The organism is Streptomyces sp. NPDC025651, from assembly GCF_055558735.1.
The window spans coordinates 567,015-624,685 of sequence record NZ_JBVHLZ010000003.1 but is presented as its reverse complement, the minus strand read 5'-3'; the positions used below and the strand labels follow the sequence as shown (position 1 = coordinate 624,685).

Here is a 57,671-nt window from a genome sequence, read left to right as displayed (position 1 = left end):
GGAGGACGGCATCGACCCCAGGTCGAAGACCGACACCTACGCCGCCGTGAAGCTGGAGATCGACAACCGCCGCTGGGCGGGCGTCCCCTTCTACCTGCGCACCGGCAAGCGGCTCGGCCGCCGCGTCACCGAGATCGCGGTCGTCTTCCAGCGGGCCCCGCACTCCCCGTTCGACTCCACCGCGACGGAGGAACTCGGCCAGAACGCGGTCGTCATCCGCGTCCAGCCGGACGAGGGCATGACGGTGCGCTTCGGATCCAAGGTGCCGGGTACGTCGATGGAGATCCGCGACGTGTCCATGGACTTCGCGTACGGCGAGTCGTTCACGGAGTCCAGCCCGGAGGCGTACGAGCGGTTGATCCTGGACGTTCTGCTCGGCGACGCCAACCTCTTCCCGCGCACGGAGGAGGTGGAGGAGTCCTGGCGCATCCTCGACCCGGTCGAGGAGCACTGGGACGCCCACGGCAGGCCCGCGCGGTACGCCTCGGGCAGCTGGGGCCCGAAGGAAGCGGACGAGATGCTCGCACGAGACGGACGGAGCTGGCGCAGGCCATGAAGATCGATCTGACCGACACCACGGCAAGCAAGATCAACAAGGCGCTCGTCGAGGGACGCCGCGCCATCGGGACCCCGGCCGTGGGCATGGTCCTCACGATGGTGGTCGTCACCGACGAGGAGAACGCGTACGACGCCACGAAGGCCGCCCAGGAGGCGTCCCGCGAGCACCCCTCGCGCACCCTCGTCGTCATCAGGCGCACGGCGCGCTCGCCGCGCGACCGCCAGGGCACCCGCCTCGACGCGGAGGTCCGGGTCGGCGCCGACGCCGGCACCGGCGAGACGGTGGTCCTGCGGCTGTACGGCGAAGTGGGCAACCACGCCGACTCGGTCGTCCTGCCGCTGCTCCTGCCCGACGCCCCGGTCGTCGTGTGGTGGCCGGTCGACGCCCCGGACGAGCCCGCGAAGGACCCGCTCGGCGCGCTCGCCGCCCGCCGCATCACCGACGCGTACGCCGTCGAGGACCCCCTCGCGGCCCTCGCCGACCGGGCCAAGTCCTACGCGCCCGGCGACACCGACCTGGCCTGGACCCGGCTCACGCCGTGGCGCTCCATGCTGGCCGCCGCCCTCGACCAGGCCCGCGCCGACATCGTCTCCGCGGCCGTCGAGTCCGAGGCCGAGAACCCCAGCGCCGAGCTCCTCGCGCGCTGGCTCGGCGCCCGCCTCGGCGTCCCGGTCGAGCGCGTCACGACCGCGGGGCCCGTCGTCACCGCGGTCCGCCTCGGCACGGCGAACGGAGAGATCCGCATCGACCGCCCCGAGGGCCCCCTCGCCACCCTGTCCCTGCCCGGTCAGCCCGAGCGCACCCTCGCCCTGAAGGTCCGCTCGACCTCCGAGCTGATCGCCGAAGAGCTCCGCCGCCTCGACGCCGACGAGATGTACGCCGTGGCGCTGCACGGAGACGCCTCCGGCGGTACCGCCACCAAGGAGTCCGTTCAACATGCCTGACACCACCCCCCTCCTGACGCGCCGTCCGCAGTGGACCGCCCTGGAGGACCACCGCGCCAAGTTCGACGGCACGCACCTGCGCGAGCTGTTCGCCGCCGACCCGGGCCGCGCCGGGCGCTACACCGTCCAGGTGGGCGACCTGCACATCGACTACTCCAAGCACCTGGTCACGGACGAGACGCTCGCCCTCCTCCAGGAACTGGCCGCCGCCACCGACGTGTTCGGGCAGCGCGACGCCATGTTCCGCGGCGAGAAGATCAACACGACCGAGGGCCGCGCGGTCCTGCACACGGCGCTGCGGGCCCCGGCCGACGCCGTGGTCGAGGTCGACGGCGAGAACGTCGTGCCCAAGGTGCACGCCGTCCTCGACAAGATGGCCGCCTTCGCCGAGCGGATCCGCTCGGGCCGGTGGACCGGCCATACCGGCAAGCGGATCAAGAACGTCGTGAACGTCGGCATCGGCGGCTCCGACCTCGGCCCCGCGATGGCGTACGACGCGCTGCGCCCGTACACCGCACGGGAGTTGACGTTCCGTTTCGTCTCGAACGTGGACGGCGCCGACCTGCACGAGGCCGTGCGCGACCTCGACCCCGCCGAGACGCTGTTCGTCGTCGCGTCCAAGACCTTCACGACGATCGAGACGATCACCAACGCCACGGCGGCCCGCTCCTGGCTGCTCGCCGGGCTCGGCGGGGACGAGAGCGCCGTCGCCAGGCACTTCGTCGCCCTGTCGACCAACGCCGAGAAGGTCGCCGACTTCGGCATCGACACGGCCAACATGTTCGAGTTCTGGGACTGGGTCGGCGGCCGCTACTCCTTCGACTCGGCCATCGGTCTCTCCCTGATGATCGCCGTCGGGCCCGACCGCTTCCGTGAGCTCCTCGACGGCTTCCGCCTCGTCGACGAGCACTTCCGCACGGCACCGGCGGAGGCCAACGCCCCTCTGCTTCTTGGTCTGTTGGGCATCTGGTACGGCAACTTCCACGGCGCCCAGTCGCACGCGGTCCTCCCGTACTCGCACTACCTCTCCAAGTTCACCGCGTACCTCCAGCAGCTCGACATGGAGTCCAACGGCAAGTCCGTGGACCGCGAGGGCCGGGGCGTGGCGTGGCAGACCGGCCCCGTGGTGTGGGGCACGCCCGGCACCAACGGCCAGCACGCCTACTACCAACTCATCCACCAGGGAACGAAGTTGATCCCGGCGGACCTCATCGGCTTCGCGCGCCCCGTCGACGAGCTGAGCGACGACCTCGAGGGCCAGCACGACCTGCTGATGGCCAACCTGTTCGCGCAGGGCCAGGCCCTCGCGTTCGGCAAGACGGCCGACGAGGTGCGGGCCGAGGGCATCGCCGAGGAACAGGTCGCCCACCGCACGTTCCAGGGCAACCACCCCACGACGACGATCCTCGCGAAGGAACTGACCCCGTCCGTCCTCGGCCAGCTCATCGCGCTGTACGAGCAGAAGGTCTTCGTGCAGGGCGCCGTGTGGAACATCGACTCCTTCGACCAGTGGGGCGTCGAGCTCGGCAAGGTCCTCGCCAAGCGCGTCGAGCCCGCGCTCACCGAAGGCGCCGAGGTCCCCGGCCTCGACGCCTCCACCCAGTCCCTGGTCGCCACCTACCGCGCGCTGCGCGGCCGTACCGCAGAAGGCAAGTGAACTGACATGGCAGAGATGCAGCTGGGTCTGATCGGTCTCGGCAAGATGGGCGGCAACATGCGCGAGCGCATCCGCCGCGCGGGCCACACCGTCATCGGCTACGACCGCAACCCCGAGGTCTCCGACGTGGCGTCGCTCGCCGAACTCGTCGAGCGTCTCGAAGGCCCGCGCGTGGTCTGGGTGATGGTCCCGGCAGGCGCCCCCACCCAGTCGACCGTCGACGAACTGAAGGACCTGCTCTCCGAGGGCGACGTCGTCGTCGACGGCGGCAACTCCCGCTGGACCGACGACGAGAAGCACGCCGCCGAGCTCGCCGAGCGCGGCATCGGCTTCGTCGACGCCGGTGTCTCCGGCGGTGTGTGGGGCCTGGAGAACGGCTACGCGCTGATGGTCGGCGGCTCCGACGAGAACGTGGCGAAGGTGAAGCCGATCTTCGACGCGCTCAAGCCCGAGGGCGACTTCGGCTACGTCCACGCGGGCAAGGTCGGCGCGGGCCACTTCTCCAAGATGGTCCACAACGGCATCGAGTACGCCATGATGCAGGCCTACGCCGAGGGCTGGGAGCTGCTCGAGGCCGCCGACTCGGTGACCGACGTCCGCGAGGTCTTCCGCTCCTGGCAGCAGGGCACGGTCATCCGCTCCTGGCTCCTGGACCTGGCCGTCAACGCCCTGGACGACGACGAGCACCTGGAGAAGCTGCGCGGCTTCGCCGCCGACTCCGGCGAGGGCCGCTGGACCGTCGAGGCCGCCATCGACAACGCGGTGCCGCTGCCGGCGATCACGGCGTCCCTCTTCGCGCGCTTCGCCTCGCGCCAGGAGGACTCGCCGCAGATGAAGATGATCGCCGCGCTGCGCAACCAGTTCGGCGGCCACGCGGTGGAGAAGAAGTAGCGCCATGGGTGACCTCCTGCTGGTCCGCCACGGCGAGACCGAGTGGAGCCTGTCCGGGCAGCACACCAGCTGGACGGACAAGCCCCTCACCGCGCACGGCGAGGAACAGGCCAAGTCGCTGGCCCCGTTCTTCTCCGGACGGACCCTCGCCCTCGCTCTCACCAGCCCGCTGGGCCGCGCGGTCCGCACCGCCGACCTGGCGGGCCTGGTGGGGGCCACCCCGTACGACGACCTGCACGAGTGGGACTACGGCGCGTACGAAGGCATCACCACCCGCGAGATCCACCGCACCCGGCCCGCCTGGGACCTCTGGACGGACGGCGTGCCGCCGGGCGCCGAGGGGCAGCCGGGGGAGTCCCCGGCGCAGGTGGGGGAGCGGGCCGACCGCGTCCTGTCCCGCGTGGACGCGGCGCTCGCGGCCGACGAGGGAGACGTCGTCCTGGTCGCGCACGCGCACTTCCTGCGGGTGCTCACCGCGCGCCGCCTCGGGCTCGCGCCCGCCGAGGGGCGGCTGTTCCAGTTGGCCACGGGCACGGTGAGCCGTCTGTCGACGGAACACGGCAGGCCTGTCGTCGCGGCGTGGAACGTGCGGCCGACGGCGTGACCGCCTCAAGAGCGGTGGCCTGACCGCCCCGGCATCGACGGTCTGCATGCCTCAAGAAAGGCGCCTGACGGGCAAAAGCCCCAGTCGGGCGCCTTTCGTATGTTCGCGTGCGTTACTGCGAGTTCAGGCGAGGCCGGGCGCGATGAAGATCACTTGCGTACGCTTTGGCTGGTTAGTTAGGTTAGCCTTGCCTAGTCAACCGGGGGTGGTGCATGTCGGCTTGGAATGCAGCGCCGGCCCCGCTGCCGTCACCGACCCCCGCAGGAGCCCTCCCGATGAGTCAGAGCCTGTCAGCCGAGAAGATCCGCGCCGATGTCGCGGAGCTGCTCGACTGCGACCCCGCCGAGCTCGCGCCCGACGACAACCTGCTCGACCACGGCCTCGACTCGATGCGGATCATGACGCTGATCGAGCGCTGGCGCGCCGCGGGGGCGACCACGGTGGAGTTCCCCGACCTGGCCGAGCAGCCCGAACTCGCGCACTGGACGGCCCTGCTGACGGGTGAGAAGGCATGACCCGCGAGGACCACCGCCACCGGCACCTGGAGCGCATAGCCGAGGTCAGGGCCGGGCGGCAGGCCGAGAAGGTGGGCTACCCGATCCACGTACGCAAGACCGAGGTCGTCCGCACCGCCATGGTCGGCAGCGGCCTGCTGCGGGTGACCCTGGGCGGCCCCGGGGCCGAGGGCTTCGAGGCGCACTCGCCCGACGAGCACGTCAAGCTGATCTTCCCGGAGCCCGACGGCTCGCTGCGGCTGCCCGAGCGGAACGGGACGATGCTGCGCTGGCCGCGGCCCTCGCCCACCTCGCGCGAGTACACCGTGCGCCGCTACGACCCCGTCACGGCCGAGATCGACCTCGACTTCGCCCTGCACGACGGCGGCCTCGCCTCGGACTGGGCCCGCGCGGTCGAGGAGGGCACCGCCGTCCACGTCGCGGGCCCGCCCGGCGGCCTGATCGTCCCGCACACCTACGACCGCTACCTGCTCGTCGGCGACATCACGGCGCTGCCCGCGATCGCGCGCTGGCTGGAGGAACTCCCCAGGACCGCGAAGGGCTGGGCGTTCGTCGAAGTCGCCGACGCCGCCGAGGAGATCGAGCTGCTCGCCCCCGAGGGCGTCGAGGTGCGCTGGCTGCACCGCGGCGAACGCCCCGCGGGCACCGGCGACGAACTGGCACGGGCCGCGATGGCGGTCACCGTGCCCGAGGGCGAGCGGGTCTACGTGTGGGCCGCGGGCGAGGCGGGGCAGATCAAGCCGCTGCGCCGCTGGGTCCGCGACGAACTGCGCCTGGACAAGGCCGACCACGACATCACCGGCTACTGGAAGCGCGGCGTCGCCGACTTCGACGACGACCACTGAACCGGCCGCCGACCACTGAGCCACCGGCCGCCGGGCCACGGCGAGCCGTCCATGAAGAACAAGGAGCAACACATGTCCATACGCAGATCGTCGGGTCTGATCGGCGCCGTGGCACTGGCCCTCGCCCTGTCCGGGTGCGGCTCGTCGGACGGCGGGTCGGACGACGCGGGCAGCGGCAAGACGCGGGTCTTCAAGGCCGACAACGGCAAGATCAAGATCCCGGACGACCCGAAGCGTGTGGTCGCCACCGGCTACGCCGTGCCCGTCATGATCGAGGCGCACGCCCCGCTGGTCGGCATCTCGTCGTGGAAGCGCGGCGAGCCGATGATGAGCAAGCAGGACCTCGCCACGTACAAGAAGACCCCCAAGGTGGCGGGCGAGCTGGCGACCGAGACCAACTACGAGGCCATCGCCGAGGCCAAGCCCGACCTCATCGTCATCGGTGTGCCCGCCCCGGTGCTCGGCGACATCGACGTCAAGCGCCTGGAGGGCATCGCCCCCGTCGTGGCGATCGGCCCGACCGTGCCGTCCGCGTGGCGTGAGCAGTCCCGCCAGCAGGCTGACGCCGCGGGCGCGCTCAAGCAGTTCGACGCCGTCCAGGCCAAGTACGAGGCCAAGGCCAAGAAGCTGGCCAAGAAGTACGAGAACGTGCTGCCCGAGCTGAAGATGGGCCACGTCGGCGCGTTCGGCGAGAGCGCCAAGGGCACCTGGCAGCGCGAGTTCGGCGGCTCCTGGGGCACCAACGTCGCCGAGGACGTCGGCGCGAAGTACTACGGCAAGGTCAAGAAGAAGGGCCCCGGCTCGCGCGCGGTCAGCGAGTACCCCTCCCTCGAAGAGCTCCCCGACGCGCTCGGCAAGGCCGACGCCATCACGTACTCGGTCAACGCCGACGGCAGCGTCCCCGAGTCCGTGAAGTACGTCATGGAGTCGAAGCTCTGGAAGAACCTGCCCGCCGTCAAGGCCGGCAAGACCTTCCCGATCCGCTACACCGAGGCCGCCACCTACGGGCAGGCCGTGCAGACCCTGGACGCGATCGACAAGTCGTTCGCGCCTCTGCTGAAGCGGTGACCGCCGCAGGCCGCACGTCCACGGCGGCGGGAAGCGGGCGGGCCGCGCCACAGGCCGGCCTGCTGGTCGCCGGCCTGGTGCTGCTCGCGGTCGTCGCCGTGGTCAGCATCGGCGTCGGCGCCCGCCACATCTCGCCCGCCGAGGTCGTGCGCGCGCTGCTCGACTACCAGGGCACCGACGACCACGTCATCGTGCGCGACGTCAGGGCGCCCCGCGCGCTGCTCGCCATCGCCGTGGGCGCCGCCCTCGCGGTGGCGGGCGCGCTGATCCAGACGCTCGCCCGCAACCCGCTGGCCGAGCCCGGCATCCTCGGCGTGACCGCGGGCGCCGGGTTCGCCGTCACGGTCGGCTCCGGGCTCGGCCTGGCCGTGGGCCAGGCCGGGCAGTTGGGCTGGGCGATCATCGGCTCCGTGTTCGCCGCGGTGCTCGTCGCCGCGGTCGGACGCCGCTCGCCGCTGCGCCTCGTCCTGACCGGCGTGGCCCTCACCGCGATCCTGAACGGTGTCGCGCTGGGCATGCGGCTGATGCTCCCCGACACCTTCGACACGTACCGCTTCTGGTCCGTCGGCTCGCTCGCGGCCCGCGAACAGGCGCCGCTGGCCCTGCCGTTGACCGCGATCGGGGTGTGCCTGGTCGGCGCGCTGCTGATGAGCCGCGCCCTCAACGCCCTCTCGCTCGGCGAGAACGTGGCCAGCACCCTGGGCGCGAGCGTGAACCGGGTACGGGGGCTCACCCTCGTCCTGATCACCGTCCTCAGCGGCGCGGCGACCGCGGTGGCCGGGCCGATCCTGTTCGTCGGCCTGATCGTGCCGCACCTGGTCCGCAAGCCCGCCCAGGGCTCGGTGCCGTGGCTCGTCCTCTACACGATGGTCCTCGGCCCGATCCTGCTGCTGATCGCCGACATCGGCTCGCGGATCCTGCTGCCCACCGGCGAGGTGCCGGTGGCCATCGTGACCGCTTTCCTCGGCGGCCCCATGCTGATCTGGGCCGTCCGTCGCTACGGGGCGGGGTCGCTGTGAACGTGAACGTACTCGGACTGCGCGTCGAACGCCGCACGGTGGTGCTCGTCGCCGTACTCGTCCCCCTGATCCTCGGCCTCGGCCTGCTGGGGCTGTGCTACGGCGCCTCCTGGTCCTCGCCCAGCGAGGTGTTCTCCGTGCTGAGCGGGGCCGAACCCTCCGTGGTGATCTGGGACTGGCGGATGCCTCGGGTCCTGGCCGGGCTCGTCTTCGGCGCCGCCCTCGGCGTGGCCGGGGCGATCTTCCAGAACCTCACCCGCAACCCCATGGGCAGCCCCGACGTCATCGGCCTGGACGCGGGCGCCTACACCGGCGCCCTGGTCGCGCTGACCGTCCTGTCCGGCACGTCCGCGCAGTTGGCCGCCGGTTCGGTCGTCGGCGGACTCGTCGTCGCGGCCGCCATCTATCTGCTCTCGTTCGACAAGGGCTTCTCCGGAATGCGCCTCGTGGTGATCGGCATCGCGATCAACGCGATGGTCACCGCGATCAACTCCTGGATCGTGCTCCGCGCCGACCTGGAGGTGGCGATCGCCGCGGTCGGCTGGAGCGCGGGCTCCCTCAACAACGTGGGCTGGGACGACCTGGGCATCCCGTTCACGGTCATCGGTGTGCTGCTCGCCCTGATGGCCACCCGCGCGCACGCCATGCACCAGGCGGCGCTCGGCGACGCGGTCGCGGTCGCCACCGGCGTCGGACTCGACAGGCTGCGGCTGTTGATGGTCCTCGTCGGCGTGGGCTGCACCGCCACGGTGACCGCGGTGGCCGGGCCCATCGCGTTCATCGCGCTCGCCGCCCCGCAGATCGGCCGCCGCCTCGCCGGCGCGGCCGGAGTGCCCCTGCTGCCCGCCGCGCTGACCGGATCGGTGCTGCTGCTCGGCGCCGACCTGATCGCGCAGATGCTGCTCGCGCCCGTCTCGCTGCCCGTCGGCGTGGTGAGCACCGCGATCGGCGGCTGCTACCTGATCTGGCTGCTGACCAAGGAGGTGAGGCGCGCGTGACCGCACGCCTGACCGCGCGGGACATCACCCTGCGCTACGGAGACCGTGTGGTGTCCACACGGCTGAGCCTCGACGTCCCCGACGGCGCGTTCACCGCCATCGTGGGCCCCAACGGGTGCGGCAAGTCGACCCTGTTGCGCGCCCTGGTGCGCCTCCTGCGCCCCGACGAGGGGCGGGTGGAGCTGGACGGCCGCGACGTCGGCGGCTACGGCGGCAAGGCGCTCGCCAAGCAGCTCGGCTTCCTGCCGCAGGACCCGCAGGCCCCCGACGACATCAAGGTCCGCCAACTCGTGGGCCGGGGCCGCTTCCCGCACCAGTCGATGCTCGCCCTGTGGTCGAAGCACGACGAGGAGGCCGTCGCCGAGGCGATGATCGCCGCGGGCGTCACCGACCTGGCCGACCGCCCGGTGCAGGAGCTGTCCGGCGGACAGCGGCAGCGGGTGTGGATGGCCATGGTGCTCGCCCAGGAGACGCCCTACCTGCTCCTGGACGAGCCGACGTCCTTCCTGGACATCACCCACCAGTACCAACTGCTCGGCCTGCTGGCCAAGCTGCGCGACCAGGGCCGCACGGTCATCGCCGTCCTGCACGACATCAACCAGGCGTGCCGGTTCGCCGACCACCTGGTCGCCATGAAGGACGGCAGCGTGATCGCCGAGGGCGACCCCACGGACATCGTGGACGCCGCGCTGATCAAGGACGTCTTCGACCTGCCGAACGTCATCATCCCCGACCCCGTGACGGACACGCCGATGGTCGTCCCCACACTGCAAGGAGAGTGAGTTGAGCACCATCGTGTCCTCGGAGGGACTGCTCGACCTGACCAGCGCCCAGCTGGGCATCTGGAACGCGCAGCGCCTGGAGCCGGACTCGCCGTACTACGTGGTCGGCGACGTGGTGGAGATATCCGGCGACGAGCCCGTCGACGTGGACGCGCTGGTCGAGGCGGTCAGGGCGACCACCGAGGAGGCCGAGACCCTGCGCCTTCGGGTGTACGACACCCCCGAGGGCCCGCGCCAGCGGATCGGCGACGAGCCCGTCCAGGCGCCCCGGGTGGTCGACCTCGGCGGCGAGGCCGACCCTCGGGCTGCCGCCGAGGCGTTCGTGGTCGCCGAGCGGGCCCGCACCGGCGAGGCCTGCCGCACGATGGTGGACATCCCGCTCTACTCGCGCACCGTCATCAAGCTCTCCGACCGCGAGGTCTGGTACACCCAGCTCGGCCACCACCTGATCTTCGACGGCTACACCGCCGCGATGCTCGCCCGCCGCACCGCGGCCCGCTACACCGCGCTGGTCAACGGCACCGAACCCCGTAAGTCGACCTTCGGCTCCTTCGCCGACCTCGTCGCCGCCGACCGCGCCTACCGCGAGAGCGAGCGCTTCACCGAGGACCGCGCCTACTGGGTCGAGCGGTTCACCCCGCTCCCCGAACTGGGGAACCTCGGAAATTCCGACTCCGCCGCGGGCCCGCCCGAGACCACCCTGACGGCCCGCGCCGTCCTGCCGCCCGAAGAGACGGCCAGGCTGCGGGAGTTCGCCGAGCGAGAGGGCGTCACCTGGGGCGAGGCACTGATCGCCGGTTACGCCGCGTTCCTGCACCGCATGCTGGGCCGCACCGACGTCGTGTTCGCGCTGCCGCTGATGTGCCGGACCGGCTCGATCGAACTGCGCACCCCCTCCATGGCGGTCAACGTGCTGCCGCTGCGGGTGACCGTGGGCGCGGGCGACGGCCTCGGCGAGCTGAGCCGACGCGTCGCCGCCGCGATGAAGGAGATGCGCGACCACCAGCGCTACCGCGGCGAGGACCTGCCGCGCGACCTCGGCGTGCCCGGCGCGGGCGCGCTGCTGCACGGACGGGGCATCAACCTCAAGGCGTTCGACCTGGCGATCGACTTCGCCGGGTCCACCGGCGTCATGCGCAACGTCGCGGGAGGCCCGCCCGAGGACATGGGCCTGAGCGTCCTGCCGACCCGTGACGGCGGACTGCTGCTCGGCTTCGAGGTCGACGCCCGCGGCACCGACCAGGCCATGGTCGACGCCAAGCTCTCCGGGCTGCGTGCCCTGCTCACCGGGCTCACCGACGGCCTGCCCGTGGGCCGCGTCGCCCTGGCCGAGGACGTCGAGGGGCTCCTCGCGGACTGGGCTCCGCCCGCCGTGCCCGGCACCTCCGTCGACGTACCGACCGCCTTCGCCGCGATGGCCGCGGCCGATCCCGCCCGCACCGCCCTGGTCTGCGGCGAAGTACGCCTGTCCGCAGGGGAGTTGGCGGGCCGCGTGCACCGCGTCGCCCGCGCGCTGCGGGCCCGCGGCATCGGCACCGAAGACATCGTGGCCCTGGCCCTGCCGCGCTCGGCCGACTCCGTGGTCGCCCTCCTCGCGGTCATGGACGCGGGCGCCGCGTTCCAGCCGCTGGACGCCGCGCACCCGCCGGAGCGGCTGCGCGAGCTGCTCGACGACACCCGTCCCGCGCTCGTCCTGACCGACGGCACGGTCGACGGGCTGCCCTGGACGACGCTGCTCGCCGAGGCCGCGGAGCTGTCCGACGCGCCGCTGGACACCGACGAGCTGGCCGCGCCCCGTCACCCCGAGCACCTCGCCTACGTGATCCACACCTCCGGGTCGACCGGCCGCCCCAAGGGCGTCCTCGGCCGGGTCGGCGGCCTCGCCTCGCTCCTGCACCACCAGCGCTCCACCGTCGTCGCCGAGGCCGAGCGGTCCGCGGACCGGCCGCTGCGCGCCTCCCACACGTATTCGTTCGCCTTCGACTCCGCCTTCGACCACCTGATGTGGCTGCTGTGCGGGCACGAACTGCACGTCTACGACGCCGAGACGGCCCGGGACGCCGACGCCCTGCTCGCCGCGTACGTCCGTGACGGCATCGACGTCGTGGACACCACGCCCTCGATGGCCGCGCCCCTGATCGACGGCGGCCTCCTCGACCGGCGCCCCGCCCTCCTCGTCCTCGGCGGCGAGGCGACCCCGCCCGCGCTGTGGCGCCGCGTCGTCGAGTCCGGCGTCCCCGCGCGCAACATCTACGGGCCGACCGAGGCGACCGTGGACGCCACCACCGCCCGGATCGAAGGCGACGAGCCGACGATCGGCCACCCCCTCGCGGGCACCAGGACATACGTCCTCGACAACGCGCTGCAGCCCGTGCCGCACGGCACGGCGGGCGAGCTGTACCTGGCGGGGCCGCACCTGGCCCGCGGCTACCTCGGCAGGCCCGGCGCGAGCGCCGAGCGCTTCGTCGCCGACCCGTTCGGCGCGCCGGGGGAGCGGATGTACCGCACCGGCGACGTCGTCCGATGGCTGCCGGGACGCGGCCTGGAGTACCTGGGCCGCGGCGACGGCCAGGTCAAGATCCGCGGCTACCGCGTGGAGACCGGCGAGGTCGAGGCCGCCCTCGGCGCCGTGCCGGCCGTCACCGCGGCGGCCGCCACGGTGCGTTCGGGCCGCCTGATCGGCTACGTCGTGTCGCCCTCCGCCACCCCCGAGGCGGTCCGCGCCCACCTGGCCGAGCGGCTGCCCGAGCACATGGTGCCCGCCGCGGTCGTGGTCCTCGACGAACTGCCGGTCACGGCCAACGGCAAGCTCGACCGCGCCGCCCTGCCCGCGCCCGCCGTCTCCGGCGGTGGCCGCGAGGCGGGCACCGAGCGCGAGAAGCTGCTCTGCGCCGTCCTCGCCGAGGTCTTCGAGGTCGAACGGGTCGGTGTGGACGACGACTTCTTCGCCCTCGGCGGCGACAGCATCACCGCGATCACCGTCAGCAGCAGGCTTCGGGCCAAGGGCTTCGAACTGCGCCCGCGCGACCTGCTCGCCCGCCGCAGCTTCGCCTCCCTCGCCGCGTCCGCCGAGGTGGTCCAGGACACCGCCGGGCCCGTCGACGACCCGACCGGGTCCGTGCCCGCGCCGCCCATCGTGCGCGCCCTGCTCGACCCCCACCCCGACGTGGACACCGTCGCCGGATACGCCCAGTGGACCGCCCTGCGCGTCGACGACCTCGCCCACGACGACCTGGCCAGGGGCGTCCAGGCAGTGCTCGACCACCACGACGCGCTGCGGCTGCGCGCGGACGAGGGCCTGGAGGTGCTGCCCCGCGGGGCGGTGCGCGCCGTCGTCAACGAGGTGCACGGCGAGGACGTGACCGAGCTGGCCGAGCACCTCGCCGGTGAACTCGACCCGCGCTCGGGCGACTTGCTGCGCGCCACCCTCGTGAGGACCGGCGACGGCACCCCCGACCGGCTTGTCGTCGTCGTCCACCACCTCGCCATGGACGGCGTCTCCTGGCGCGTCCTGCTGCCCGACCTGCACACCGCCTGCACCGGCGGCACGCTCGACCCGGTCGGCGCCTCCTGGCGGCGGCACGCGCTGCTCCTCGCCGAGCAGGGCGCGTCCGGCGCGCGACAGGACGAACTCGCCTACTGGCGCACGGCGTTGGACTCGGCCTCCCGCCTGGGCGCCCGCCCCCTCGACCAGACGCGGGACACCGTGGCCACCGCCCACCGGTCGGTCACCGTCGCCTCGCCCGAGGTCACCGAGGCGCTGCTCACCACGCTGCCCGCGGCCTACCGCGCCGGCGTCGACGAGGTCCTGCTCGCCGCCCTCGTGCTCGCCCTGCGAGAGTGGGGCCTTCGCGGCGACGCGACGACCGTCACGATGGAGGGCCACGGCCGCGAACACCTCGACCTGGCCCGCACGGTCGGCTGGTTCACCAGCGAGTACCCGGTGCGCGTCCCCTCCGCCGGCGACGTCGGGCGGGTGCTGCGCGCGGCCAAGGAGGCCCGCCGCGGCGTCCCCGACGGCGGCATCGGCTACGGCGTGCTGCGCACCCTGGACCCGGCCGTCGACGCCGAGTTCACCTCGGCCCCGCCGCCGGACGTCCTCCTGAACTACCTGGGCCGCTTCGCCGCGCAGCCCGCCGCGGGCTGGCGCCTGCCGGAGCGCGACGCCTTCTCGGTGACCGAGCCCGACGCCAAGGCCCTCGAACAGATCCTCGCCCTCAACTGCTTCGTGCACGAGGAGGGTTCGCCGCAGCTCGCCGTCGAGTGGACCGCCGCGACCGAGGTGCTCGGCACGGACGCCGTGGCCGCCCTCCAGACCGCCTGGGCCACGGCCCTTGAGGCGCTGGCCGAGCACGCCCGCCACACCACCGGCGGGCTCACCCCCTCCGACCTGCCGCTGGTCGACCTCGACCAGGCGGCCATCGACGCCCTCGAAGGCACCGAAGGCGTCGGCCGTATCGCCGACGTCCTGCCCGCGACCCCGCTCCAGGTCGGCCTCTCCTTCCACACCCTGGTCCGCGACGACCAGGACACCGACGTGTACGTCGTCCAGGCCGTGACCACCCTCGTCGGCGAGCTCGACGCGGACCGCATGGCCGAGGCCGCGCGCGAACTGCTGCGCCGCCACTCCGCGCTGCGCGTGTACCTGGGCACGGCAGGGGACGACGTCGTGCAGGTGATCCCCGCCGACGTCACCCTGGACTGGCGTCATGACGACCGGTTCGAGGACGCCGTACGCGAGGAGTTCGCGCGGCCCTTCGACCCGGCGAAGGCGCCGCTGATCCGCTTCCTGCTCTCCCGGACCGGCCCCGACGAGCACAAGCTGGTGATCACCAACCACCATGCCCTGCTGGACGGTTGGTCGATGCCGCTGGTCGGCCGCACCCTCCTCGCCATCTACGCCGAGCTGGGCGGCGGCCCGGCCGCTCCCACCTCCCCGCCGCTGTCGGAGTACTTCCGCTGGCTGGCGGACCGCGACCACGCGGCCTCGCTGCAGGCCTGGCGCGACGCGCTGGCCGGCGTCGACGACGCGACGCGCCTCGCGCCCGCGAGTGTCGGCACCGCCGTCGAGCGGCCAGGGCGTGTCAGTGTCGGCCTCGGCGAGGAGTTCAGCGACCGGCTGCGCACGTTCGCCCGCGAACAGGGCGTCACCCTGACCACGGTCCTCCAGACCGCCTGGGGCCTGCTCCTCGGCCGGCTCACCGGGCGCCGCGACGTCGTGTTCGGCTGCCCCGTCTCCGGGCGGCCCGCCGAGGTCGACGGCGTCGAGTCGATGGTCGGCCAGCTCGGCACCACCATCCCGGTCCGCGTGCGACACACCCAGGACCAGTCCGCACAGGCCCTGATGGCCGACGTGCACGCCGAGAGCGTGGCGCTCGCCGACCACCACCACGTCGGCCTGCCCGAGATCCAGCGCGCGGTGGGCGTCGGTGAACTCTTCGACACCATGCTGGTGATGGAGAACTTCCCGCTCTCCAGCCGCAGGCGCACCCCGCTCGCCCCCGGGCTCGACCTCGTGGGCGTCGACATCACCGACGCCACGCACTACGCCCTCACCGTGATCGTCATCCCCGACGACGAGATCACGATCGGCCTCGGCTACCAGCCGCACGCCTTCGCCGAGGAGACCGTCCGCGACTACGGCCGCTGGCTGCACACCCTCCTGAAGGAGATCGTCGAGGACCCGGTGCGCCCCGCGATCCGCATCCCCTGCCTCGACGCCGACGAGCGGGCGCGGATGCTGCGCACCGGCACCGAGGTCGTCCCCGCCAAGGACCGCGGCCACTGGCTTGCGGAGTTCGACGCCTGGGTGCGGAACAAGCCCGACGGCGAGGCCCTGGTCTGCCGCGACCGCAGCCTGACCTACGCCGAACTCGACCGGCAGGCCAATCGCGTGGCCCACGCGCTGATCGAGCGCGGGGTCCGCCCCCAGGACCCGGTCGCCGTCCTCCTCGGCCGCGACATCGAGATGACCGTGGCGCTCTTCGGCGTGGCCAAGGCGGGCGCGGTGTACGTCCCCATGGACGCGAGCTACCCGCGCGAGCGGCTCGCGTACATGATCGACGACATCGTCCCGGCCGCCGCCCTGACGACCGGCGCCGAGGTGCCCTCCGAGCGCGACATCCCGGTCCTGCGCCTGGACGACCCGGCCACGCTCGCCTCCGTGCCCGACACCGACCCGGCCGAGGCGCGCGCGAAGCTCACCGACGACGCCCTCGCGTACGTCATCTACACCTCGGGAACCACCGGGCGCCCCAAGGGAGTCGGCGTCACCCACCGCGGCGTGCCCGACCTGATCGCGCTGCAGGAGGAGGTCGTCGGCGTCACCGAGCACGACCGGTATCTGCACTTCGCCTCGACCAGCTTCGACGTCGCGTTCTGGCAGACCATGGTGCCGCTGCTCTCGGGCGGTACGTCCGTGATCGCGCCGGAGGAAGTGCGCGTCCCCGGCGACGAGTTGCTCGACTACATCGCCGAGCACCGCGTGACGGGCGTCAACCTGCTGCCGTCGTTCCTCGCCGCGATGCCCGACGACCGGACGGTCCCCGACGACGTGTTCTTCGTCGTCGGCGCCGAGCGGCTCGACCCCGAGCTGGCCCGCCGCTGGGGCAAGGGCCGCAAGGCGCTCTTCAACGCCTACGGACCCACCGAGGTCACGATCAACTCCGTGACCTGGCACTACGACGAGGACGACCAGGGACCGCTGCCGATCGGCCGCCCCGACCCGAACGTCCGCGCCTACGTCCTGGACGGCGGGCTCCAGCCCGTCGGCGTCGGGGTCACGGGCGAGCTCTACCTCGGCGGACCCAGCGTGGCCCGCGGCTACCTCGGCCGCCCCGGCCTGACCTCCGAGCGCTTCGTCGCCGACCCGTTCGGCGCGCCGGGGGAGCGGATGTACCGCACGGGCGACCTCGTGCGCTGGCGGCCCGACGGACAGATCGTGTTCCTCGGCCGCGTCGACCACCAGGTCAAGGTCCGCGGCTTCCGCGTCGAGCTGGGCGAGATCGAGTCCACGCTGACCCGCCACCCCGACGTCCGCGCCAGCGCGGTGATCGTGCGCGAGGACCGCCTCGTCGGCTATCTCATCCCGACCGACGGCGCCGACCTGGACGTCGCGCAGGTGCGCGAGTACCTGGCGGGCGAACTCCCCGACCACATGGTGCCCACGGCGTACGTGGAGATCGACCACCTGCCGCTGTCCCCCGGCGGCAAGCTCGACCCCACCGCGCTGCCCGCGCCCGAGACCGCCACCGCCGAGCGCCGCGAGCCCGCCACCGAGGCCGAGGCGATCCTGCTCGGCGTGTTCCAGGACGTCCTGGGCACCGAGGACATCGGGCCCGACGACGACTTCTTCACCATCGGCGGCGACAGCATCGTCTCGCTCCAGGTGGTCTCCCGCGCCCGGCGCAGGGGCCTCGGCCTGACCGCGCGGGACGTCTTCGAAGGGGAGACGGTCGCCGGCATCGCGGCACGGGCCCGCGCCCTGGACGGCGGCACGGCACCCGCGACGGGCGACGCGCCGCTGACCCCGATCATGAAGGACCTGCTGCGCCGCGCGGGCACCGCGGCGGACGGGTTCTGCCAGTGGGTGGAGATCTGTGTCCCGCCGGGCGGCGACGAGCCGACCTGGCGGGCCGTGCTCGACGCCCTCCTGGCCCGGCACGACGTGCTGCGGGCCCACTTGGTCGACGACGCGCTGCGCGTGCCGGAGGCCGGTGCCGTCACCGGCGCCGACGTCCTGACCCGGGTACCGGCGACGGACGACCTGCGCGCACTGATCGCCTCCCGCGTCACCGAGGTCCTCGACGCGATGGACCCCCGCACGGGACCGCTGCTGCGCGCCCTGTGGGTGGACGCCGGGCCTCAGCGCCCGGGCAGGCTCGTCCTGATCGCCCACCACCTGGTCGCCGACGGCGTCTCCTGGCGCGTCCTGCTCGACGACGTCGAGCACGCCTACTCGGGCGGCACGCTGACCCGGCACGGTCAGTCGTTCGTCGGCTGGGCGCGGTCCCTGCGCGAGGCCGACCGGCGGGCCGAACTGCCGCACTGGCAGCGGATGACCGCCACCAAGGCGCTCACCGCACCGCTCGACCCCGCACGGGACACCGCGGCCACCGCCGCGCACCACGAGCTCTGGCTCGGCGCGGACGCGACCCGTGCCCTGGTCACGACGCTGCCCGCCGCCTACCGCACCACCCCGGACGCCGTGCTCCTCACCGCGCTCGCCCAGGCGGTCGAGGCCTGGCGCGGCACGCCGGAGCTGCTCGTCGCACTGGAGAGCCACGGCAGGCCCACGCAGGTCGACCTCTCCCAGACGGTGGGCTGGTTCACCGCCGTCCACCCGATTCGGCTCGACGCGGGCGACGACGTCCGCGCGGTCGGCGAGCGGCTGCGCGCCCAGGGCGACGGCCTCGGCCACGGCATCCTCACCTCGGCCGGTCTCCTCGACCCCGTGGAGCCCGAGGTCGCCTGGAACTACCTCGGGCAGTTCCCCGGCGCCCCGACCGAGGAGACGCCGTGGCAGCCGGCCCCGGACGCCGACCCGCTCGGCTCCGGCGGCACCGGCGGGATGCCGCTGCCGCACAGCCTGATGGTCAACGCCCTGGTGCGCGACGACGCGCTCGGGATCCGGATCACCTGGCCGTCGGCGCTGTTCACCGGCGCCGAGATCGAGGAGCTCGCCGGGCACCTGCGCACCGCGGCCGAACGCACCGCCGCCGCACCGGAGATCAGCGCGCTCGGCGGCGACCGCCCGGTCGCCGAGGTCCAGCCGCTCACCCCGCTCCAGGAGGTGATGCTGCGGCACTCGCGCACCGAGCGCCCCGACCCGTACACCGTGCAGTCGACGTTCTCGCTCGCCGGGCCGCTCGACGTCGACGCCCTGCGGGGCGCGGGCGGCGACCTGCTGGCCCGTCACCCGAACCTGGGCGCCGTGTTCCCCGCCGGCCTCGCGGTGATCCCCAAGGAGCCGCTGCCGGACTTCCGGGTGACCGACGGCCCCGCCGACGAGGTCCTCGCGGCCGATCTGGCCGAGCCGTTCGACCTCACGGAGGGTCCGCTCGTACGGCTGACCGTGATCCGTCGCGGTGCCGAACTCTGCGACCTGGTGCTGACCACGCACCACGTGCTCTCCGACGGCTGGTCGGCGCCGCGCATCCTCACCGAGCTGTTCACCCTCTACACCGCACGCGTCCAGGGCCGAGAGGCGGACCTGCCCGCACCGGTGCCGTTCGCCGACTACCTGAACTGGCGCGCCGGGAACGAACCCGAACTCGGGGCCTGGGCCGCCGAGTTGGCGGGTCTGCCCGAGGGCGACTACCTGGTGGGCGACGTCGATCCCGGCCCCGCCTGGCAGGAGCCCGAGCTCATCACGTTCGACGCGGACCTCGTGTCCGGGCTGACCGACCTCGCCGCACGGCGCGGCCTGACGCCCAACACGCTGGTGCAGGGCGCCTGGTCGGTGCTGCTCGCCCGGCGCTCAGGGCGTACGGACGTCTGCTTCGGCGCGATGGTCGCCTGCCGCCCGCCGGAGCTGGAGGGCGTCGAGGAGATCATCGGTCTGCTGGCCAACACCGTTCCCGTACGGGCACGTCTGGACGGCACGCTCGCCGAGACGCTCGCGGACCTGCAGGCCCGGCAGCGGACGCTGGTCGAGCACCACCATGTCGCGCTCACCGACCTGGAGCGGCTGACCGGCCGGGCGAGGCTCTTCGACAGCCTCGTGGTCTTCGAGAACTACCCGGTCGACCCGGACCGCCTGCGCGAACCCGCCCCCGGCCTCACGGTCGTCGGCACCCGCTTCCGCGAGTCCACCCACCACCCGGTGACCCTGACGGTCATGCCGGACGGCGACGGCTGGACGGGCGTGCTCGCCCGGCGCGCCGGAGTGGAGGTCGCCGGGCTCGCGGAGGAACTCCTCGCCGTGCTCCGCTCCCTGGGCGGCCACCTCGACGACGCCGTGCGCGACCTCCTGGAGCGAGCGTGAGCGAGAAGGTCGCACCCCCGCCCGCGCGGGTGGACGCGCCGCTGCTGCGGATCGCGTTCATCCTCGTGCTCGGCACGTTCATGGCCACGATCGACGCCACGATCGTCAGCGTCGGCATCGACACCCTCTCCGAGGAGTTCGGCGCGTCCGTCGCCGAGATCCAGTGGGTGTCCACCGCCTACCTGCTCGCGGTGGTGGGCGCCGTGCCCGCGTCGGGCTGGCTCGCCGACCGCTTCGGCGGCAGGCGGACCTGGCTCGTCGCCGTCGGCGTGTTCCTGCTCGGCTCGCTGCTGTGCGCGCTGGCCTGGTCGGCGACCAGCCTCATCGTGTTCCGGGTGATCCAGGGCCTCGGCGGCGGACTGCTTCCCGCCACGGGGCAGGCGCTGCTCGCCCGGATCGCGGGACGCGAGCGCACCGGACGGGTGATCAGCGTCGTCTCGGTCGTGCCGCTGCTTTCCCCGGTGCTCGGCCCGCTGGTCGGCGGCACCATCCTCGGGGTCGCGCCCTGGCCGTGGCTGTTCCTGGTCAACCTGCCGATCGGCGCGGCCGCGATCCTGCTGGCCCGCCGTCATGTGCCGGTGGTGCCGCCCTCGCCGCGGCGGACGGCGTTCGACCTGCGCGGCGCGGCGCTGCTCTCGCCCGGCCTCGCGGTCCTCGTGTACGGCCTGACCGAGGTCGCCCACGGCCGCACCCTGCCCGCCGTGATCGGCATCGTGGCGGGCCTGGCGATGCTGGTCGGGTTCGCCGTGCACGGACTGCGGACCAGCGGCACACCGCTGGTCGACCCGCGCCTGTTCGCCCGGCCGCCCTTCGGCGCCGCCGCCCTCGCGCTGCTCGTCCTGGGCGCTTCGGTGTTCGGCACGATGTTCCTGCTGCCGCTGTACTTCCAGACGGGCCGCGGCCTGACGGCCTGGGAGGCGGGTCTGCTGCTCGCCCCGCAGGGCATCGGCGCGGCGGCCGGCTCGGTCCTGGTGAACCGCACGATCGACAAGGTCGCGCCCCGCACCCTGGTCGTCACCGGCATCGCGCTGATCCTGGTGGGCACGGTCCCGTTCACCCAGCTCGGCCACGACCCGGCGGACGCCGTGATCGCCGCGGCGCTCGCGGTCCGCGGCGTCGGGATGGCCATGATCGGCGCGCCCGTCATGAACATCGTCTACAGCCGCATCGAGCCCGCGCAGATCCCGCGCGCGGCCGGAGCGCTCAACCTCCTGAACACGGTGGGCGGTTCGCTGGGCACCGCGGCACTCGCCGTGGTCCTGGAGCAGCGGCTGACGGCCCGCGGGGCGGACGTCTCCTGGGCGTTCGCCGACACCTTCTGGTGGGTCCTCGGCTTCTGCCTGCTCGCCGCGGCGGGCGCCACGCGGCTGCCCCGCACGCACGCCGGGAAGTCCTGACGCCGCGACCCGCCCGACCGGGTCAGCCGGAGGCCCCCGTGACGCTCGACCCGTCGCGGGGGCCTTCTGCGCGGAAGCATCCGGCAGCGAGCCGATGGGCGGGGTGGGGCCGGGCTCAGTCGGCCGGCTTGCCGGGCTCGTCGTGCGTCGAGCAGTGGATGCCGCCACCCCCGGAGGCGATGGTGTCGATCCGGACCGGTACGATGTCGCGCTCGGGGAAGTGCTCCCGCAGGATGCTCTCGGCCCGCTTGTCGGCCTTGCGGTCCCCGAACTCCGGCATGAACACGGAGTCGTTGGCGACGTAGAAGTTCGCGTACGACGACACGAAGTCGTCGCCCTCGCCGGTGATCTCGTACAGGTCGGGCTGCGGCAGATCGATCACCTCGAAGGGCCTGCCCTTGGCGTCCGTCGCCTTGCTGAGCACGGCCTTCGCCTGGTCGGCCGAGCGGGACCAGGAGTCGGCGGGCGTGTCGGGGTGCGCCCGGTCGAGCAGCACCACGCCAGGTGCGGTGAACCGTACGAGGCTGTCCACATGCGCGTCGGTGATGTCCTGGCCGCGCACGCCCGCGAGCCAGATCACCTTCTTGATGCCCAGGGTCTGCTTGAGCTCGGCCTCGATCCGGTCCCGGCTCTTCCCGCGGTTGCGGTTGTCGTTGACGATCGAGCTCTCGGTGACGAGGAGCGTGCCCTCGCCGTCGGTCTCGAAGGACCCGCCCTCGGAGACCAGGGGCGCCTTCCTGCGCGGGATGTCGTACTTCTCCAGGAGAGCGCGGCCCACCTGGGCGTCGTGGGGGTGCTCCTGCTTGCCGCCCCACCCGTTGAAGTTGAAGTCGACGCCGGTGACCTTGCCGTCGTCCTCCACGAAGACGGGCACGGTGTCGCGGGCCCACAGGTCGTCGACGGCCAGCGGGATCACCTCGACGTCGCGCCCGCACGCCTTCCGGGCCGCCTTCACCTGGTCGGGCCGGGCCATCATCACGACGTACTCGTACTCCGCGATGGCACGGGCGATGCGGGCGATGTCCTCGCGTACGGAGGGGAGGTCCGTCTCCCACACCGACTCCAGGGCGGGCCACGACATGAAGGTCCGCGCGTGGCTCTCCCACTCGGCACCCATGCGCAGGCCCTTGGCGGCGGGGGCATCGGCGCCGGTGGCCTCGGCGCCGGTGGTGCACGCGGAGCCCCCGAGGACGACGGCGCCGATGCCGGCGAGGCCCCTGAGAGCCGAGCGGCGGGAGGGGAGAAGAGGGGACACGGTGAGCTCCGATCAGCGTGTGAGAACAAGTTAGCCGTCGGGGCCGGGTGGTGCGCGGCGGGCGCTCGTCCAGCTCTTCGACCTCCTCGACTGTGACACGGACTGAAAATTCAGTCAAAGATGTCCTCGACCGTACGTCGTACGAGATCACCGGGCCGGATGCCGCCGGGTAGGGTTCGGACGCATGGCGCCTCGCACCACTCAGATCCTGGAAGCCGCCGCACGGCTGATCGCCCGTAGGGGCGTCCGCGGCCTGCGCGTCGAAGAGCTCGCCGCCGAGGCGGGCGTCTCGACCGGGCTCATTTACTACCACTTCAAGGACCGCACCGGGATCCTGCGGCACACGCTGGAGTTCATCAACGACCGCGCCGAGCGCTACACCACCGGCCGTGCGTTGGATGCCGAACCGCTGTCCCCCCGCGAGGAGTTGGAGGAGGTGCTCCTCCTGGAGCTGCAGGATGCCCCGGAGGTGAGGGAGAACAGCTCCGCCTGGGGGGAGCTGCGGGCGAGCGCGGTCTTCGACGAAGTGCTGCGGGAGGACCTCGCGAGGGCGACCCTGGTGTGGGTCCAGGAGGTGGCGGCCCTGCTCGGCCGGGTGCGGCCGACCGCCCCCGCGCCCGCCCTGGCCGCGGCGGGGGAGCGGCTCACCGCCCTGCTCGAAGGGCTCAGCATGCGCTGGCTCAGCGGCGGGCTGCACATCGACCATGCGCGGGATCTGATGCGCGGGGCCATCGATGCCGAGCTGGCGCTGCTGGGGGAGAAGTAGTCGGCCACGACTGAAAATCTGGTCAGCATGTGCTGGTCGGTGGAAGTCCGAGGTGGCGCAGCCTGGCTGATTTCCCCCTTGCCGACGCCGGGGTGCGGCGTTAGGCAGGGGCCTGTTTCATCGCTCAATAAGGTTAGGCTAACCTCTGCGGCGTGCATGTAGGCGATGAGACCACCGCGGCCACGGGCCCCCAAGGTCATGAACTCTCGGCCACGGGCGTCACCGTGGCGTACGACGGCGTCGACGTCGTCCACGACGCCTCGATGACGCTGCGGCCGGGCGAGGTGACCGTCCTCGTGGGCCCGAACGGCAGCGGCAAGTCCACCCTGCTGCGCACGCTCGCACGGCTGCAGCGGGCCAGGACCGCCACGCTCGTCATCGACGGCGACACCGACGGCCTGGCCCTCGGCCCCCGCGAGTTCTCTCGCCACGTCGCCCTGCTCACGCAAGGGCGCCCCACCCCCAGCGGCCTGACGGTCCGGGACGTCGTCGAGTTCGGGCGCTACCCGCACCGGGGCCGCTGGGGCAGGGCCGACCCCGGAGGGCGGGCCGCCGTCGACCGCGCGCTCGCCATGACCGGCGTCGCCGACCTCGCCGAACGCGGGGCCGAGCACCTCTCCGGCGGACAGCTCCAGCGCGTCTGGCTCGCCGGCTGCCTCGCCCAGGAGACCGGCGTACTCCTGCTCGACGAGCCAACGAACCACCTCGACCTGCGCTACCAGGTCGAACTCCTCGACCTCATGCGGGACCTGGCGGACGATCACGGCATCGCCGTCGGAGCGGTCCTGCACGACCTCGACCAGGCCGCGGCCGTCGCCGACCGGATCCTCCTGCTCGACGCGGGACGGATCGTCGCGGACGGCGAACCCGAGGACGCCCTGACGCCGGAGCGGCTCACCGACACGTACGGCATCCGCATCGAAGTCGACTCCGACCCCCTCACCGGCCGCCTGCGCACCCGCGCCATCGGCCGCCACCACTCGCGAAGCGAAAGGCTCAGCACCACCTCATGAGACGCCTCCTGATCACCGCGGCGGCCGCCACCACCGCGGCCCTCGCCCTGACGTCCTGCGGCACCACCGAGCCCGCCGCCGACGACGCGAAGAAGAACGCCGAGTCGATCACCCTCACCGACGGCACCGGCACGAAGGTGAAGCTGAACGGCCCCGCCAAGAAGGTCGTCGGCACCGAGTGGAACGCCGTCGAGAGCCTGATATCCCTGGGCGTCGAGCCGACCGGCGTCGCCGACGTCAAGGGCTACAAGACGTGGGACACCGCCGTCCCGCTGAAGAACGACCCCAAGGACGTCGGCACGCGCGGCGAGCCGAGCATGGACACCATCGCGTCCCTGAAGCCCGACCTCATCATCGCGACGACCGACCTGCCGGCCGCCGCCGTGAAGCAGATGCGCAAGATCGCCCCGGTCCTCAACCTGCGCCCCGCCGACGCCGCGGACCCGATCGGCCAGATGACGAAGAACCTCGACCTCCTGGCCGAGGCCACCGGCACCACCGAGCGGGCCACGAAGCTCAAGAAGGACTTCGAGGCGAAGCTCGCCGAGGGCAAGAAGGCACTCGCCGACGCCGGACGCGGCGGCGCGAAGTTCGCCTTCGCCGACGGCTACGTCACCGGCAACCAGACCTCGATCCGCCCGTACACCAGCGGCTCGCTGATCGGCGCCGTCAACGAGAAGCTCGGCCTGAAGAACGACTGGTCGGTCAAGGGCGACAAGGCGTACGGCCTCGGCTCCACCGACGTCGAGGGCCTGACGAAGCTCGACAAGGACGTGCGGTTCGCCTACATCGGCAACGACGACGACAAGGGCAGCAACCCCTTCACCGGTGTCCTGAAGAAGGACAAGGTCTGGACGTCCCTGCCGTTCGTGAAGAAGGGCAACGTGCACCGGCTGCCCGACGGCATCTGGATGTTCGGCGGCCCCGAGTCGATGAACAACTACGTCGACTCGGTCGTCGAGGCACTGAAGAAGTAACACCATGGCCGTCACCGCAACCACCCCCGCCACCCGTCCGTCGACAGCCGCCTCCCGTACGGGCGCGGCCGCGGTGACGGCCGCACTGGTCCTCCTCGTCGCCGCGCTCGCGGTCGTGGACATCACACAGGGCACGGCAGCCGTCGGCCCCTCCGAGGTGTGGAAGGCGCTCACCGGCAGCGCCGACACCTCCGACGCGTCCGTCGTCGTCGCGTCCCGGCTGCCGCGGATGACCGCGGGGCTGCTCGTCGGCGCAGTCCTGGGCATGGCCGGGGCCGCCCTGCAGGCGGTCAGCCGCAACGTCCTCGCCTCGCCCGACACGCTCGCCGTCAACGCGGGCTCCTACGTGGCACTCGGCATCGCGGCCGCCACCGGCGTCTCGCTGCCGTTCCTCGCCTCCTCCGGCATCGCCTTCGTCGGCGGTCTCGCCGCGGCGGCCGTGGTCCTCGGCCTCTCGGGGCTCGGCGCGGGCACGGTCCGCCTCGTCCTCGCGGGCAGTTCCCTGACCCTCGGCCTCCTGGCCGTCACCGAGGGCCTGCTCCTGCTGTTCCCGCACGAGACGGAGGGCCTCTACAAGTGGAACCAGGGGAGCATCGCGCAGAACGGCTTCGACGGCGTCCTGCAGATGCTGCCGATCGCCGTCGTCGGCCTGGTCGGTCTGATCCTGATCGCCCGCAGGGTCGACGCGCTGGCCCTCGGTGACGACGCCGCGCACGGCGTCGGCGTGCCCGTCCGCTCCACCCGCGTCGTCGCCGTCGTGCTCGCCGCGCTGCTCTCCACCGCGGCCGTCACCCTCGCCGGGCCCGTCGGCTTCGTCGGACTGTGCGCGCCCGCGCTCGTCCGCCCGCTCGCCCGCAGGTTCCGTACCTTCACCCGGTCCCGCGCGCGGCTGCCGTTCGCGGGCCTGACCGGCGCGGCCCTGGTGCTCGGCTCCGACGTGCTGCTGCGCGCCGTCGTGCCCTCGGACACGGCGGTCGCCGTGCCCACCGGCGTCGTCACCAGCCTGGTCGGCGCCGTCTTCCTGATCGTCATGGCCGCGCGGGCCAAGGACACGGCGGGTGCCGCCCCCGACGACCGGCTGCGCATCCGCGGCAGGACCGCCTTCGTCGTCACGACCGTCGTCCTGGTGGCCGTCCTGATCGGCCTGGCCATCGCCGCCGTGCTCGTCGGCGACAGCAAGCTGCTCCTCGGCGACGTGGTCAACTGGGCGCAGGGCAGGGCCGGTCAGACCGTGTCCTTCGTCCTGGACACCCGGGTGCCGCGCGTCACCGCCGCCCTGCTCGCCGGTGCGGCGCTCGCCCTCGCGGGCACGCTCATCCAGGCCGTGACGCGCAACCCCCTCGCCGAACCGGGCGTTCTCGGCGTGACCAACGCCGCCGCGGTGGGCGCCGTCCTGCTGGTGACGACCGTGCCGACCGCCGGTTCGTGGAGCATCGCCGCGGGCGCGTTCGCGGGCGCCGCGATCGGCTCGGTCGTCGTCTTCGGCCTCGCGGCGCGGGGCGGGTTCCAGCAGAACCGCCTCGTCCTCGTCGGCTTCGGCGTCGCCACGGGGTCCACGGCGATCATCAGCATGCTGATCATCCTCACCGACCCTTTCAACGCGACGAAGGCGCTGACCTGGCTCGCGGGCTCCACCTACGGGCGGACCCTGCCCGACGTGGTGCCCCTCGCGATCGTCCTCGTCGTGGGCCTGGCCCTCGCGGTCACCCGGCGCACCGAACTCGACCTCGTCTCCCTCGACGAGGACACTCCGCGGCTGCTCGGCCTGAACCTGAGCCGCGGCCGCCTCGGCTTCCTCGTCCTCAGCGTCCTGCTGAGCGCCACGGCCGTGGCCGCCGCGGGCACGATCGGCTTCGTCGGCCTCGTCGCACCGCACGCGGCCCGCGCCCTGGTGGGGCGTCAGCACGCGCGGGTGGTGCCGGTCGCCGTGCTCCTCGGCGCGATCCTCGTGTGCACCGCCGATCTGGTGGGCCGCACGGTGATCGCACCGGCCCAGCTCGGCGCCGGCCTCATGACGGCCGTGATCGGTACGCCGTACTTCCTCTACCTGCTCGTTCGCAGCCGCCGCTAGCCGACCGTCGGCAAGGGGCGGTTCGCCCGGGTTTTGTCACGTGCGTGGCTAGACCTCCGCCCCTCGCCGGTTCACGGTGGTCCCTCCTGACCGACCCATGCGAGCGGAGGGACCCAGCGATGGAACGAAGACGATTTGTGGCGGGGACGATCGGTGCCTTGTCGGGGATCGCGCTCACCGCGGGCACGGCACGGGCCGACGCGCCCCCACCCCGCGCGCCAGGCTGGCAGCCCGTCCCGGCACCCGGCAGCAACCCGCCCGCGCAACTGCGCCGCATCGCCGTCGCGGGACCCCGGCTGGCCTGGGCCGTCGGCGAGGAAGCACCCGCCCCCACGTCGCAGGTACGGGCGCTGGCCATGGTCTGGGACGGCAGCACCTGGACGAAGACCGACCTGTCCCACCTGACGTACACGGGCCGCCTGGGCGACGTCGCCGGGGTCTCGGCCCGTGCCGCGTGGAGCGTCGGTCTGCCCACCGGGGACGCGAGCCCCCTGCTGCGCTGGGACGGAACCACCTGGCGCGAGGTCGACTACCCCGGCAGGGGCGAACCGGGCGTCAGGCTGCTGGCGTTGGCGGTCGGCCGCGACCGGCGGGTGTGGATCAGCGGCACCAAGGACGGCGCGGCCCGCCTGCTGCTCCGCGAAGGGCGGCGGTGGCGGTGGCTCGACCCGCTGCCGGTCCCGAGCGCCAACCTGTACCGGGTCGTGGCACGCACCCCGAACGAGATCTGGGCGTGCGGCGACCAGGCGTCGGGCTGGGGATGGTCGGGCCTCGTGGCCCGCTGGAACGGGACCTGGACGGTCCTGCCCCCGATCACGGGCCTGCGTCTGGGCATCGCCGACGTGCACGCCGCCGCCGAGGACGACGTCTGGGCGGTCGGCACCGAGGCCGGCGCGGGCGGCCCACCCGGACGCCCCGGCAACCCCGCCCTCGCCCACTGGGACGGCACGGCCTGGACGCGGGTCGAACCCCCCTTCACCATCGGCGCGTTGAGCGGCATCGCGGGCGACGCGAAGGGCCGCGCCGCGTGGATATCGGGCTGGAACCACCAGGACCAGAGCCGCAGTACGTATCTGCGCAGGGACGGCGACACCTGGACCATGGTCCGGGGCCCCGCGGGCCCGGCGCCCGCCCCGTACCTCAACGACGTGACGCGCGTGCCCGGCACCGGAGACTTCTGGGCGGCGGGCATGACGAGCCCCAGTCCGTACCCGCCGACGCAGGCGTACACGGAACGCCTCGTCACCTGACGCGTCGCGACGCCAGGTGGCCCGGCCGCCCGCGCCGAGCGGTCCCGCCCGCGGGCGGGGGAAGCGGAGGCGGGCGAGGCGGGTGACGACGGGCGGCAGCAGGGCCCGCCCCGCCTGGGCCGGGCGTACCCGGGCAGGGGCGTGGCCGGTCGTACGACGCCGCTTCGCGGTGTGCCAACTCGACCCCGTCCGGCGCCGTTGGAGCCTCGTCGTGCGCGGTGCCACGCTGCTGGCGCCGGTGCCGCACACGGCGTACTGGCCACGTCGCTGTGGATGTACTACGGGGGCGATGTGGTGGAGGCCGCGCCGGCCGTGGCACTGGGCGTGACGTGGTACGACGCCGCAGGACGTGCGCGAGCCAGGGCGCGAGGTGGCCGATTGCGTACGACGGCGGCCGCCGCGTCGGTTCCACTCCGCGAGGCCGGGTACTCGCCGCCGCCCGGGACCCGGCCCCCAGCCGAAGAGACCGGCCCCCGAGCCGAGGAGACCCCATGGGCTTCAACCCTCTCGACCACCAAGGCATCCCCCTGGACCGCCAACTGCGCACCTGGCGGGAGCTCGACGTCGAGCCCGTCGACCCCGACCACGGCGACCCGTACACCAAGTGCCGGATCATCGCGATGAACGGCATCGAGGTGGAGGCGGTCCTCTTCAGCCACCAGTTCGCCCGGCACTGTCCCGATCCCGAGGTCAAACGGCAGCTGGCGGAGGTCCGTTACATCGAGCAACAACAGCAGAAGGCCGTCAACTGGCTGCTGCCCGGCCTCGCGTCGGTGCTCGAGACGACGATCTCCTACGAACAGGTGGCGGTCGACCTCACCGGATGGATCGCCCGCCACGAGCCCGATCCCCGTCTGAAGCAGGCGTACGAGTTCGGGGTCCTGGAGGACTTCGACCACCTGTACCGGTACGCCAACCTCTACGAGATGATCGAGCACCGCAAGGCGGAGTCGATCGTCGACGGGCTCACCGAGGTGATGCCGGGTCGGCCCACCAAGTTCCACCACCGCCACCCGGCCGACAACGTGCGTGATCCCTACGACCGCACGGCGGTCGACCCGATCTCGCGCCTGCACGCGCTGACGATCATGGCGGCCGAGCAGCAGACCATGAACTTCTACATGAACGTCGGCCCCCAGTACATGGAGCCGATCGCCCGTCAGCTCTACCAGGAGATCGGGCTGGTCGAGGAGGAGCACGTCACCCACTACGAATCGCTGGTCGACCCGGGCGAGACGTGGTGGGAGCAGCTCGTGAACCACGAGTACAACGAGTGCTATCTGTACCACTCCTTCATGGCGCAGGAGCCCGACCCGAAGGTGAAGACGATCTGGGAGCTCCACCTGAACATGGAGCTCGAACACCTGCGTATCGCCTGCGACCTGATGCGGCGTCATGACGGCCGCGACGCACGGGAGATCCTCGCGCCGGAGCTGCCGAACATCCTGACCTTCGAGCAGAACAAGCAGTTCGTACGCGATCTCCTCGACACCCAGATCGACCTGACCACCCTGGGCGCGGGCTACGTCAGGGACGCCCACGAACGCTTCGGGAAGCTGCAGGAACGGATCCACGGCGGGGAGGAGCCGCCGAGCGAGCGCGTGATGGCCCAGCACCGGGAGCTGTTCGGCCGCGAGTACCGCGTGGAGACGGACGGGGCACACCCCGACGTCGCCTCGCGGGAGAGGAGCTGAGATGGCCGGGATCGCGGCGAGCGACGCCGATGTGGTCGCCCTGCTCATGCGCCAGCACGGTGACATCCGCAATCTCTTCGACGAGGTCGAACGGACGGCCGGGGACGAGCGGCGGGCCGCGTTCCGCAGCCTGGTGCGAATGTTGGCCGTCCACGAGACGGCCGAGGAGGAAGTGATCCACCCGTTCACCCGCACGTCCGTGCCGGACGGCGCGCACATGGTGGACGAGCGGCTGGCCGAGGAGCGGGAGGCGAAGGAACTCCTGTCGCGCCTCGACGGCATGGACACGGACGACCCGAAGTTCCTGCCCGAACTGCTGACGCTGCGCACGGAGGTGATGAAGCACGCCCGGTCCGAGGAACGCTACGAGTTCACCCGCATACGCCGCCACGCGGACAAGGCCCGACTGGCCTCGATGGCCACGGCGGTGCGCACGGCCGAGGCCATGGCCCCCACGCGCCCCCACCCCGGCACCGAGTCCGCGGCCAGGAACCTGGCGCTCGGCCCGATCAGCGCCCTGGTCGACCGCACCCGGGACGCGGTGCGCAAGGCCCTGGGCAAGGACGGGTGACCGCCGCCGCGGCCGTACTCCGGTGCGGGACCGGCTGAACGACGGCACGACGGGGCAGGAATCGTGCCATGCGTACCTCCAGGAAAAGAAGCAGGGCCTCGCGGCTGCTCGCCGGACTCGGTGCCGCCGCGCTCGTGGTCACCGCACTCACCGGAGCGCGGGCCACCGCCGGCGAAGCGGCCGCGCCGGCCGAGGCCGAGCCCAACGACGCACCCGGATACCTGCAGGTCTACGACGCCAACGTGGAGAACCTGCCGACGTCCGACGAGACGTCGCCGCCCCAGTGCGCGGGCGACTGGCACGACCTCATGTACTACATGCGCACCCAGGAGTTGAAGCCGGACGTCTATCTCGTCCAGCAGCTCAACAACAAGGCGCAGCTGGACCTCCTCCTGGAGCGGATGGAGACCCACTTCGGGGAGAAGTACTCGGGTGTGCTCGCCGAGAACGACCCGGTGCCCTCCGACCAGAGCGCGGGCGGCGAGTGCTGGAACTACAAGAAGCGCCAGACCAACGCGGTGATCTGGCGCACCGACCGGCTCGAACTGCTCAAGTCCGCGTCGCCGGACAACCGTTGGCAGGCCCAGAACTGGGACGGCTCCACCTGCGTCAACAACGACCAGGCGCGCACCAAGGGCGTCAAGGCCCTGCTGCGCGACCGCGTCTCGGGCAAGACGGTCACCGCGGCGTCGTTCCACTGGCCGACCGTCAAGCACGGCGGCGGCCCGTGCACCGTCTCCAACATCGAGGAACTGTCCGCCGAGTTGACCGAGGACGGCTACGACAGCGACCCGACGCACGGCGCGACCGACCTGTACGTGGCCGGCGGTGACACCAACGCGCACGAGAAGAAGGACGGTGCCTGGCACCCCTGGTACGCGGCGGCGAACGCGGACATCGGCGGCAGGCTCGGCTTCCGTGACGCCGTGTACGCCGACTGCGCCACCCGGCCCGATCCCGACGGCTGCCGTGCGGACCGGTGGACGCTGATCACCGAGTCCCACCGGCGGGTCGACTACCTCCTCGGCCGGAAGCCGGGCGGCGCCCTGCCCACGATGACCGACGTGGTCGTCCCGACGTTCGACGAGGGCGACCGGGCCGACGAGGTGATCACGGGCGACGGCGACAACAACGCGCTCGACTACTCCGACCACCGCGCGGTCGGGGCCCGTGTGCACTACTGATGAACTGAGCCGGGTGCCCGGAGGGCAACGTCCCCTCCGGGCACCCGACATGACCCCGTACGGCCCAGAGGGATCAGACCCGGTCGGCCGCGATCAGGACGTACTGGAAGGAGCCGTCCTTGTAGGAGTTGATGAACGCCTCCTCGATCCCCGTCACCAGCGACGACGTGGCCCGCAGCTCCCAGTACGGCAGCGTGTCGGGCGTGAGGTCGATGACGGCCTGCGGCACTAGGCGGTTGTCCGCCATGGCGCGCAGGTACTCCCGGCGCGAGTGGATGTTGCACTCGAAGTGCGCGTTGATCTGGGAGACCCACTTCGAGGGCTGGCCGTAGCGCGGATTCCAGCAGCCGGTGATGGTCACGTAGCGACCGCCGACCGCGAGGACGCGGGAGTGTTCGGCGAAGAGGTCGTCCAGGTCGACGTACATGCTCGACTCGTTGTTCCACGAGGCCGCGGCCTGCCCGGTCTCGAAGGGCGTGGCGAGCATGTTGCAGACGCGGGCGCGCACATGGTCCTGGATGCGGAGTTCACGGGCACGCCGGTTGGCGAACTCGGCCTGCTTGGCCGAGAGCGTGACTCCTTCGACCGTGCATCCGAAGCGCTGGTGCGCCATCACCATCGAGCCGCCGCGCCCGCAGCCGGCGTCCACCAGCGTGTCGTCGCGCCCGATGTCGCCGAGGTGCTCCAGGAGCAACTCCGCCTGCGCGGACTCCAGTCGGTGCAACTCGGCGATCAGCTTCTTCTCGCTCTCGCTGTCCTCGGGGTCGCCGAGGGCGGCGTGATCGACGTCGCCGATGCCGTAGTGGTGGTGGTAGAGACCGTCGACGTCGCCGAGCCGCAGGTTCACGGGTCGGGCCTCCCCGTCCCAGTAGCGGGCGATGTCCCCCTGGTACGGCGTCGCCGGGCCGGGGATCCGCAGGGGGGTGCCGGTGGGGGCGCTGAGTTCGGTGTGGGTCACAGAGGAATCCATTCTCTTACCAGAAGTCGGGCAGGCTGTAGCGGTAGGTGTTCGTCTGGTGCCAGTAGTGGTTGCCGTCGACCCACGCGGCCACGCCGCGCAGGAAGCGCTGCACGCTCGGGACGGGGCACGCGGCGGCCAGGGACGCGGCTTCGCTCTCGAAGTCGCGCATGAGGTCGTTGTGGACCTCGACCGACTTCAGATACGCGTCCCGGTCGGAGAGGCCCTCGCGTTCGGCGATCACGACGGGCAGGTTCAGGTGCCGCCCCGGAGCGTCGAGTTCCTTCGTGTACGAGTACAGGTCGTTCACGATGGTCGTCGCGTTCCCCGCGAGCGCGATGACCTTCTGCATGGCCGGCTGGGCGTGCAGGTCCATCGGCAGTTCGTAGCCGCCGACGGTGTCGGTGATGGTGGGGCAGGGGCGGAAGTTGTTGAACTGGCGCATCGCCAGGTACTCCCACACCTCGGGTACGTGGTCCAGCTGGGCCCAGGCGGCCTCGGCGAGGTAGCCGAGGTGCAGCCGTGCCATGTCGTGCCGGAACCGGTCGGCCTGGGCGGGGGTGCCCGTCCGGACGAAGTACTCCATGGCGGAGCGGTAGGCGCGCCGGGGCGCGTCCGCGTGGAGGGACTCGGCCCACTGCGGCTGGTACTCCGGCGTCGTGTGCACGGGGTCGAGGGCGGTGTGCGCGAGGAGCAGGCGGCCGCCGAGGCCGATGGGTGAGCCGCCGTGGTCCTCGCAGTAGCAGTCGTCCACCGCGTTCTCGGCGACCATCAGGCGGGTGGCGATCATCAGGTGGTCGATCGTGGGCGCGTCCGGATGGCAGGCGACCATGTAGCGGCCCACGGAGAAGCCGTCGAACTGGTCCTCCCACTCCTCCGGGTACAGGGAGACCTCGTCCAGTGCCCAGGACTTGATCCTGCGGCTGACCTCCTCGACCCGGACCGGGTCGGGCGTGGGGACCGGGTGGTGGTAGAGCCCGGGGATCGGAGTGCCTTCCTCGGCGGCCTCGGGCGGCTGCGGAGGCGGCGGTTCCTCCCGCAGGGCCAGGCGCAGCCCTGCCGTGCCCAGACCGCTGGGGCCGCGCAGGACCCGGGCCAGATCGGCGTCCGGGACGGGCGCGTCCGGCGCGGGCAGGACGGGCGGCGCGGGCAGGCTGGGCGGTGCGGGCAGGCTGGGCGGTGCGGGCACGGCCGGTGTCGTGGGCACGGCGGGCGGTGAGGCCGCGGCGGGTTGTCCGCCGACGGCGGCCGTGATGTCGCGGGCGCGGGCCGCCGCGTCGGCGAGGACGTGGGCCCCGAAGCGGGCGGCCGCCTCGGGCAGGCTCGACTGCGGTGGTGTCGGATCGGGCGCGGGCATCCAGGGCTCCTTGGTGGGGTGGGCGACCGGGTCCACTACCTGGGCCAGCGGGCGATCTGCACGTTCTCCAGGACGCCGACCGCGTCCGGCACGAGGATGGCGGCGGAGTAGTAGGTGCTGACGAGGTAGGAGGTGATCGCCTGCTCGTTGAGGCCCATGAAGCGGACCGAGAGCCCCGGCTCGTACTCGTCCGGCAGACCGGTCTGATGCAGACCGATGACGCCCTGGTTGTCCTCGCCCGTACGCATGCACAGGATCGAGCTGGTCTTCTCCTCGGTGATGGGGATCTTGTTGCAGGGGAGGATCGGGACGCCGCGCCAGGCGGGGACCTGCTGGCCGCCGAGGTCGACGTGGTCCGGGTAGATCCCGCGCGCGTTGAACTCGCGCCCGATCGCCGCGATCGCCTTGGGGTGCGCGAGGAAGAACTTGGAGCCGCGTCGACGGCAGAGCAGTTCGTCCAGGTCGTCCGGGGTCGGCGGCCCGGAGTGGGGCTGGAGGCGCTGCTTGAAGTCGGCGTTGTGGAGCAGGCCGAACTCCCGGTTGTTGACCAGCTCGTGCTCCTGGCGCTCCCGCAACGCCTCGATGGTGAGCCGGAGTTGCTCCTTCGTCTGGTCCATCGGCCCGTTGTAGAGGTCGGAGACCCTCGTGTGGATCCGCAGGATGGTCTGCGCGACCGAGAGTTCGTACTCGCGCGGCTTGAGTTCGTAGTCGACGAACGCGCCGGGCAGCTCGTGCTCACCGGTGTGGCCCGCCGACATCGCGATCTCGGCCTCGCCGCGGTGGTTCTGGCGCCGCTGGGAACGCGACCTGAACTCCTCCAAGTGGTCCCGCAGGCTCGGAGCCGTGGACAGCACGGACGCGAAGTCGGCGCGTGACAGGGTCAGCAGGGTGCCCGAGGTCTCGGCGGTGGCGGTCTGCTCCCACCGTGCGTCCTCGTCGAGCAGGGTGTGCTCGCCGAACTGGTCGCCGTCCGCGAGGACGTCCAGGGCGACCTCGTCGCCGTAACTGCCCACGGTGGTCTGGCTGATGCGGCCGTGGGCGATCAGGTGCAGCTGGTCCGCGGGGGCCCCGCGCACGACCAGCGTCTCGCCGGCGTCGAAGTCGCGCTGCACGCAACGGTCGGCGATGGCCGTGAGCACGTCCACGTCGTCGAAGCCGCGCAGCACGGCCAGTTCACCGAGTTCACGGGGGATGACCCGGACCGTGGCGCCGTCCTGGACGAACTCCACGGTCCCGTCGCCGACGGTGTAGTTCAGGCGGCGGTTCACCCGGTAGGCGCCGCCCTTGGTCTCCACCCACGGGAGCATCCGCAGCAGCCAGCGGGAGGTGATCTCCTGCATCTGCGGCGCGGACTTGGTCGTGGTGGCGAGATTGCGGGCGGCCGCCGTGCCCAGGCTGGATTGCCGGGGCGGCTCAACGCGTGTCTCCGGGCTCGAGTCAACAGTCATCGGGCGAGCTCTCCTTGGTAAAAGCAGTGACGCGCGTACGCGGACGTCACGGGACGTCACTGGGTAAATGTGAGGAAAGGTGCAGGTGAGCGGTAATCCGTCGAGATCCAGCGGAACACTAGTGGCCGCCCTGCCCGTCGGACCAAGGAAAGCCGCCGACATTAACTCGATACGATGATCGCGCCCGCGCGATGTTTGCCCGGGTACCGGCGGGATTCAGCCGTGATTCGGCGGCACGTTTCAGCTGGCCGTGACGGGCCGTTCGCGGTGTGGCACCGACGGGGCGAGGGCCCGCCGAAGCGCCGTGCACCAGGGCCGTCACGGGCGATCGGGCCCGCGAGCGCGCGCGTGCCCCCGTCGCATCCGTCCGCACGCGTCACGGCAGGCCGCACGGCGCGACGTCAGAAACGCGACGGGACCCGGCCGGAGCACGGCACGGCTGGGGCCATACTCCGTGGACCACCGTCGCGGGCATGTGCCGGGCGCGGTGGCGGACCCGCGTCGCGGGGGAGCCGAGCCGAGAGGAACAGGACCGCTCATGGCCAGGAACCAGGACAGCTCGTCGCCCGGCACCCGTTGGGGGCGTGCCGTCGTCGTCGGCGGCGGATACGCCGGCCTCGTGACCGCGCGGGTCCTCGCCGATCACTTCGCCGAGGTGCTCGTCCTGGAGCGCGACCCGGTGGGGCCGGACACCGGGGTGCATCCCCACGTCCCGCAGGGCTACCACGCGCACGCGATGCTCGCCCGGGGCGGCGACGCGCTGGAGGCGCTCTTCCCCGGACTGCGGGCGGAGCTCGCCGAGCTGGGCGCGCCCGTCTTCGACTACGGCGAGCGGATCAGCTTCCTGCTGCCGACCGGCTTCGCGCCGACCGCCCCGGTCGGCGTGTCCGTCCAGTGCTTCACCCGCGACGAACTCGAACGGCGCCTGCGGCAGCGGGTGTCGGCCCTGCCGACCGTACGGGTCCTGCCCGCGACCCGCTGCGAGACGGTCACCTCCGACACCCCTGGCCGCCTGGACCGGGTCCGCTACCGCACCGACGGCGCCGACGAGTCCGTCGACGTCACCGCCGACCTGGTCGTCGACGCCTCGGGCCGCTCCACGTCCGTGGACCGCTGGCTGGCCGACGCGCGGCTGCCGGTGTCCGCGAAGAACACCATCAAGGCGAAGATCACGTACACCTCCGCGTGCTACGAGCGCCCGCCGGGGGACACCCAGGACTTCGACGTCGCCTACCAGATGGCCTTCGCGCCCGGCGTACCGCGCGGCGGGGTGGTCCTCGCCGTGGAGCACCACCGCTGGATGTGCTCGCTGCTCGGCGTCGACGAACACGTGCCGCCCACCGACGACGAGGGCTACCTCGACTTTGCCCACAGCCTCGGCAACCCGCGCCTCGCCGAACAGATCAAGCGCGGCACCCGGCAGGGCGAGATCCACCGCTACACCAACCCCGGCAACGAGTGGCGCCTGCACCACAAGAACGCCCGCTGGCCCGAGCGCCTGATCGCCGTCGGCGACTCGCTGTGCGTGTTCAACCCGGCGTACGGACAAGGCCTCACGGTCGCCGCCCTCGAAGCGGAGCTGCTCGGCCGCCTGCTGCGCCGCCGCCGCGCCGACGCGGCGGGCCTCGACGGCCTCAGCCGCGCCTACCAGCGTGCCGCGGCCCGTGTCATCCAGGTCCCCTGGACGGTCGCCACCAGCTCGGACCTCATGTGGGCCCCCACCGGACAGCCGCTGTCGGCCCGCTTCGCCCACTGGTACAACCAGCACGTCTTCGCGCTGGCCGTACACCACCCGGACGTATGGGCCAGTTTCGTCAGGGTCCTGAACCTGTCGGCCCCACCGTCACTGCTGTTCCGGCCGGCGGTGCTCGGGAAGGTGCTGCGCCGCGTCCTCACGCGGCAGACGTACTGAATCAACCCGGCAGACGTGCTGATCCTCCGTCAGGAAGTCGGCTGTCCGGGTGGGTTGGCCTGCCAGGGCGAGGCGATGACCCCGCCCGGTTCCCATCCGTACCGTTCGAGGCGGTCCGCGGCCTCGCTGCGGCCCGCCCGGCGCATCAGGTCGACGGCGCTGTGCAGGGCGAAGACGTTGCCCGCCTCGGCGGCCCGGTGGTACCAGGCCAGTGCCTCGTCGGTGCGACCCGCCTGTTCCAGGACCTCGCTGCCCTGCCGCAGCGCGTTCGTGTCGCCCGCCTCCGCGGCCCGTTCGTACCACTCCAGGGCCTCTTCCATCCGGCCCGCCTCCTGGGAGAGCTCGGCTGCCCAGCGCAGGGCGAACGTGTCGTCCGTCTCCGCCACGCGGCGGTACGCCGCGAGGGCCTCCCGGGTCCGGCCGGCGTCCCTGAGCAGATCTCCGACGAACGAGAGCACGAAGTCCGCGCCGTCGTCGGCCTGTTGGAGCAACCAGTCGATCGCGTCGTCCGCACGGCCGGTCTCGCGCAGCAGGAACGCCGCCCGCCACAGCGCGTCGACGTCCCCGGCCTGGGCGGCGCGCCGGTACCAGTCGATCGCCCGGTCCGTACGGCCCGTCTCGTGCAGCGCGACCGCAGCCTGCCACAGCGCCTCCGAGTCCCCGGCGTCGGCCGCCCTTTCGTACCACTCCAGGGCCTGGTCGGTGCGGCCCAACTCGTCGAGGAGGGAGGCCGCCTGGCCCAGTGCGCTGGTCTCACCGGCGGCCGCCGCGCGTGCGTACCAGGCGAGCGCCTCGTCGATGCGGCCCGTCTCCTGCGAGAGGAAGGCCGCCTGCCAGAGGGCGTCCACGTCCCCGGCGTCGGCCGCCCTCTCGTACCACTCCAGGGCTTCGTCGGTGCGGCCCTCCTCCTGCAGCAGGGAGGCCGCCTGGCCCGGGGCGTCGGCGTTGCCTTCGGCGGCCCAGGTGCCGAGCAGTGCGACCGCTTCCTCGATGCGTCCCGTACGCCGCAGGAGCTCGATCATCTGCTCCGCCGCGTCGGGCGCCCCGGCCTCGACACCCCGCTGGTACCAGCGCAACGCCTCCTCGAACTGTCCGGCGCGGCGCAGCACGTCGCCGGCCTGGAGCAGCGCCGACGTGTGCCCGGTGTCGGCGGCTCTGCGGTAGCAGTCGAGTGCTTCTTCGGTGCGGCCCACCTCTTCGAGCAGCGACGCGGCCTGCCACAGGGAGTCCACGTCCCCCGCCTCGGCCCACCCGCGCAGCCAGTCGATGGCCTCGTCCGCGCGGCCGCCGTCCAGGAGCAGATCGGCCGCCCGGCGCCGGGCACTGGCGTCGCCCGCCTCGGCCCAGCCGTGCAGGGCGTCGATCGCCCGGTCGGTGTGCCCCAGTTCCACCAGCAGATCCACCAGAACCCGCCGGGCCCCGGTGGCCTGCCGTGTGCACCAGCGGGCGAGCCAGTCGACGGCCTCGGAGTCCCGGCCTGCCTCGCGCAGCAGGGCCACGGCACGGAGCAGGGCCGACTCGTGCCCCGCCGCGACGCGCTCACCCAGGAAGTCGAGCGCCTCGTCGAGGCGGTTCGCCTCCCACAGCAGACGGATGCGCTGGTCGAAGGCGAAGGCATCGCCGGCCGCGGCCAGTTCGCGCAGCCACTCCAGCGCCTCGGCCGTGCGACCGGTGCCCTGGAGGAGTCCGACCGCCTGCTGCACCGCGTCCGTGTCACCGGTGTCGGCCGCGCGCTGGAACCACAGCAGGGCTTCGTCGTACGCCCCCGACTTCCGCAGGAGTTCGGCGGCCCTGCGCATGGCGTCGACGTCCCCGGCCTCGGCCGCGCGCCGGTACCAGGTCAGTGCCTCACGTGTGGCTCCCGCGGTCTGCCGCTCGTAGGCGAGTTGCCGTACGGCATCGATGTCACCTGCCTCCGCCCTGCCGCGGAGCCAGGTCAGTGCCTCCTCGTTCCTGCCCGCTTCGCGCAGCAGGCCGAAGGTCTGTTTGAGCGCCTCGGCGTCACCGGTCTCGGCGGCCCGCTGGTACCAGCCGATCGCCGGGTCGGTGCGGCCCGTCTCGCGCAGCAGCGCCGTCGTCTGACGCAGTGCGAACGCGTCACCGGTCTCGGCCGCGCACTGGTACCAGACGATCGCCTCGTCGGTGCGGCCCGCCTCCCGCAGCACCTTCGCGGCCTGCAGCAGCGCGAAGGTGTCGCCGTGGGCCGCGGCCGTCGCGTACGCCTGAACGGCGAGGCGCTTGTAGCCCCGCAGTTGGGCGGAGCGGGCGACGTCCACGTGGCTGCCGCTCGCCGCGTGCTCGACGAGCGCGGGCCACAGCTGGGCCGGCGGACTGGTCGCGCGCCGGCTGGTGCGGCCTTCCTGCTCCAGATAGTCCGCGAGGACATAGTGCGGCTGCGCCGGGTACGGGTCGCCGGGGCGGGGCCGGATGCGGGTGAGCGGGCCTCGGGCGCCGTGGCACGGGGATGCCGTGTAGGCGAGGGCCTGTTCGAGCCAGTCCTCGCCGAGGGTGTCCCACTGGCCGTCCGTGAGATAGCCGGGGGCGGCCGTCTCCAGCAGCGCGTGTGGCAGGGCCCGCCCGTGGCCGAGCCGCCGTGCGTCCATCGCCGTCTCGATCAGGGCCCGAGCCGCGGGCGGCGCGACCCGGTACCGGTCGAGAAGGGACGGCGCGCCGGCCAAGTACTGCGTGATCTGCCCCTGTTCCGCCTGGGCCACGGCGCGGGCCAGCCGCGGATCGTCGTCGGCCAGGTCGCGCAGCGCCCGCAGGGTCGGACCGGTGAACGTGTCGGGGACCGGGACGATCGCGCCGGAGAGCAGGGCGCCGGCCTGAGGATGCACGTCGGGGGCGCCGCCGGAGGAGGCGCCGGAGAGGGCGGCCCAGTACTCCGGCCACATGGTGCCGAGCACGAGGACCGGCCCTTTGGAGGGCTCTGCGAGCAGATCGCGCAGTCCCGCCGCGACGCGTTCCCCGACGGAGGTGGTGGGGGTGAGGAGGTAGTGCTGCATCTCGTTGAGCCAGACCACCGTGCGGGGGGCCAGGGCGCCGATCCCCTTCAGCAGGGCCTCCGCCCGGTCGGGCGCGAGCGGGTGCCACAGGCGCCAGTCGGACGGCAGCGCCTGCACGGCCTCCCAGCAGGCCCGGGTCTTGCCGGAGGAGGACTCGCCGACGAGCACCACCATGGTGCTGATCCCCTCGGTCGCCCGGCGGACGGCTTCGCGCAGCCGGGCGTCGTGCTCCCGCTCGATGTACGCGGGCAGGGGTGGCAGTCGGTGTCCGCCTGCCGAGGGGGCGACCTCGATCGCCCGGTGCACCTCCAGCGCGAACGGGTCGGACAACTCTCGGACGGGTCGACCCACGGCGTCGGCGGGTGGCGCGTACGCAGGCGGCGCGGCGGCTTCCGCAGGGGGAGCGGCTCCTGATCGACCGGCCGACGCCGCCAACGCGTCCTCCTGCCGCGGATGTTGCGGCCCCACGTCCCGGTCGGCGTCCATCAGCGCCGACCACCACCGGGCCTTGGGCTCCGGCTGCTCGGCCCAGCGGGCGAGGACACGGACGACCGCCAGGAGCCCGTCGAGGTTGCGGGGGGTGTGCCGGTGGTTGAACCAGTCGCTGATGGTTTTCACCGAGACGTGCGACTCCTCGGCCAACCTGCTCCGTACGAGCCGCAGTTCACGCTCCGCGAGGCGCGCCTCCGCGCGGCGGCGCAACCGGTCGAGCTCGTCCAGCACCGCCGAGTGGCGCACCTGATGGCGCTCGGACCCAGCGGCCACGGCACCCCCTTCCCCCTGTCGGCCTTCCGGTTCGGAATTCCGAAGCCGTCGCTGACATGCAGGTTACGCAGTCGGATTCCGAACCGCTCCGAGTTGGCTGGGAGTTGCGTGCGCCGGAACGTTCACTGACCGATACAGGACGATCGTGCGCCGAAGACGGCCGGAGCAGCAGAAGGAAGGCGACGCCATGCACACCCCCGACGAGCGTGGCCGCGGACGGCACCCCGCCCGCGGCATCGGCCACCGACTCACCAGGGCCGCACTGTTCAGTGCGGTGAGGGGTGCGGCGATGACGGCCGGTTCCGCCGTCATGGCGGCGTTGGTGTGGTGGCTGCGAACGAGGTGACCGGGGAGGTTCCGGCCGTGCGGCGACGGCTCACAGCCTGCGGACCAGTCCGGTGCGGGCGGGGACCCTCGGCTGACCGGAGGCGGCGTGGACACCCTCTTGACCCGCGTGGCGTCAGCCACTAGCTTCCGGTCATCGTCGATCCACGACCGCCGGAAGGAGGCGACCAGCGGATGTACACCAGCTCTGACCTCGGTCGCCTCGCCCAGTGCACGGCCTGGGTGCCGGGTCGTATCGCGCACGGCTGCTGAGCACGCCGTTCTGACGTGCCCCTTCGCGGCACATTCCGGGTTTCCCGCCACCACCTCTCGGTACGTCGTCGTTGCGTGCCGCATTGCGGCGCCCGCTCCTCTCGCGCGGTGTGCCCGAGCACAGAAAGTTGCCTGACCTTGGCGAACACCATGAACCGACCGATCGCGTACCGAACCGAGGGCCTGTCATGACGGCGGCGCGGATCACGGTCAACGGGAAAGAGACGCCGCTCGCACCGGCCGCACCCCACACCACGGCGCTGGACTTCCTGCGCGAGCGCGGCCTCACCGGCACCAAGGAGGGCTGCGCCGAGGGCGAATGCGGGGCCTGTTCGGTGCTGGTGGCCCGGCCCGGGGTGGACAAGCCCACCGACTGGGTGGCGGTCAACGCCTGCCTGGTCCCGGCCGCGGCGCTCGACGGGCAGGAAGTCGTCACCTCCGAAGGCCTCGGCACCGCCGGCGCGCCCGGCACGCCGCCCTCGCTGCACCCCGTGCAGGAGGAGATGGCGGTACGCGGCGGCTCCCAATGCGGTTACTGCACACCGGGGTTCATCTGCAGCATGGCCGCCGAGTACTACCGGCCGGACCGCTGTGCGCACGCGGATGCGGACGGCGGGGCCCAGGGCGCGGGCGCTGACGCCGAACACGGTCCCAACGGCTTCGATCTGCACGCGCTCAGCGGCAACCTGTGCCGCTGCACCGGCTACCGCCCGATCCGCGACGCCGCGTTCGCCGTCGGGGAACCCACCGACGAGGACCCCCTCGCCCGGCGCCGCGAGCAGTCCCCGCCCGCGCCGGTCGCCACCGAGTACACCCGGGACGACGGCGCGTTCCTGCGCAGGAACACCCTGGCCGAGACGGTGCGACTGCTGCGCGAGCGGCCGGACGCCGTCGTCGTCGCGGGCTCCACCGACTGGGGCGTGGAGGTGAACATCCGGTCCCGGAGGGCGAGTTGTGTGGTCGCCGTCGACCGGCTGCCCGAACTGCGGGAGCTGCGCGTCGAGTCCGGCCACATCGAGATCGGGGCGGCGCTGACGCTCACCGAGATCGAGCGCCGTCTCGACGGCGGCGTCCCGCTCCTCGCGGAGCTGTTCCCGCAGTTCGCCTCCCGGCTCATCCGCAACGGCGCGACCCTCGGCGGCAACCTCGGCACCGGCTCGCCCATCGGCGACAGCCCCCCGGTGCTGCTGGCCCTGGAGGCGTCGGTCGTACTCGCCGACGCCGACGGCGAGCGCGAGGTCCCGCTGGCGGAGTACTTCACCGGCTACCGGCAGAGCGTGCGCCGTCCCGGCGAGCTGATCCGCGCGGTGCGCATCCCGCGGCCGCTGTCGCGGGTCACGGCCTTCCACAAGATCGCCAAGCGGCGCTTCGACGACATCTCCAGCGTGGCGGTCGCCTTCGCGCTCGACATCGAGGACGGGATCGTACGCAAGGCCCGCATCGGCCTGGGCGGCGTGGCCGCCACGCCGATCCGCGCCCTCGCCACCGAGGCGGCCCTGGAGGGCAAGCCGTGGTCGGCGGAGAACGGGGAGGCGGCGGCCCGGGTGCTGCGCGGCGAGGGCACACCGATGGACGACCACCGCGCCAGCGCCCTCTACCGTTCCGCGATGCTCGGCCAGAGCCTGAGGAAGCTGTACGCGCAGACCACCGAGGCGGTGTCGTCATGAGTCACCTGTCCCAGCGCCCCGAGAAGCCCGTCGTCGGCGTCTCGATGCCGCACGAGAGCGCCACCCTGCACGTCACCGGCGCCGCGCTCTACACCGACGACCTGGTCGCCCGTACCAAGGACGTGCTGCACGCCTATCCCGTGCAGGTCATGAAGGCCCACGGCCGGATCACCGCGCTGCGCACCGGGGCCGCGCTCGCCGTGCCCGGTGTGGTCCGCGTGCTCACCGGTGCCGATGTGCCCGGCGTCAACGACGCGGGGATGAAGCATGACGAGCCGCTCTTCCCCGACACGGTCATGTTCCACGGCCACGCGGTCGCCTGGGTGCTCGGCGAGACCCTGGAGGCGGCCAGGCTCGGCGCGGCGGCCGTCGAGGTGGAACTCGACGAACTGCCCTCCGTGGTCACGCTGCGGGACGCGATGGAGGCCGACAGCTTCCACGGCGCCCGGCCGCAGATGGTGACCGGTGACGTGGACGCGGGCTTCGCCGACTCCGCGCACGTGTTCACGGGCGAGATCCAGTTCTCCGACCAGGAGCACTTCTACCTGGAGACGCACGCAGCCCTCGCCCACGTCGACGAGGGCGGGCAGGTGTTCGTCCAGAGCAGCACCCAACACCCGTCGGAGACCCAGGAGATCGTCGCCCACGTCCTCGGACTGCACAGCCACGAGGTGACCGTGCAGTGTCTGCGGATGGGCGGCGGATTCGGCGGCAAGGAGATGCAGCCGCACGGCTTCGCCGCCGTCGCCGCGCTCGGCGCCACGCTGACGGGGCGCCCTGTCCGGCTGCGGCTCAACCGCACCCAGGACCTCACCATGTCCGGCAAGCGGCACGGGTTCCACGCCCGGTGGAAGATCGGCTTCGACGCCGACGGCCGCATCCGGGCCCTGGACGCCACCCTGACCGCGGACGGCGGCTGGAGCCTTGACCTGTCCGAGCCGGTGGTGGCCCGCGCCCTGTGCCACATCGACAACACGTACTGGATCCCCAACGCCCGCATCGCGGGCCGCGTCGCCAGGACCAACAAGGTCTCCAACACGGCCTTCCGCGGCTTCGGCGGACCCCAGGGCATGCTGGTGATCGAGGACATCATGGGCCGGTGCGCGCCACAACTGGGCCTGGATCCCATGGAGTTGCGGGAACGCAACTTCTACCGGGCGGGCCAGTCGACGCCGTACGGACAGCAGGTCACCCAGCCCGAGCGGATCGCCGCCGTCTGGGAGAAGGTCCAGGAGGACGCCGGTGTCGCCGACCGCGGGCGCGAGATCGCGGCCTTCAACGCCGCGCACCCGCACACCAAGCGGGCGCTGGCGGTCACCGGCCTCAAGTTCGGCATCTCGTTCAACCTCACCGCCTTCAACCAGGGCGGCGCGCTGGTCCTGATCTACAAGGACGGCTCGGTCCTGATCAACCACGGCGGCACCGAGATGGGCCAGGGCCTGCACACCAAGATGCTGCAGGTGGCCGCGACCACGCTGGGCATCCCGCTGCACAAGGTGCGCCTCGCCCCGACGCGCACCGACAAGGTGCCCAACACCTCCGCCACGGCCGCCAGCGCCGGTGCGGACCTCAACGGCGCGGCGGTGAAGAACGCCTGCGAGCAGCTGCGCGAGCGGCTCCTCCAGGTGGCCGCCACACAGTTGGGGTCGAGCGCGTCGGACGTACGCATCGTCGAGGGCGTCGCGCGTGCCCTGGGCAACGACACCGAACTGGCCTGGGACGACCTGGTGCGCACGGCGTACTTCCAGCGGGTCCAGCTGTCGGCGGCAGGCTTCTACCGGACCGAGGGGCTGCACTGGGACGCGAAGACGTTCCACGGCTCGCCGTTCAAGTACTTCGCCCATGGCGCCGCCGCGGCGGAGGTGGAGGTGGACGGCTTCACCGGCGCGTACCGCATCCGGCGGGTGGACATCGTGCACGACGTCGGCGACAGCCTCTCCCCGGTGATCGACATCGGTCAGGTCGAGGGCGGCTTCGTGCAGGGCGCGGGCTGGCTGACCCTGGAGGACCTGCGCTGGGACGCGGGTGAAGGGCCGCACCGCGGGCGCCTGCTGACCCAGGCCGCGAGCACGTACAAGCTGCCGAGCCTCTCGGAGATGCCCGAGGAGTTCAACGTCACGCTCCTGGAGAACGCCTCCGAGGAGGGCGCGGTGTACGGGTCCAAGGCGGTGGGCGAGCCGCCGCTGATGCTGGCGTTCTCGGTACGGGAGGCGCTGCGGCAGGCCGCGGCGGAGTTCGGGCCGAGCGGGGCGGTCGTCGAACTGGCCTCGCCCGCGACGCCGGAGGCGGTGTTCTGGGCGATCGAGCGGGCACGTGAGGGCGTCGCCTCCGCGAACGGCCGCGCAGGCGACGGGGCCGGGGCAGGGGCAGGGGCCGGTGACCGGGGCGCGGCAGGGGACGGGGCCGGGGCCGGCGGCAGGGACCGGAGCGGCGTCGAGATCCGGACCGACAGCGAAGCGCTGAGCGGTGCCTGACATGACATGGGTCGCGGCGGTCGCGCGGTTGCGGGCGCGCCGGGAGTCCGGCGTCCTGGTGACCGTCGCGACCGTGCGCGGCCACGCCCCGCGCGAGGCCGGCGCGAAACTCGTCGTGGGGGAGAGCGGGACATGGGGCTCGATCGGCGGCGGCAACGTCGAGGCCGTCGCGATCGACCGGGCCCGGGAGATGATCGCCGCGGCCAAGCCGGAACCGGAGCTGGTCGACTTCGCCCTGAACGACAAGGTGACCAACCGGCACGGCGTGCAGTGCTGCGGCGGCACCGTATCGGTGCTGCTCGAACCGCTGCGAGTGGCCGGGGCGGTGGCGATCTTCGGCGTCGGGCACGTCGGCCTCGAACTGGCGCGCATCCTGGCCCGCCAGGACCTCGACCTCCATCTGATCGACTCCCGCGCCGACATGCTGACCAAGGAGCGGCTCGACGTGCTGGTGGCGGACGCGGTGGCGCAGGTGCACGCGCATCACACGCCGCTGCTGCCCGAGGAGGTCATCGAGGAACTGCCGCGCGGCACCCACGTCTTGATCATGACCCACGACCACGCCGAGGACGCGGCCCTGTGCGACGCCGCCCTGCGCGCCACCCACCTCGGCTCGATCGGCCTGATCGGCTCGGCGGCCAAGTGGTCACGCTTCCGCACCCGCCTGTCCACCGAGGGCGGCCACGACGAGGCCACCATCGCCCGGATCAAGACCCCGATCGGCCTGCCGGACATCACGGGCAAGGCGCCCGCGACGATCGCGGTGAGCGTGGCGGCGGATGTGCTGCGGATGCTGGAGGGCGAGGTGGTCTGACGCGGTGGTCCGACGTGCGCGCAGACGGTGACTTCGCTGATGGTGATGGTGATGGCGCCGGGTCATCGCGTTCCCCGCATGATCAGCACGAGCAGCGTCACCACGCCCGCGCCGGTCAGGGCCGCCGTCCCCAGCCCCGGATACCTCAGCGCGGCCACGGTGCACAGCCCCCACAGCATCAGCAGCACCAGGGCGCGCAGCGTGATGTCCTCGTTCACCCGAAACCTCCGGCTCGATTGCTTGGTGCCCTCGACTCAATCGAGGCGGGAGGCGTTCATGGTTCAGAGTGGTCACTGTTTTCCGCTCTGGTCGACTTCCGGTGAAAACCCATGATGAGAAGGGGTGTTCACCGTAGGCTGCCGAACGGCTGAACAGCAGGAAAGAGGGTTCGGGTGGGGCGAGCGGCCATGGACGGGGATCCGGACCCCGAGGCGGTCACGACGGCGGAAGGCATCCGCGACGCGATCTGCGGGCTGATGGTCCGAAGGGGGATCGGCATCAGGGAGACATCCCGCCGGGCAGGGGTGTCGTACGGGGCCATCAGCGGCTGGACGAGCGGCACGTTCCCGTCCGAGAGCGCCTTCGAGGCGTTCATCACTCGGGCCTGCCAAGGGGAGTGGGAGCCGTGGAGGGAGGCTCGCGAGCGCGCCGACCGGAGCCGCAAGGCCTCCCGGGAAGGCGACGGTTACGCGGCTCTGGCCGAGCGTGTGGCTCTCCTGGAGGGAGAGGTCCGCGACCTGAAGAAGGCGTACGAGCAGGTGAAAGGGTGCTTGGCCGCCGCGTCGGCCACGCCTGCCGAGGAGCGGCCCAAGACGCGCCGTGAGGGGCTGGACTTCCTGAGCGCCGTCGGGTGGGCGGATCTCTCCTCGTGTCACTGGGGGTCCGGAACCACTTACCAGAAGGGCCCCGTGGACGCCTTCCTGAAGGAGGTGCACGTCGCCGCCACCACCGACCTCGACGAACTGCACACCAAGATGCTGACGCACCCCGGAACGTTCCCGGTGATCGACGAGCAGGGCGAGGAGATCTGGGGTTACGCCCAGGGAGACGTCGACGACTACGTCATGCGGCTGCGCCGGGCTTTGGGGGAGCGTGCGAGACATGCCCGGAACGGCTCCGCGAGCCTCTCGGAATCGCTTCCCGCGACGGATGACGCGGGGAGTTGGGCCCCGTCGCCCCGTGGGTGGCCGGTGGTGGACGATCCGTTCGCGGAGGAGGCCTGGTGGGAGCGCGACAAACGCCCGAGGGGTGAGCGACCGTGACCCTGCCGGACCGCACGCGGTGCGCACGCGGGGGAGTCGTGCGGTTCTTCGGGTACTCGACCTCGGCCGGGCGGGGAACGCCCGGTTGAGGCGCCGGTCGCGCGGCAGGCGAGCGCCTGGAGTTCGCCGAGGTCCTGTCCTGTCGCGAGCCGGATCGTGAAGGGACCCGCTGAGTCATGCCAAGGCGCCCACCTCGGCGCGCGGTTCGAAATGTTCGGCCGCGCCCCACGGACTCGGCATGGCATTCTCGTCCACGCCGGATCCTTTACGGCACCGGTGGCGGTCTCGTACGGTCGGCGGCCGGATCTCTGTCGACGACGAGCGCCCTGGTGCCGGCAGCCCTTGCGTCGTTCCGCCGCGTGGTGGGGCGCCGGGCCCGGCTGTGGGTCCGGAGGTTTCCATGCGGTTGAGCGTGCTGGACGTCGGGTCCAAGACAGTGCGTCTGGTCGTGGCCGACGCCGAAGGCGGAGTGCCTTTGCCGGTGCACACGGCGAAATGGAAGCTGGGGCTTTCCGAGCATGTGCGGGCGTGCGGGCGCCTCACTTCCGAATCCGTGGACCTGCTGGTCGAAGCGGTCGCGCAGGCGGGGGACGAGGCCCGGCGGAAAGGAGCGGAGGAGCCGCTCGCCTTCGCCACGGCGGTGATCCGGGACGCGGTGAACCGGGAAGAGGTGCTGCGGAGGGTCCACGAGGCCACCGGTGTGCGGCTGCGCGTCATGTCCGGCGAGGTCGAGGCGGAGCTGACGTTCCTCGGGGCCCGCCGGTGGATCGGGTGGCAGGCCGGTCCGCTCGCGCTCCTGGACATCGGCGGCGGTTCGCTGGAGGTGGCCTTCGGACGCGGCCGGCTCCCGGACTTCGTCATGTCGCTGCCGCTGGGTGCCAACCGGCTCACCAGGGAGTACTTGTCCGGGCACGCCGACCCGCCGACCGCCGAGCAGGTCAAGGCGATGCGGCGGGCGGTGCGGCACCACCTGCGGGACGTGGCCGCTCGTGTCCGCTGGGAAGGGCCGCGGACTGCGGTGGCCACCTCACGCACCTTCCAGCAGCTGGCGCGGCTGTGCGGGGCGGAACCCGGCCGCCACGGCCCGTTCGTGACCAGGACGCTGCGCCGCTCCGCCCTGCGGGAGGCCGAGGGCCGTCTTGCCGAGCTCCCGGGGGCCGAGCGGGCCCGGCTGCCGGGGATCTCCGCGCCGCGCGCCGCGCAGAGCCTGGCGGGCGCGGTGGTCGGCCGTACCGCGATGAAGCTGATGGACCTGGACGTCGTCACGATCTGTCCGTGGGCGATCCGCGAGGGCATCCTGCTGCGCCGCATCGAGGACGGCGCGCGGTGGTGGACGGAGATGGAGCGGGCGGAGCCCCCGTACACCAACACCGTGCCGTTGCGCGTGGCCGGGCGCGCGGATTCCACGGCTCCTGGCGACGACGTGGGGTCGGGCCCGCGATCCGCGAGACGCTCGGGCAAGAGAGGCACCGAGGGCAGGGGCGGTACGGGCGGTACGGGCGGTACGGGTGGTACGGGTGGTGCGAGCGGCATAGGTGGTGCCAGTGGTACCGGCGGCACCGGTGCGACCGTGGTCGTCGCGGTGGGCGGCCACCCCGCGTTGACGGGGATGCCCACGGCCGAGGCGACACCGTCGAACGCCACTTCAACGAGGTGAGGGATCGCCTGAATCTCCTCCGGGAGTTCCGCGGCGTCGCCGGGGAGCGGGAGACGGCGATGCCGACCTGGGCCGACCGAGCAACTGGCCGGGGGCGGTACAGTCCGCGCGAGCAGCCCACGACCGGCAAGGTCGAAGAGGCGGGCAGGGTATCGACGAGGTCGGCAGGGAAATGGAGGGCGTGAGAGATGTCCGATATCGCGGCGTCCGGCGAGGCGGCACCTGAAGGCGAGGCGGCACCTGAGGCGGCACCTGAAGGCGAGGCGGCACCTGAGGCGGCACCTGAGGGGGAGACGGCGCCCGAAGGCGAGGCGGCGTCCGAAGGCGTGATCGTGGCCCCGCTGGAGGAGCTGAAGCTGCGCAACCGCGCGCTGGCCCGCGAGCGCATCGCTGTCGCCCAGGGCGTCCTGCTGGAGCGGTACCGGCTGTCCGGCCCCGACGCCGCCTTCGAGCTGCTGCGCGCCACCTCACAGGCCTGCAACGTCAAGCTCCACAGCCTGGCCGAGGCCGTGGTCCGCGCGCCCGCCCCGGCGCCCGGCGCCGCACGCTGGTTCCGCGCCCGCCCGCCGCTGGAGCCGCCCGCCCTCTCGCAGCTCGGCCTGCCGCCCGGCCGTGACACGGCCCTGCGGACGGTGCTGAGCACGGCCCTCGCGCACTCCACCGATGCCGCGGACACCCACATGGGCAACATCCAGCTGGTGCAGGGCCCGTACCTGCGCATCGAGACGCACACCGGGCTCGACGAACAGTTCACCGAGTACTTCAGCTTCGTCGGCCAGGACACGACCGCCTGCGCGCAGGCCGCCGCCAGCCGAGAGCCGGTCACCGTCCCGCAGGTCGCCACCGCCGCGGTGTTCAGCCCTCAGGCGCGCGACGTGATCCTCCAGGCGGGCAGCCAGGCCTGCTACAGCGTCCCGCTCCTGTCTCCCACCCGGCAGCTGGTCGGCGTGATGTCCACGCACCACCCCGAACCCCTCGAAGCCCTGACCGCGGCACAGGCGCAAGCCCTCGACGAAACGGCCCGTCTCCTTGGCGCATGGCTGTTCTGGCACAGCCGCGTCCATGTCCTCGACGCCCTGGAACACCTCCACCGCCGCGCCACCGCCGAAGCGCCGGCCCGGCGCGTCCACCGCCCACCCCGTCCCGGCATCAACTGAGAACCGCCCCCGGTACCGGCAGTCTTGACATGTTTGGAGACCTCTCCAATTTTGGAGGGGTCTCTGGATTCCGGTGAAGGAGCGTGCGTATGCGGCAGGTCCGAGGCGGGTTACGTGAGCATCACAAGGTCCAGCGACGGGTCAGGATCCTTGAGGCGACGCGTGAACTCCTGCGCGAGAGCCCGGAATCGGCGATCAGTACCGAACGGATAGCGGAGCGGGCGCAGGTCTCACCGGCCACCGTGTACAACCTGGTCGGGCCGAGGGACAAGATCTGGGAGGCGCTCGCCGGCGGGTTCATGGACGAACTGGAGCGCCGCTTGGCGGAGTCGGGAGCCGCAGACCCGCGCGAGGTCGTCCGGTCGACCGTCCGGCTGTTCGTGGACGACCCGGTCGTGTCGCGGCGCATGGTGCGTGCATGGGAGCAGAGCGGTCTCGTGCTCGACCGCAGTCCCCTCACCCAGCTCCGCCGGGCCCTGGCCGACGCGCGGTCGGAGGGACTGCTGCGGCCCGACATCGACACCGATGCGCTGGCCTCGGTCGTCGGCACCTCGTGCGTGGGCGCGCTGCATCAGTGGGTCGCCGGACTCGTCGACGACGAACGGTTCTTCGCGCGCGCTCTGCTCGCGCTGGACGTCGCGCTCGCCGCGGCGGCCGCGGACCCCTGTCGCGACCGACTGCTCGCGCCCCTGCGCGGCCGGGGCCCGGCATGACGGCCGGCGCGCGGCAGCCGTGCCCCCAGGTCCTCGCGGGAAGCGGCGGGTTGCCGCTCACGGCGGACGTGTGGGGCGAGGCGTCCGCGCCGCCCCTCCTCCTGCTGCACGGCGGCGGCCAGACACGGCACGCCTGGGATCGGACCGGTCCTCGACTGGCCGCCCTGGGGTGGCGGGTCATCGCCCCGGACCTGCGCGGGCACGGCACCAGCGGCTGGTCGGCCGACGGCGTCTACGACCTCGACCTCTTCGCGGGGGACCTCCGGGCGCTCGTCGCCGAGATCGGCGGCCGGCCGGTGATCATCGGCGCCTCGCTGGGTGGTCTGAGCTCGCTGCTGGCCGCCGGAGAGACACCCCGGGCGGCGGCTCGCGCACTGGTGCTCGTCGACGTCGCCCACCGGCCGGATCCCCAAGGGGCCCGCAGAATCGTCGAGTTCATGCGCGGCCGGCCGGAGGGGTTCACCGGCGTGGCGGATGCGGCCGCGGCGGTGGCCGCCTACCTGCCGCACCGCCCGCGTCCGGACGACCCCGAGAGGCTGCGGAACAACCTGCGACGCCACGGCGATCGCTGGGTCTGGCACTGGGACCCGCGGCTGCTGGACAGCTTCGAGGGCCGGATGAACCCGCCCGGCATGGCGCAGCGCCTCCTCGACGCCGCGCGCCGCACCGACGTGCCGATCCTGCTCGTCCGGGGCGGGGTCAGCGACGTCGTGCGCGAGGACATCGCGGAGGAGTTCTGCGACCGGGTTCCCCGCGCGCGGCGCGTCGACGTGGCCGACGCGGGGCACATGGTGGCGGGGGATCGCAACGAGCACTTCGTCGATGCGGTCGTCCCGTTCCTGGAGGGGCTCAGGGCGGGCCACTGACCGGCCACCGGCCAGCCGCCGCTCCTGGGGAGCGGCGGCGCCGGCAGGATCCCCTCCGCGGGAGGCACGCGCCACGGCGTCTTCGCGGAGGGGAACCACGAGCGTGCCGGGGTTCAGGAAGTCTGGGCCTTGTCGTACAGGGCCTTGGCCTCGTTGCCGAAGTACGGGCCGAACATCCTGTTGGGCAGGAAGGTGTAGCCGAAGCTGTTCACCGAAGCCTGCAGTCCGGTCCCCGCGGACTCGTCGAACGACGTGAACCAGGGGCCGCCGCTGGAGCCGCCCGTCATGTTGCATCCCAGGCCGTGGTCCTTGGTGATGCCCAGGGGGTCCCTGCCCGCGGTGCCGCTGCAGTAGATCAGCTTCTTCCCGTCGTACGGGGACGCGGCGGGGTAGCCGAAGGCGTACATCGCCCTGCCGTAGGCGCCGTTGAACTCCAGCCCCTGCGCGCCGACCGTCTCCGCGAGCTTCTTGCCGTTCAGCGGAGCGACGACGGCCGCCCCGACGTCGTAGTTGATGTCCTCCCGCGCCGCCCACTGGTCGGTGGCGAGGGTCTTGGTGGCGGACCACTGGCCGTAGGGAGCCTGGCCGTCGTTGTAGGCGGGGACGAAGACCCAGTTGGTGTGCCAGGCGCCCCGGTACTTGACGCAGTGCCCTGCGGTCAGCACGGTCGAGCCGTTCCGACTGGTGACCGAGGACCCGGAACAGGACGCCGTACGCCCGCCCATGGTGAAGAAGACGCGCCCCGTCGTCTTCACCACGGCGCCGTTGCCCGTCCAGGGGCCGCCGGGCTGGGGAATGGCGGTGGGGGCGACGACGCTTCGCTCGGCTCCGGGCGCGGGCGCCTTCAGGGCCTTCGCCCCGGAGCGGGAGAGGTCCAGGTCGAGCGGGGTGGCATTGCGCATCCGTTCAGCGGTCCAGAACCCTGCGGCCGCCTTGGGCTGTTGGGACGATGTGGTGGGGGCGGGCGCCGGAGCGGCACCCGCGGTGGTGGCCGTGACGGATCCGGCCAGCAGGCCGGCGACGGCCAACAGAACTGCCGTGGCCGAGCGTTGGTGTCTCACGCGTGTCTCCTTCTGCCGCAGTGGGGACGAGCCGGGCTGGCTGTGCGGTGCGGATCGGCGTGCGAGGGGAAGCGTGCATGCGCGGTCAGGGGGCGGTCAATACGCGTGTCCGCGGCCTCTGTTGTCCGCGTCCTCCGCTGTCCGCCGTTTCGTCACGTGATGGAGGGGTGTTCGGTGGGATCGGCCATGCGGGGGTCAACTGGGCGGTCTGGAGGCGACGTTCGGCCGCTTCGAGTATTCAGGTGTGATCGCCCCTCCGTGTCATACGTCCACGGTGAAGGCCCCGTGCCCGGCATGCCCGGGGCTCTGCTGTGACCAGGCGAACAACCCCTGAATTCAGCCTAGTTAGGAGGCGCGGACGACTTGAAATTGCCGGTGCCGACAACCCTGGTGACTCTCGTCGTCGCAGGTCACAACGTGTGCCTTCGCCGTGGGGACAACGCAGGCCGTCACGGTTTGGTTGAACCGGCTCCAAACCTTGAGCACAAATTGAACACATCCCCTCTCCAGACCGGCCGCGATGGTCTAGATTGACCGTGCTTCGCTTCAGATGGTTGGACACGAGGCGACAAAAAGTGATCTATAGGTCCGGCGTCATGGACAGCCAGCAGTCGCGGCCCCGACGCCGGACGTGGGGGTGATCAGTTCTCCGGAGCCCGGGAGGGGGCCTTGGGTGCGGGGAGCATCCGAGGATTCTGCGGGTTCCCGCGCACCTCAAAAGCCTGGCAGGGCATGTGTGTCTGCCGCTGCCAGGGTGAGGTGTGCTCAAACGGCGCCGAAACGGCGCTGTCTCATGCGCGGGAGGCGGGGGCCTCTCGGGGGAGGAACAGCGCGGTGCGGGGGGCGGGGGAGCCTCCCGGTGGAGCAACACGTGTGAGGCGAACACTCGTACCACTGCCGACCTGGGGGGTCCTGTGCAGCAGGGGGAATTAGTCAACCCGTTTTCGTCGGCGCGCGGGCGCCTGGCGAACGGGGCCATGAGTCAGCCCGCGATCGACTGGGAGCAGCGCTACCGCCGTACCGTGATCACCAGCGATACGGTGGCCACCGCCTTCGTGGTGGCGTCGATCGGCGGCTTCTTCGGGGCGCGGGACGCGGCCAACTGGCATGAGAAGTGGGGCATCCTCGCATTCGGCACCGAACTCCTCGTGCTGGGAGCGCTCGCGCTGAGCCGGGCGTGGGCTCCCGCCGTGCTCGGCCAGGGAGCCGAGGAATTCCGCAGGCTCGGACGCTCGCTGTTCACGGCGGCCGTCGTCCTGGCGCTCGGCGGGATCGCCCTCACCTCGCGCAACATCAAGCTCTGGATCTTCGTCGCGATACCGGCGATCGCGCTCATCACCATGACCGCGCGGTATCTGCTCCGCCTCTGGCTGCACAAACAACGTAAGGAAGGCAGGTGCCTGAGACCGGTCCTCGCCGCCGGGAGCCCCGTCACCCTGAGCGACCTGATCACGCGGTCCCGCAAGTTCCCGCACCTCGGCTGGCGTGTGGAAGCGGTGTGCACGGAGGACGGTCTCGGGATCGACGGCGACCAACTGGACGGGGTGCCGGTCGTCGGCCGACTGGCGGACGTGGCGGGCCATGTCCGCCGCGACGGCTACCGCGTCGTCGCCGTCACCCCGGACCCGCACTGGTCACCGGACCGGCTGCAGCGGCTCGCCTGGAACCTGGAGGGCAGCGACGCCGAGATGGTCGTGGCCCCCGTACTGATGGAGGTGGCAGGACCGCGGCTGCACGTCGACGCGGTGCTCGGGATCCCGCTGCTGCGGGTCAGCATGCCGACCTTCACCGGGGGCCGCCGGGTGATCAAAGGGGTCGTCGACCGGCTGGGCGCGGCGTTCCTGCTGATCCTGTTCGCGCCGCTGATGGTGCTCGTCGGGCTGCTCGTGCTCGCGGACAGCAGGGGCGGGGCGTTCTACCGCCAGCGCAGAGTCGGCAAGGACGGCCGGGAGTTCACCATCTTCAAGTTCCGCACCATGGTCGTCGGGGCCGACCGGGCACGTGCCCAGCTGGCCCACCGCAACGAAGGCGCGGGGCTGCTGTTCAAGCTCCGCCGGGATCCCCGGGTGACCCGGGTGGGAGCGGTGCTGCGCCGGTACTCGATCGACGAGTTGCCGCAGCTCTTCAACGTGCTCACCGGATCGATGTCGCTCGTCGGTCCGCGGCCGCCGCTGCCGGAGGAGTCCGCCGCGTACGGCCCGGACATCCGACGGCGCCTGCTGGTCAAGCCCGGGCTCACCGGCCTGTGGCAGATCAGCGGACGCAGCGACCTGCCGTGGGAGGAAGCCGTCCGGCTCGACCTGCGGTACGTGGAGGACTGGTCGCTCGCCCTGGACACAGTGATCTTGTGGAAGACGCTGCGTGCGGTGCTGCAGGGGCAAGGGGCCTACTGAATGCAAGGGGCCCCTGAACACAAGGGGCCGACTGAATGTGTGTGGGGGGCGTCGTCCGACCGGCGCACGGAAGGCAAGCCGGAAGGGCATGCCTGGGGGGAGGAACGGAATATGAAGGTCAGCGTCTTAGGGCTCGGCTACGTGGGCTGTGTGTCGGCCGCGTGCCTGGCCAGTCTGGGGCACGAGGTCATCGGCGTGGACGTCAACCAGGTCAAGGTCGACCTGGTCAACGACGGCAAGGCACCGGTGGTCGAGGAGCGGATCGGCGAGCTCGTCGCCGAGGTCGTGCGCAGCGGAGCGCTGCGCGCCACCCGTGACGTCCGCGAGGCCATCATGAACAGCGAGGTGTCGCTGATCTGCGTGGGCACGCCGTCGGAGCCCAACGGCAGCCTGTGCACCACGTACTTGGAGCGGGTCACCGAGGAGATCGGTGCCGCGGTGGCCGAGCGGGGCGGGCGGCAGACCGTCGTGTTCCGCAGCACCATGCTCCCCGGCACCTGCCTGAACCTGCTCGTGCCGATCCTGGAGAAGTACGCGAGCGGCACGGCAGGGGTGGACTTCGGGGTCGCGGTCAACCCGGAGTTCCTGCGCGAGGGTACGAGCGTGCGGGACTTCTTCGACCCGCCCAAGACCGTCATCGGCGAGCTCGACCGGGAGAGCGGCGACGTGGTGGCGGCGCTCTACGAGGGCCTGCCCGGCGAGGTGTTCCGGGTGCCGGTCCCGGCGGCCGAGGCGATCAAGTACGCGGACAACGCGTTCCACGGCCTCAAGATCGGCTTCGCGAACGAGCTGGGCGCGGTGTGCCAGGCGCTCGGCGTCGACTCGCACCAGGTGATGGACGTGTTCCTGGCCGACCGCAAGCTGAACATCAGCCCCGCCTATCTGCGGCCCGGCTTCGCCTTCGGCGGCTCCTGCCTGCCCAAGGACCTGCGCAGCCTGGTCCACGCGGCACAGCGGGCCGACGTCTCGGTGCCCATCCTCGCCCACGTGCTGCCCTCCAACGCCGACCATCTGCAGCGCGCGGTGGACCTGGTCGAGCGCACCGGCAAGCGCCGGGTGGGCCTGTTCGGCCTGTCCTTCAAGCCCGGCACGGACGACCTGCGCGAGAGTCCGCTCGTCGAGCTGGCGGAGCGGCTCTTCGGCAAGGGGTACGACCTGAAGATCTACGACGCCAACGTGAGCCTCTCCCGGCTGCTCGGCGCCAACCGCGAGTACATCGAGACCCGCCTTCCGCACCTCGGACAGCTGCTCGCGGACTCCGTCGACGAGGTGCTCGAGCACGCCGACGTGTGCCTGGTCGGGACCAAGGACGAGGCCGTCCTCTCCGCGCTGCCCCATGGCGAAGGACCCGTGATCGTCGATCTCATCCGCCTTCCCGACGCCGAGGCGCGTCGGACCGAACCGGGGTACGTGGGCCTTGCTTGGTAATACATCGTTCGGTGACACAGCCGGTGGAACCCGCAAGGGCCGCCGCGCGCTGATCCTGGTGGAGAACCTGTCGGTGCCGTTCGACCGGCGGG

40 protein-coding genes and 1 pseudogene (2 of these 41 cut by a window edge) are annotated in these 57,671 nt (G+C 72.2%); 34 read left to right on the top strand and 7 right to left on the bottom strand.

Annotated elements, in window-relative coordinates; genetic code table 11:
• The 13 genes from zwf to ACZ4D5_RS14950 all read left to right on the top strand — a co-directional run.
• A protein-coding gene (gene zwf / locus ACZ4D5_RS15010; RefSeq protein ID WP_467772777.1) for a glucose-6-phosphate dehydrogenase crosses the window boundary here: on the top strand, window positions 1–556 show its final stretch. It extends 983 nt beyond the left edge of the window; 556 of the gene's 1,539 nt are visible here — the last part of the coding sequence; the start codon falls outside the window, past its left edge; its stop codon occupies window positions 554–556.
• A complete protein-coding gene (gene opcA / locus ACZ4D5_RS15005) occupies window positions 553–1,503 on the top strand; it encodes a glucose-6-phosphate dehydrogenase assembly protein OpcA (RefSeq protein WP_467772776.1) in 951 nt (316 codons plus the stop codon). Before zwf ends, opcA begins: the two co-directional genes overlap by 4 nt.
• Window positions 1,496–3,160 (top strand): glucose-6-phosphate isomerase, encoded by a 1,665-nt coding sequence (pgi, locus tag ACZ4D5_RS15000; protein ID WP_467772775.1) that lies wholly within the window; start codon window positions 1,496–1,498, stop codon window positions 3,158–3,160. Before opcA ends, pgi begins: the two co-directional genes overlap by 8 nt.
• Before the next feature lie 15 nt (window positions 3,161–3,175).
• Window positions 3,176–4,051: a phosphogluconate dehydrogenase (NAD(+)-dependent, decarboxylating) gene (gene gnd / locus ACZ4D5_RS14995; protein ID WP_467773030.1), complete on the top strand. Its 876-nt coding sequence runs from the start codon at window positions 3,176–3,178 to the stop codon at window positions 4,049–4,051.
• Between the two features lie 4 nt (window positions 4,052–4,055).
• Window positions 4,056–4,655 carry a histidine phosphatase family protein gene (locus tag ACZ4D5_RS14990; protein ID WP_467772774.1) on the top strand — a complete coding sequence of 200 codons (600 nt, stop codon included), beginning with the start codon at window positions 4,056–4,058 and terminating at the stop codon, window positions 4,653–4,655.
• A 275-nt stretch (window positions 4,656–4,930) separates the two neighbouring features.
• Complete coding sequence (locus tag ACZ4D5_RS14985; RefSeq protein ID WP_467772773.1) at window positions 4,931–5,170, top strand: phosphopantetheine-binding protein; 240 nt, start codon at window positions 4,931–4,933, stop codon at window positions 5,168–5,170.
• A complete protein-coding gene (locus ACZ4D5_RS14980; RefSeq protein WP_467772772.1) occupies window positions 5,167–6,015 on the top strand; it encodes a siderophore-interacting protein in 849 nt (282 codons plus the stop codon). The genes ACZ4D5_RS14985 and ACZ4D5_RS14980 overlap by 4 nt, the downstream gene beginning before the upstream one ends.
• Window positions 6,016–6,087: 72 nt before the next feature.
• Window positions 6,088–7,083 carry an ABC transporter substrate-binding protein gene (locus ACZ4D5_RS14975; RefSeq protein ID WP_467772771.1) on the top strand — a complete coding sequence of 332 codons (996 nt, stop codon included), beginning with the start codon at window positions 6,088–6,090 and terminating at the stop codon, window positions 7,081–7,083.
• On the top strand, window positions 7,080–8,102 hold the full coding sequence (locus ACZ4D5_RS14970) for a FecCD family ABC transporter permease (RefSeq protein WP_467772770.1): 1,023 nt from the start codon (window positions 7,080–7,082) through the stop codon (window positions 8,100–8,102). Before ACZ4D5_RS14975 ends, ACZ4D5_RS14970 begins: the two co-directional genes overlap by 4 nt.
• Before the next feature lie 2 nt (window positions 8,103–8,104).
• Window positions 8,105–9,100 (top strand): FecCD family ABC transporter permease, encoded by a 996-nt coding sequence (locus ACZ4D5_RS14965; protein WP_467772769.1) that lies wholly within the window; start codon window positions 8,105–8,107, stop codon window positions 9,098–9,100.
• Window positions 9,097–9,882, top strand: a complete 786-nt coding sequence (locus tag ACZ4D5_RS14960; RefSeq protein WP_467772768.1) for an ABC transporter ATP-binding protein — start codon at window positions 9,097–9,099, stop codon at window positions 9,880–9,882. Before ACZ4D5_RS14965 ends, ACZ4D5_RS14960 begins: the two co-directional genes overlap by 4 nt.
• A 1-nt stretch (window position 9,883) precedes the next feature.
• Window positions 9,884–19,867, top strand: a complete 9,984-nt coding sequence (locus tag ACZ4D5_RS14955; RefSeq protein WP_467772767.1) for an amino acid adenylation domain-containing protein — start codon at window positions 9,884–9,886, stop codon at window positions 19,865–19,867.
• Window positions 19,864–21,264, top strand: coding sequence for an MDR family MFS transporter (locus ACZ4D5_RS14950; RefSeq protein ID WP_467772766.1), 1,401 nt, complete (start codon window positions 19,864–19,866; stop codon window positions 21,262–21,264). Before ACZ4D5_RS14955 ends, ACZ4D5_RS14950 begins: the two co-directional genes overlap by 4 nt.
• 115 nt (window positions 21,265–21,379) lie before the next feature.
• Here the strand turns inward: ACZ4D5_RS14950 and ACZ4D5_RS14945 are convergent, their stop codons facing one another.
• Entirely contained in the window at window positions 21,380–22,519 is a 1,140-nt protein-coding gene (locus tag ACZ4D5_RS14945; protein WP_467772765.1) for an agmatine deiminase family protein, read from the bottom strand.
• 184 nt (window positions 22,520–22,703) lie between these two features.
• Between ACZ4D5_RS14945 and ACZ4D5_RS14940 the strand changes: the two genes are divergently transcribed.
• The 8 genes from ACZ4D5_RS14940 (at window position 22,704) to ACZ4D5_RS14905 (ending at window position 32,045) form a co-directional block, all read left to right on the top strand.
• Window positions 22,704–23,285 carry a TetR/AcrR family transcriptional regulator gene (locus ACZ4D5_RS14940; RefSeq protein WP_467772764.1) on the top strand — a complete coding sequence of 194 codons (582 nt, stop codon included), beginning with the start codon at window positions 22,704–22,706 and terminating at the stop codon, window positions 23,283–23,285.
• Window positions 23,286–23,437: 152 nt separating this feature from the next.
• Entirely contained in the window at window positions 23,438–24,298 is an 861-nt protein-coding gene (locus ACZ4D5_RS14935) for an ABC transporter ATP-binding protein (RefSeq protein ID WP_467772763.1), read from the top strand.
• Window positions 24,295–25,275, top strand: coding sequence for an ABC transporter substrate-binding protein (locus ACZ4D5_RS14930; RefSeq protein WP_467772762.1), 981 nt, complete (start codon window positions 24,295–24,297; stop codon window positions 25,273–25,275). Before ACZ4D5_RS14935 ends, ACZ4D5_RS14930 begins: the two co-directional genes overlap by 4 nt.
• Window positions 25,276–25,279: 4 nt before the next feature.
• The gene (locus ACZ4D5_RS14925) at window positions 25,280–27,346 is read left to right on the top strand and encodes an iron ABC transporter permease (RefSeq protein ID WP_467772761.1); all 2,067 of its coding nucleotides are present in this window, start codon (window positions 25,280–25,282) and stop codon (window positions 27,344–27,346) included.
• A 119-nt stretch (window positions 27,347–27,465) separates the two neighbouring features.
• Entirely contained in the window at window positions 27,466–28,596 is a 1,131-nt protein-coding gene (locus tag ACZ4D5_RS14920) for a hypothetical protein (RefSeq protein WP_467772760.1), read from the top strand.
• Window positions 28,597–29,087: 491 nt separating this feature from the next.
• Entirely contained in the window at window positions 29,088–30,290 is a 1,203-nt protein-coding gene (locus tag ACZ4D5_RS14915; RefSeq protein WP_467772759.1) for a hypothetical protein, read from the top strand.
• Window position 30,291: 1 nt separating this feature from the next.
• A complete protein-coding gene (locus ACZ4D5_RS14910; RefSeq protein ID WP_467772758.1) occupies window positions 30,292–30,861 on the top strand; it encodes a hemerythrin domain-containing protein in 570 nt (189 codons plus the stop codon).
• 68 nt (window positions 30,862–30,929) lie between these two features.
• A complete protein-coding gene (locus ACZ4D5_RS14905; RefSeq protein ID WP_467772757.1) occupies window positions 30,930–32,045 on the top strand; it encodes a hypothetical protein in 1,116 nt (371 codons plus the stop codon).
• A gap of 73 nt (window positions 32,046–32,118) precedes the next feature.
• On the opposite strand, the gene ACZ4D5_RS14900 is transcribed toward ACZ4D5_RS14905, so the two are convergent.
• From ACZ4D5_RS14900 to ACZ4D5_RS14890, 3 genes are read right to left on the bottom strand one after another with little or no spacing between them, the layout of a single operon-like run.
• A complete protein-coding gene (locus ACZ4D5_RS14900) occupies window positions 32,119–33,003 on the bottom strand; it encodes a geranyl diphosphate 2-C-methyltransferase (protein ID WP_467772756.1) in 885 nt (294 codons plus the stop codon).
• 16 nt (window positions 33,004–33,019) lie between these two features.
• Window positions 33,020–34,360, bottom strand: a complete 1,341-nt coding sequence (locus tag ACZ4D5_RS14895) for a family 2 encapsulin nanocompartment cargo protein terpene cyclase (protein ID WP_467772755.1) — start codon at window positions 34,358–34,360, stop codon at window positions 33,020–33,022.
• A 35-nt stretch (window positions 34,361–34,395) separates the two neighbouring features.
• Window positions 34,396–35,808 (bottom strand): family 2B encapsulin nanocompartment shell protein, encoded by a 1,413-nt coding sequence (locus tag ACZ4D5_RS14890; protein ID WP_467772754.1) that lies wholly within the window; start codon window positions 35,806–35,808, stop codon window positions 34,396–34,398.
• 538 nt (window positions 35,809–36,346) lie between these two features.
• Between ACZ4D5_RS14890 and ACZ4D5_RS14885 the strand changes: the two genes are divergently transcribed.
• Window positions 36,347–37,720, top strand: a complete 1,374-nt coding sequence (locus ACZ4D5_RS14885) for an NAD(P)/FAD-dependent oxidoreductase (protein WP_467772753.1) — start codon at window positions 36,347–36,349, stop codon at window positions 37,718–37,720.
• A gap of 29 nt (window positions 37,721–37,749) precedes the next feature.
• On the opposite strand, the gene ACZ4D5_RS14880 is transcribed toward ACZ4D5_RS14885, so the two are convergent.
• Window positions 37,750–41,490 carry a tetratricopeptide repeat protein gene (locus ACZ4D5_RS14880; RefSeq protein WP_467772752.1) on the bottom strand — a complete coding sequence of 1,247 codons (3,741 nt, stop codon included), beginning with the start codon at window positions 41,488–41,490 and terminating at the stop codon, window positions 37,750–37,752.
• A 145-nt stretch (window positions 41,491–41,635) separates the two neighbouring features.
• On the opposite strand from ACZ4D5_RS14880, the gene ACZ4D5_RS14875 reads away from it, so the two are divergent.
• The 4 genes from ACZ4D5_RS14875 (at window position 41,636) to xdhC (ending at window position 47,042) form a co-directional block, all read left to right on the top strand.
• A complete protein-coding gene (locus tag ACZ4D5_RS14875) occupies window positions 41,636–41,836 on the top strand; it encodes a hypothetical protein (RefSeq protein WP_467772751.1) in 201 nt (66 codons plus the stop codon).
• A gap of 439 nt (window positions 41,837–42,275) precedes the next feature.
• Window positions 42,276–43,754 (top strand): xanthine dehydrogenase small subunit, encoded by a 1,479-nt coding sequence (locus tag ACZ4D5_RS14870; RefSeq protein ID WP_467772750.1) that lies wholly within the window; start codon window positions 42,276–42,278, stop codon window positions 43,752–43,754.
• A complete protein-coding gene (gene xdhB / locus ACZ4D5_RS14865; RefSeq protein ID WP_467772749.1) occupies window positions 43,751–46,228 on the top strand; it encodes a xanthine dehydrogenase molybdopterin binding subunit in 2,478 nt (825 codons plus the stop codon). Before ACZ4D5_RS14870 ends, xdhB begins: the two co-directional genes overlap by 4 nt.
• Before the next feature lies 1 nt (window position 46,229).
• Window positions 46,230–47,042 (top strand): xanthine dehydrogenase accessory protein XdhC, encoded by an 813-nt coding sequence (gene xdhC / locus ACZ4D5_RS14860; protein ID WP_467772748.1) that lies wholly within the window; start codon window positions 46,230–46,232, stop codon window positions 47,040–47,042.
• Between the two features lie 62 nt (window positions 47,043–47,104).
• Here xdhC and ACZ4D5_RS14855 read toward each other — a convergent pair whose 3' ends face one another.
• Window positions 47,105–47,260 carry a hypothetical protein gene (locus ACZ4D5_RS14855; protein ID WP_467772747.1) on the bottom strand — a complete coding sequence of 52 codons (156 nt, stop codon included), beginning with the start codon at window positions 47,258–47,260 and terminating at the stop codon, window positions 47,105–47,107.
• Window positions 47,261–47,434: 174 nt separating this feature from the next.
• Between ACZ4D5_RS14855 and ACZ4D5_RS14850 the strand changes: the two genes are divergently transcribed.
• The 5 genes and pseudogenes from ACZ4D5_RS14850 to ACZ4D5_RS14830 all read left to right on the top strand — a co-directional run bounded on the left by ACZ4D5_RS14850 (window position 47,435) and on the right by ACZ4D5_RS14830 (window position 52,697).
• Complete coding sequence (locus tag ACZ4D5_RS14850) at window positions 47,435–48,304, top strand: hypothetical protein (RefSeq protein ID WP_467772746.1); 870 nt, start codon at window positions 47,435–47,437, stop codon at window positions 48,302–48,304.
• A gap of 400 nt (window positions 48,305–48,704) precedes the next feature.
• A pseudogene (locus ACZ4D5_RS14845) lies at window positions 48,705–49,706 on the top strand (Ppx/GppA family phosphatase); the annotation flags it as partial.
• 443 nt (window positions 49,707–50,149) lie between these two features.
• Window positions 50,150–51,118 (top strand): ANTAR domain-containing protein, encoded by a 969-nt coding sequence (locus ACZ4D5_RS14840; RefSeq protein ID WP_467772745.1) that lies wholly within the window; start codon window positions 50,150–50,152, stop codon window positions 51,116–51,118.
• Between the two features lie 89 nt (window positions 51,119–51,207).
• Entirely contained in the window at window positions 51,208–51,831 is a 624-nt protein-coding gene (locus ACZ4D5_RS14835) for a TetR/AcrR family transcriptional regulator (protein ID WP_467772744.1), read from the top strand.
• A complete protein-coding gene (locus tag ACZ4D5_RS14830; protein ID WP_467772743.1) occupies window positions 51,828–52,697 on the top strand; it encodes an alpha/beta fold hydrolase in 870 nt (289 codons plus the stop codon). Before ACZ4D5_RS14835 ends, ACZ4D5_RS14830 begins: the two co-directional genes overlap by 4 nt.
• Window positions 52,698–52,810: 113 nt before the next feature.
• Here the strand turns inward: ACZ4D5_RS14830 and ACZ4D5_RS14825 are convergent, their stop codons facing one another.
• A complete protein-coding gene (locus tag ACZ4D5_RS14825) occupies window positions 52,811–53,758 on the bottom strand; it encodes a trypsin-like serine peptidase (protein WP_467772742.1) in 948 nt (315 codons plus the stop codon).
• 914 nt (window positions 53,759–54,672) lie between these two features.
• Here ACZ4D5_RS14825 and ACZ4D5_RS14820 point away from each other — a divergent pair.
• The 3 genes from ACZ4D5_RS14820 to ACZ4D5_RS14810 form a co-directional block, all read left to right on the top strand.
• Window positions 54,673–56,151: a sugar transferase gene (locus ACZ4D5_RS14820; RefSeq protein WP_467772741.1), complete on the top strand. Its 1,479-nt coding sequence runs from the start codon at window positions 54,673–54,675 to the stop codon at window positions 56,149–56,151.
• Window positions 56,152–56,262: 111 nt separating this feature from the next.
• Window positions 56,263–57,579, top strand: a complete 1,317-nt coding sequence (locus tag ACZ4D5_RS14815) for a nucleotide sugar dehydrogenase (RefSeq protein WP_467772740.1) — start codon at window positions 56,263–56,265, stop codon at window positions 57,577–57,579.
• A protein-coding gene (locus tag ACZ4D5_RS14810; protein ID WP_467772739.1) for a glycosyltransferase family 4 protein crosses the window boundary here: on the top strand, window positions 57,569–57,671 show its beginning. 1,178 nt of this gene lie beyond the right edge of the window; 103 of the gene's 1,281 nt are visible here — the first part of the coding sequence; the start codon lies at window positions 57,569–57,571; its stop codon lies off the right edge, out of view. Before ACZ4D5_RS14815 ends, ACZ4D5_RS14810 begins: the two co-directional genes overlap by 11 nt.

Excerpts from the sequence above, each read along its gene's own strand:
- ACZ4D5_RS14930 (WP_467772762.1), top strand. The coding sequence starts at position 24,295 with ATGAGACGCCTCCTGATCACCGCGGCGGCCGCCACCACCGCGGCCCTC.
- ACZ4D5_RS14910 (WP_467772758.1), top strand. The coding sequence starts at position 30,292 with ATGGCCGGGATCGCGGCGAGCGACGCCGATGTGGTCGCCCTGCTCATG.
- ACZ4D5_RS14980 (WP_467772772.1), top strand. The coding sequence starts at position 5,167 with ATGACCCGCGAGGACCACCGCCACCGGCACCTGGAGCGCATAGCCGAG.
- gnd (WP_467773030.1), top strand. The coding sequence starts at position 3,176 with ATGCAGCTGGGTCTGATCGGTCTCGGCAAGATGGGCGGCAACATGCGC.
- ACZ4D5_RS14890 (WP_467772754.1), bottom strand. The coding sequence starts at position 35,808 with ATGACTGTTGACTCGAGCCCGGAGACACGCGTTGAGCCGCCCCGGCAA.
- ACZ4D5_RS14895 (WP_467772755.1), bottom strand. The coding sequence starts at position 34,360 with ATGCCCGCGCCCGATCCGACACCACCGCAGTCGAGCCTGCCCGAGGCG.
- ACZ4D5_RS14975 (WP_467772771.1), top strand. The coding sequence starts at position 6,088 with ATGTCCATACGCAGATCGTCGGGTCTGATCGGCGCCGTGGCACTGGCC.
- ACZ4D5_RS14830 (WP_467772743.1), top strand. The coding sequence starts at position 51,828 with ATGACGGCCGGCGCGCGGCAGCCGTGCCCCCAGGTCCTCGCGGGAAGC.
- pgi (WP_467772775.1), top strand. The coding sequence starts at position 1,496 with ATGCCTGACACCACCCCCCTCCTGACGCGCCGTCCGCAGTGGACCGCC.
- ACZ4D5_RS14905 (WP_467772757.1), top strand. The coding sequence starts at position 30,930 with ATGCGTACCTCCAGGAAAAGAAGCAGGGCCTCGCGGCTGCTCGCCGGA.
- ACZ4D5_RS14940 (WP_467772764.1), top strand. The coding sequence starts at position 22,704 with ATGGCGCCTCGCACCACTCAGATCCTGGAAGCCGCCGCACGGCTGATC.
- xdhB (WP_467772749.1), top strand. The coding sequence starts at position 43,751 with ATGAGTCACCTGTCCCAGCGCCCCGAGAAGCCCGTCGTCGGCGTCTCG.
- ACZ4D5_RS14925 (WP_467772761.1), top strand. The coding sequence starts at position 25,280 with ATGGCCGTCACCGCAACCACCCCCGCCACCCGTCCGTCGACAGCCGCC.
- ACZ4D5_RS14815 (WP_467772740.1), top strand. The coding sequence starts at position 56,263 with ATGAAGGTCAGCGTCTTAGGGCTCGGCTACGTGGGCTGTGTGTCGGCC.
- ACZ4D5_RS14840 (WP_467772745.1), top strand. The coding sequence starts at position 50,150 with ATGTCCGATATCGCGGCGTCCGGCGAGGCGGCACCTGAAGGCGAGGCG.
- opcA (WP_467772776.1), top strand. The coding sequence starts at position 553 with ATGAAGATCGATCTGACCGACACCACGGCAAGCAAGATCAACAAGGCG.
- xdhC (WP_467772748.1), top strand. The coding sequence starts at position 46,230 with ATGACATGGGTCGCGGCGGTCGCGCGGTTGCGGGCGCGCCGGGAGTCC.
- ACZ4D5_RS14870 (WP_467772750.1), top strand. The coding sequence starts at position 42,276 with ATGACGGCGGCGCGGATCACGGTCAACGGGAAAGAGACGCCGCTCGCA.
- ACZ4D5_RS14990 (WP_467772774.1), top strand. The coding sequence starts at position 4,056 with ATGGGTGACCTCCTGCTGGTCCGCCACGGCGAGACCGAGTGGAGCCTG.
- ACZ4D5_RS14985 (WP_467772773.1), top strand. The coding sequence starts at position 4,931 with ATGAGTCAGAGCCTGTCAGCCGAGAAGATCCGCGCCGATGTCGCGGAG.
- ACZ4D5_RS14915 (WP_467772759.1), top strand. The coding sequence starts at position 29,088 with ATGGGCTTCAACCCTCTCGACCACCAAGGCATCCCCCTGGACCGCCAA.
- ACZ4D5_RS14920 (WP_467772760.1), top strand. The coding sequence starts at position 27,466 with ATGGAACGAAGACGATTTGTGGCGGGGACGATCGGTGCCTTGTCGGGG.
- ACZ4D5_RS14885 (WP_467772753.1), top strand. The coding sequence starts at position 36,347 with ATGGCCAGGAACCAGGACAGCTCGTCGCCCGGCACCCGTTGGGGGCGT.
- ACZ4D5_RS14835 (WP_467772744.1), top strand. The coding sequence starts at position 51,208 with ATGCGGCAGGTCCGAGGCGGGTTACGTGAGCATCACAAGGTCCAGCGA.